General features: G+C 42.6%; 65 protein-coding genes (2 of these 65 running past the window's edge). 63 read left to right on the forward strand and 2 right to left on the reverse strand.

Annotated elements, in window-relative coordinates:
- The 4 genes in view from MAHAU_RS03730 to MAHAU_RS03745 are tightly spaced (at most 9 nt apart) and all read left to right on the forward strand, a layout consistent with a single transcriptional unit that may run on beyond the window.
- Nucleotides 1–312 carry the end of a cobyric acid synthase gene (locus MAHAU_RS03730; RefSeq protein WP_013780385.1) on the forward strand. Its footprint begins 1,212 nt before the window's first position, so only the last 312 of its 1,524 coding nucleotides appear in the window; its start codon lies off the left edge, out of view; the stop codon is at nucleotides 310–312.
- 9 nt (nucleotides 313–321) lie between these two features.
- Complete coding sequence (gene cbiB, locus MAHAU_RS03735) at nucleotides 322–1,263, forward strand: adenosylcobinamide-phosphate synthase CbiB (protein WP_013780386.1); 942 nt, start codon at nucleotides 322–324, stop codon at nucleotides 1,261–1,263.
- Complete coding sequence (gene cobD / locus MAHAU_RS03740) at nucleotides 1,251–2,330, forward strand: threonine-phosphate decarboxylase CobD (RefSeq protein ID WP_013780387.1); 1,080 nt, start codon at nucleotides 1,251–1,253, stop codon at nucleotides 2,328–2,330. Before cbiB ends, cobD begins: the two co-directional genes overlap by 13 nt.
- Entirely contained in the window at nucleotides 2,327–3,196 is an 870-nt protein-coding gene (locus MAHAU_RS03745; protein ID WP_013780388.1) for a GHMP family kinase ATP-binding protein, read from the forward strand. The genes cobD and MAHAU_RS03745 overlap by 4 nt, the downstream gene beginning before the upstream one ends.
- Here MAHAU_RS03745 and MAHAU_RS03750 read toward each other — a convergent pair.
- Complete coding sequence (locus MAHAU_RS03750; RefSeq protein WP_013780389.1) at nucleotides 3,191–4,120, reverse strand: prenyltransferase; 930 nt, start codon at nucleotides 4,118–4,120, stop codon at nucleotides 3,191–3,193. The two genes, MAHAU_RS03745 and MAHAU_RS03750, sit on opposite strands and share 6 nt — an antisense overlap.
- 139 nt (nucleotides 4,121–4,259) lie before the next feature.
- On the opposite strand from MAHAU_RS03750, the gene MAHAU_RS03755 reads away from it, so the two are divergent.
- From MAHAU_RS03755 to MAHAU_RS03805, 11 genes are all read left to right on the forward strand, one after another.
- Nucleotides 4,260–5,354 (forward strand): DUF7922 domain-containing protein, encoded by a 1,095-nt coding sequence (locus MAHAU_RS03755; protein ID WP_013780390.1) that lies wholly within the window; start codon nucleotides 4,260–4,262, stop codon nucleotides 5,352–5,354.
- Between the two features lie 88 nt (nucleotides 5,355–5,442).
- Complete coding sequence (gene aroQ / locus MAHAU_RS03760) at nucleotides 5,443–5,892, forward strand: type II 3-dehydroquinate dehydratase (RefSeq protein ID WP_013780391.1); 450 nt, start codon at nucleotides 5,443–5,445, stop codon at nucleotides 5,890–5,892.
- The gene (locus MAHAU_RS03765) at nucleotides 5,876–6,943 is read left to right on the forward strand and encodes a M24 family metallopeptidase (protein ID WP_013780392.1); all 1,068 of its coding nucleotides are present in this window, start codon (nucleotides 5,876–5,878) and stop codon (nucleotides 6,941–6,943) included. The genes aroQ and MAHAU_RS03765 overlap by 17 nt, the downstream gene beginning before the upstream one ends.
- 26 nt (nucleotides 6,944–6,969) lie before the next feature.
- Nucleotides 6,970–7,527, forward strand: coding sequence for an elongation factor P (gene efp / locus MAHAU_RS03770; RefSeq protein WP_013780393.1), 558 nt, complete (start codon nucleotides 6,970–6,972; stop codon nucleotides 7,525–7,527).
- 36 nt (nucleotides 7,528–7,563) lie between these two features.
- Nucleotides 7,564–7,983, forward strand: coding sequence for a CD1247 N-terminal domain-containing protein (locus MAHAU_RS03775; RefSeq protein ID WP_013780394.1), 420 nt, complete (start codon nucleotides 7,564–7,566; stop codon nucleotides 7,981–7,983).
- 123 nt (nucleotides 7,984–8,106) lie between these two features.
- On the forward strand, nucleotides 8,107–9,327 hold the full coding sequence (locus MAHAU_RS03780) for an ROK family transcriptional regulator (RefSeq protein WP_013780395.1): 1,221 nt from the start codon (nucleotides 8,107–8,109) through the stop codon (nucleotides 9,325–9,327).
- 177 nt (nucleotides 9,328–9,504) lie between these two features.
- Nucleotides 9,505–10,725, forward strand: a complete 1,221-nt coding sequence (locus tag MAHAU_RS03785; RefSeq protein ID WP_013780396.1) for a uroporphyrinogen decarboxylase family protein — start codon at nucleotides 9,505–9,507, stop codon at nucleotides 10,723–10,725.
- Between the two features lie 141 nt (nucleotides 10,726–10,866).
- Nucleotides 10,867–12,207, forward strand: coding sequence for an ABC transporter substrate-binding protein (locus MAHAU_RS03790; RefSeq protein WP_013780397.1), 1,341 nt, complete (start codon nucleotides 10,867–10,869; stop codon nucleotides 12,205–12,207).
- Between the two features lie 111 nt (nucleotides 12,208–12,318).
- Nucleotides 12,319–13,227 carry a carbohydrate ABC transporter permease gene (locus MAHAU_RS03795; RefSeq protein WP_013780398.1) on the forward strand — a complete coding sequence of 303 codons (909 nt, stop codon included), beginning with the start codon at nucleotides 12,319–12,321 and terminating at the stop codon, nucleotides 13,225–13,227.
- Nucleotides 13,228–13,249: 22 nt separating this feature from the next.
- Nucleotides 13,250–14,950 carry a discoidin domain-containing protein gene (locus MAHAU_RS03800; protein ID WP_171804959.1) on the forward strand — a complete coding sequence of 567 codons (1,701 nt, stop codon included), beginning with the start codon at nucleotides 13,250–13,252 and terminating at the stop codon, nucleotides 14,948–14,950.
- A gap of 61 nt (nucleotides 14,951–15,011) precedes the next feature.
- Nucleotides 15,012–15,908: a carbohydrate ABC transporter permease gene (locus MAHAU_RS03805; protein WP_013780400.1), complete on the forward strand. Its 897-nt coding sequence runs from the start codon at nucleotides 15,012–15,014 to the stop codon at nucleotides 15,906–15,908.
- 82 nt (nucleotides 15,909–15,990) lie between these two features.
- On the opposite strand, the gene MAHAU_RS03810 is transcribed toward MAHAU_RS03805, so the two are convergent.
- Entirely contained in the window at nucleotides 15,991–16,281 is a 291-nt protein-coding gene (locus MAHAU_RS03810) for a hypothetical protein (RefSeq protein ID WP_013780401.1), read from the reverse strand.
- A gap of 156 nt (nucleotides 16,282–16,437) precedes the next feature.
- On the opposite strand from MAHAU_RS03810, the gene spoIIIAA reads away from it, so the two are divergent.
- The 48 genes from spoIIIAA to MAHAU_RS04045 form a co-directional block, all read left to right on the forward strand.
- Complete coding sequence (gene spoIIIAA, locus MAHAU_RS03815) at nucleotides 16,438–17,436, forward strand: stage III sporulation protein AA (RefSeq protein WP_013780402.1); 999 nt, start codon at nucleotides 16,438–16,440, stop codon at nucleotides 17,434–17,436.
- A 4-nt stretch (nucleotides 17,437–17,440) separates the two neighbouring features.
- Complete coding sequence (gene spoIIIAB, locus MAHAU_RS03820) at nucleotides 17,441–17,962, forward strand: stage III sporulation protein SpoIIIAB (RefSeq protein ID WP_013780403.1); 522 nt, start codon at nucleotides 17,441–17,443, stop codon at nucleotides 17,960–17,962.
- Nucleotides 17,963–17,973: 11 nt separating this feature from the next.
- Nucleotides 17,974–18,177: a stage III sporulation protein AC gene (gene spoIIIAC / locus MAHAU_RS03825; protein WP_013780404.1), complete on the forward strand. Its 204-nt coding sequence runs from the start codon at nucleotides 17,974–17,976 to the stop codon at nucleotides 18,175–18,177.
- Nucleotides 18,178–18,192: 15 nt separating this feature from the next.
- Nucleotides 18,193–18,579, forward strand: a complete 387-nt coding sequence (spoIIIAD, locus tag MAHAU_RS03830; protein ID WP_013780405.1) for a stage III sporulation protein AD — start codon at nucleotides 18,193–18,195, stop codon at nucleotides 18,577–18,579.
- Between the two features lie 17 nt (nucleotides 18,580–18,596).
- Nucleotides 18,597–19,772: a stage III sporulation protein AE gene (gene spoIIIAE, locus MAHAU_RS03835; protein ID WP_171804960.1), complete on the forward strand. Its 1,176-nt coding sequence runs from the start codon at nucleotides 18,597–18,599 to the stop codon at nucleotides 19,770–19,772.
- A gap of 13 nt (nucleotides 19,773–19,785) precedes the next feature.
- Complete coding sequence (gene spoIIIAF / locus MAHAU_RS03840) at nucleotides 19,786–20,397, forward strand: stage III sporulation protein AF (RefSeq protein WP_013780407.1); 612 nt, start codon at nucleotides 19,786–19,788, stop codon at nucleotides 20,395–20,397.
- A gap of 18 nt (nucleotides 20,398–20,415) precedes the next feature.
- Nucleotides 20,416–21,015, forward strand: a complete 600-nt coding sequence (locus MAHAU_RS03845; protein ID WP_013780408.1) for a stage III sporulation protein AG — start codon at nucleotides 20,416–20,418, stop codon at nucleotides 21,013–21,015.
- A gap of 16 nt (nucleotides 21,016–21,031) precedes the next feature.
- Nucleotides 21,032–21,661, forward strand: coding sequence for a SpoIIIAH-like family protein (locus MAHAU_RS14905; protein WP_013780409.1), 630 nt, complete (start codon nucleotides 21,032–21,034; stop codon nucleotides 21,659–21,661).
- Nucleotides 21,662–21,729: 68 nt separating this feature from the next.
- Nucleotides 21,730–22,143, forward strand: a complete 414-nt coding sequence (locus MAHAU_RS03855) for an Asp23/Gls24 family envelope stress response protein (RefSeq protein WP_013780410.1) — start codon at nucleotides 21,730–21,732, stop codon at nucleotides 22,141–22,143.
- 60 nt (nucleotides 22,144–22,203) lie between these two features.
- Nucleotides 22,204–22,749, forward strand: a complete 546-nt coding sequence (gene amaP, locus MAHAU_RS03860; protein WP_013780411.1) for an alkaline shock response membrane anchor protein AmaP — start codon at nucleotides 22,204–22,206, stop codon at nucleotides 22,747–22,749.
- A gap of 5 nt (nucleotides 22,750–22,754) precedes the next feature.
- Nucleotides 22,755–22,973 carry a DUF2273 domain-containing protein gene (locus tag MAHAU_RS03865; RefSeq protein ID WP_013780412.1) on the forward strand — a complete coding sequence of 73 codons (219 nt, stop codon included), beginning with the start codon at nucleotides 22,755–22,757 and terminating at the stop codon, nucleotides 22,971–22,973.
- A 57-nt stretch (nucleotides 22,974–23,030) separates the two neighbouring features.
- Complete coding sequence (gene nusB, locus MAHAU_RS03870; protein WP_013780413.1) at nucleotides 23,031–23,435, forward strand: transcription antitermination factor NusB; 405 nt, start codon at nucleotides 23,031–23,033, stop codon at nucleotides 23,433–23,435.
- Nucleotides 23,436–23,479: 44 nt separating this feature from the next.
- Nucleotides 23,480–24,334 carry a bifunctional methylenetetrahydrofolate dehydrogenase/methenyltetrahydrofolate cyclohydrolase FolD gene (gene folD / locus MAHAU_RS03875; protein WP_013780414.1) on the forward strand — a complete coding sequence of 285 codons (855 nt, stop codon included), beginning with the start codon at nucleotides 23,480–23,482 and terminating at the stop codon, nucleotides 24,332–24,334.
- A complete protein-coding gene (gene xseA, locus MAHAU_RS03880; protein WP_013780415.1) occupies nucleotides 24,322–25,551 on the forward strand; it encodes an exodeoxyribonuclease VII large subunit in 1,230 nt (409 codons plus the stop codon). Before folD ends, xseA begins: the two co-directional genes overlap by 13 nt.
- The gene (xseB, locus tag MAHAU_RS03885; RefSeq protein WP_041643828.1) at nucleotides 25,535–25,759 is read left to right on the forward strand and encodes an exodeoxyribonuclease VII small subunit; all 225 of its coding nucleotides are present in this window, start codon (nucleotides 25,535–25,537) and stop codon (nucleotides 25,757–25,759) included. Before xseA ends, xseB begins: the two co-directional genes overlap by 17 nt.
- Nucleotides 25,760–25,767: 8 nt before the next feature.
- Nucleotides 25,768–26,616, forward strand: coding sequence for a polyprenyl synthetase family protein (locus MAHAU_RS03890; protein WP_013780417.1), 849 nt, complete (start codon nucleotides 25,768–25,770; stop codon nucleotides 26,614–26,616).
- 223 nt (nucleotides 26,617–26,839) lie between these two features.
- Nucleotides 26,840–26,986, forward strand: coding sequence for a hypothetical protein (locus MAHAU_RS15705; protein WP_171804961.1), 147 nt, complete (start codon nucleotides 26,840–26,842; stop codon nucleotides 26,984–26,986).
- A gap of 533 nt (nucleotides 26,987–27,519) precedes the next feature.
- The gene (locus MAHAU_RS03895) at nucleotides 27,520–27,981 is read left to right on the forward strand and encodes a hypothetical protein (RefSeq protein ID WP_148258382.1); all 462 of its coding nucleotides are present in this window, start codon (nucleotides 27,520–27,522) and stop codon (nucleotides 27,979–27,981) included.
- The gene (gene dxs, locus MAHAU_RS03900; RefSeq protein ID WP_013780419.1) at nucleotides 27,978–29,870 is read left to right on the forward strand and encodes a 1-deoxy-D-xylulose-5-phosphate synthase; all 1,893 of its coding nucleotides are present in this window, start codon (nucleotides 27,978–27,980) and stop codon (nucleotides 29,868–29,870) included. The genes MAHAU_RS03895 and dxs overlap by 4 nt, the downstream gene beginning before the upstream one ends.
- A gap of 2 nt (nucleotides 29,871–29,872) precedes the next feature.
- The gene (locus MAHAU_RS03905) at nucleotides 29,873–30,748 is read left to right on the forward strand and encodes an NAD(+)/NADH kinase (RefSeq protein WP_013780420.1); all 876 of its coding nucleotides are present in this window, start codon (nucleotides 29,873–29,875) and stop codon (nucleotides 30,746–30,748) included.
- 18 nt (nucleotides 30,749–30,766) lie between these two features.
- Nucleotides 30,767–31,219 carry an arginine repressor gene (locus MAHAU_RS03910; protein WP_013780421.1) on the forward strand — a complete coding sequence of 151 codons (453 nt, stop codon included), beginning with the start codon at nucleotides 30,767–30,769 and terminating at the stop codon, nucleotides 31,217–31,219.
- 12 nt (nucleotides 31,220–31,231) lie between these two features.
- A complete protein-coding gene (gene recN, locus MAHAU_RS03915; RefSeq protein WP_013780422.1) occupies nucleotides 31,232–32,956 on the forward strand; it encodes a DNA repair protein RecN in 1,725 nt (574 codons plus the stop codon).
- A 97-nt stretch (nucleotides 32,957–33,053) separates the two neighbouring features.
- Entirely contained in the window at nucleotides 33,054–34,409 is a 1,356-nt protein-coding gene (gene spoIVB / locus MAHAU_RS03920; protein ID WP_425357403.1) for a SpoIVB peptidase, read from the forward strand.
- Nucleotides 34,410–34,495: 86 nt separating this feature from the next.
- Entirely contained in the window at nucleotides 34,496–34,735 is a 240-nt protein-coding gene (locus MAHAU_RS03925) for a Smr/MutS family protein (protein ID WP_148258383.1), read from the forward strand.
- Nucleotides 34,736–34,748: 13 nt separating this feature from the next.
- Nucleotides 34,749–35,315, forward strand: coding sequence for an aminoacyl-tRNA hydrolase (gene pth, locus MAHAU_RS03930; protein WP_013780424.1), 567 nt, complete (start codon nucleotides 34,749–34,751; stop codon nucleotides 35,313–35,315).
- Complete coding sequence (locus MAHAU_RS03935) at nucleotides 35,308–35,715, forward strand: hypothetical protein (protein WP_013780425.1); 408 nt, start codon at nucleotides 35,308–35,310, stop codon at nucleotides 35,713–35,715. The genes pth and MAHAU_RS03935 overlap by 8 nt, the downstream gene beginning before the upstream one ends.
- Nucleotides 35,712–39,191, forward strand: a complete 3,480-nt coding sequence (gene mfd, locus MAHAU_RS03940) for a transcription-repair coupling factor (RefSeq protein WP_013780426.1) — start codon at nucleotides 35,712–35,714, stop codon at nucleotides 39,189–39,191. The genes MAHAU_RS03935 and mfd overlap by 4 nt, the downstream gene beginning before the upstream one ends.
- 47 nt (nucleotides 39,192–39,238) lie before the next feature.
- Nucleotides 39,239–40,291 carry a peptidylprolyl isomerase gene (locus tag MAHAU_RS14910; protein ID WP_013780427.1) on the forward strand — a complete coding sequence of 351 codons (1,053 nt, stop codon included), beginning with the start codon at nucleotides 39,239–39,241 and terminating at the stop codon, nucleotides 40,289–40,291.
- Between the two features lie 124 nt (nucleotides 40,292–40,415).
- The gene (spoVT, locus tag MAHAU_RS03950; protein WP_013780428.1) at nucleotides 40,416–40,976 is read left to right on the forward strand and encodes a stage V sporulation protein T; all 561 of its coding nucleotides are present in this window, start codon (nucleotides 40,416–40,418) and stop codon (nucleotides 40,974–40,976) included.
- 133 nt (nucleotides 40,977–41,109) lie between these two features.
- Nucleotides 41,110–42,723 carry a putative polysaccharide biosynthesis protein gene (locus MAHAU_RS03955; RefSeq protein WP_013780429.1) on the forward strand — a complete coding sequence of 538 codons (1,614 nt, stop codon included), beginning with the start codon at nucleotides 41,110–41,112 and terminating at the stop codon, nucleotides 42,721–42,723.
- A complete protein-coding gene (mazG, locus tag MAHAU_RS03960) occupies nucleotides 42,720–43,505 on the forward strand; it encodes a nucleoside triphosphate pyrophosphohydrolase (RefSeq protein WP_013780430.1) in 786 nt (261 codons plus the stop codon). Before MAHAU_RS03955 ends, mazG begins: the two co-directional genes overlap by 4 nt.
- Before the next feature lie 45 nt (nucleotides 43,506–43,550).
- A complete protein-coding gene (locus MAHAU_RS03965; protein WP_281004391.1) occupies nucleotides 43,551–43,868 on the forward strand; it encodes an HU family DNA-binding protein in 318 nt (105 codons plus the stop codon).
- Between the two features lie 57 nt (nucleotides 43,869–43,925).
- The gene (locus tag MAHAU_RS03970; protein WP_013780432.1) at nucleotides 43,926–44,165 is read left to right on the forward strand and encodes a S4 domain-containing protein; all 240 of its coding nucleotides are present in this window, start codon (nucleotides 43,926–43,928) and stop codon (nucleotides 44,163–44,165) included.
- Between the two features lie 75 nt (nucleotides 44,166–44,240).
- Nucleotides 44,241–45,215 carry a SpoIID/LytB domain-containing protein gene (locus MAHAU_RS03975; protein WP_013780433.1) on the forward strand — a complete coding sequence of 325 codons (975 nt, stop codon included), beginning with the start codon at nucleotides 44,241–44,243 and terminating at the stop codon, nucleotides 45,213–45,215.
- An 82-nt stretch (nucleotides 45,216–45,297) separates the two neighbouring features.
- On the forward strand, nucleotides 45,298–45,603 hold the full coding sequence (yabP, locus tag MAHAU_RS03980; protein WP_013780434.1) for a sporulation protein YabP: 306 nt from the start codon (nucleotides 45,298–45,300) through the stop codon (nucleotides 45,601–45,603).
- Nucleotides 45,600–45,983, forward strand: a complete 384-nt coding sequence (yabQ, locus tag MAHAU_RS16130) for a spore cortex biosynthesis protein YabQ (RefSeq protein ID WP_013780435.1) — start codon at nucleotides 45,600–45,602, stop codon at nucleotides 45,981–45,983. The genes yabP and yabQ overlap by 4 nt, the downstream gene beginning before the upstream one ends.
- A 67-nt stretch (nucleotides 45,984–46,050) precedes the next feature.
- The gene (locus tag MAHAU_RS03990) at nucleotides 46,051–46,335 is read left to right on the forward strand and encodes an FtsB family cell division protein (RefSeq protein ID WP_013780436.1); all 285 of its coding nucleotides are present in this window, start codon (nucleotides 46,051–46,053) and stop codon (nucleotides 46,333–46,335) included.
- Nucleotides 46,336–46,439: 104 nt separating this feature from the next.
- A complete protein-coding gene (locus MAHAU_RS03995; RefSeq protein ID WP_013780437.1) occupies nucleotides 46,440–46,832 on the forward strand; it encodes a S1 RNA-binding domain-containing protein in 393 nt (130 codons plus the stop codon).
- A gap of 164 nt (nucleotides 46,833–46,996) precedes the next feature.
- Nucleotides 46,997–48,238 carry a competence/damage-inducible protein A gene (locus tag MAHAU_RS04000; RefSeq protein WP_013780438.1) on the forward strand — a complete coding sequence of 414 codons (1,242 nt, stop codon included), beginning with the start codon at nucleotides 46,997–46,999 and terminating at the stop codon, nucleotides 48,236–48,238.
- A gap of 79 nt (nucleotides 48,239–48,317) precedes the next feature.
- Nucleotides 48,318–49,355 (forward strand): recombinase RecA, encoded by a 1,038-nt coding sequence (recA, locus tag MAHAU_RS04005; RefSeq protein ID WP_013780439.1) that lies wholly within the window; start codon nucleotides 48,318–48,320, stop codon nucleotides 49,353–49,355.
- 11 nt (nucleotides 49,356–49,366) lie between these two features.
- Complete coding sequence (locus tag MAHAU_RS14915) at nucleotides 49,367–49,840, forward strand: regulatory protein RecX (RefSeq protein WP_013780440.1); 474 nt, start codon at nucleotides 49,367–49,369, stop codon at nucleotides 49,838–49,840.
- Nucleotides 49,837–50,820, forward strand: coding sequence for a metallophosphoesterase family protein (locus MAHAU_RS04015; protein WP_013780441.1), 984 nt, complete (start codon nucleotides 49,837–49,839; stop codon nucleotides 50,818–50,820). The genes MAHAU_RS14915 and MAHAU_RS04015 overlap by 4 nt, the downstream gene beginning before the upstream one ends.
- Nucleotides 50,820–52,274 (forward strand): AAA family ATPase, encoded by a 1,455-nt coding sequence (locus MAHAU_RS14920; protein ID WP_013780442.1) that lies wholly within the window; start codon nucleotides 50,820–50,822, stop codon nucleotides 52,272–52,274. Before MAHAU_RS04015 ends, MAHAU_RS14920 begins: the two co-directional genes overlap by 1 nt.
- A gap of 15 nt (nucleotides 52,275–52,289) precedes the next feature.
- Complete coding sequence (locus tag MAHAU_RS04025) at nucleotides 52,290–52,538, forward strand: hypothetical protein (protein WP_013780443.1); 249 nt, start codon at nucleotides 52,290–52,292, stop codon at nucleotides 52,536–52,538.
- A gap of 13 nt (nucleotides 52,539–52,551) precedes the next feature.
- Nucleotides 52,552–53,214 carry a P-loop NTPase family protein gene (locus MAHAU_RS04030; RefSeq protein ID WP_013780444.1) on the forward strand — a complete coding sequence of 221 codons (663 nt, stop codon included), beginning with the start codon at nucleotides 52,552–52,554 and terminating at the stop codon, nucleotides 53,212–53,214.
- An 86-nt stretch (nucleotides 53,215–53,300) separates the two neighbouring features.
- Nucleotides 53,301–55,400, forward strand: coding sequence for a sodium-translocating pyrophosphatase (locus MAHAU_RS04035; protein WP_013780445.1), 2,100 nt, complete (start codon nucleotides 53,301–53,303; stop codon nucleotides 55,398–55,400).
- 156 nt (nucleotides 55,401–55,556) lie between these two features.
- Complete coding sequence (locus MAHAU_RS04040; protein ID WP_013780446.1) at nucleotides 55,557–56,855, forward strand: nickel-dependent lactate racemase family protein; 1,299 nt, start codon at nucleotides 55,557–55,559, stop codon at nucleotides 56,853–56,855.
- Nucleotides 56,856–56,913: 58 nt separating this feature from the next.
- Nucleotides 56,914–57,671, forward strand: partial view of an aldehyde dehydrogenase gene (locus MAHAU_RS04045; protein WP_013780447.1) — the 5' portion only. Its footprint extends 664 nt past the window's final position; only the first 758 of its 1,422 coding nucleotides appear in the window; the start codon lies at nucleotides 56,914–56,916; the stop codon falls past the right edge of the window.

Genomic DNA, 57,671 nt, shown 5'->3' on the forward strand with positions numbered 1-57,671 from the left:
ACGTCGTCGTGGACGAAGGCGTATCCTTTTACTACCATATTTAGCCGCATGGACGAGAATGTTGAACAGCCTGATGGTTTTATGGATGCTACAGGGCATGTAATTGGAACGTATTTGCACGGCATATTCGATAACGATACATTTACTTTAGGTATCATAAATGCTTTGAAATGCATTAAAGGTTTACCGGTAGAAAATATGCCTAGAATCGAAACATTTGAGCAGCACCGGGAGTGTATGTATGATGAACTGGCAGATGTAGTGCGCGAATCGGTAAATATGGATGCTATATATGAGATTTTGGGTATATGAGGTAATTTTATGCTGGATATAGTATTGGGTTATGCTCTGGATTTGGTAGCTGGTGATCCTTACTGGTTTCCGCATCCGGTTCGGCTTATAGGCCGATTTATTTCGTTTATGGAAAGGATGCTCAGGGGAATAGCCCGCGCACCTGCCGCGCAAAAAGCAGCCGGCGTTGCATTGGCGGTAATTACGGTGAGCATAACCTATGCTGTGCTCTATTTTATGTTAAAATATGCTCGTCAATGGAATGAAGCAGCATACCATGCTTTAAATATATTCTTTATATGCATGGCGTTGGCTACGCACAGTCTAAGCTATGAGGCTTTGAAGATATATCGATTGCTGGAAAATGGCAATATAGAGGGCGCGCGGCATGCTCTTTCATTTATAGTAGGAAGAGATACCGAGTGCCTTGATACACATCAAATAAGCCGGGCTGTTGTAGAAACTGTGGCTGAGAATGCGTCCGATGGCGTGGTAGCGCCGCTCTTTTATCTTTTCATAGGTGGTGTTCCTTTGGCTATGGCTTATAAGGCTGTCAATACGCTGGATTCGATGGTGGGGTATAAAAATGAGCGCTACAGATATTTTGGATGGGCTTCAGCGCGTTTGGACGACGTAGCTAATTTTCTGCCGGCGAGAATAACTGGTCTGCTTATAGCGCTGGTTGCTGTCGTGTGCAGAGGTAGCTCCAAAAGGGCACTTATGACCATGGTTAGAGAAGGTTCGCATCATGAAAGCCCAAATAGCGGCTATCCGGAGGCTGCGATGGCCGGTGCACTCAGCATAACGCTCGGCGGTCCGAGCACTTACGGGGGCAAACTGGTGGATAAGCCTGTGCTCGGTCAGGCGCTTAGGCCAATAGAGCCATCGCATATATTCGAGGCCGTACGCATTATGAAGATTGCATCACTTCTTGCACTTATAATAGGGGTGTTGGTATTATGGGCGATATAAAGCATGGCGGCAATATATACGATACGGCGCATGAGTGGAACGTATCGCCTTATGATATATTGGATTTCAGCGCTAATATAAACCCTTTGGGTACGCCACCGGGATTGACTCGATATCTCGAGGATAACTGGCAGGCCGTACTGCATTATCCTGATCCGGGATACAGGCGGCTTTATGAGGCGCTGGCAGATTATCTGGATGTCGATGAGCGCTATATAATGCTCGGCAACGGCGCCATAGATATAATATACGATTATATGCGCGTTATGAAACCGCAACGCGTGCTCATACCGTCGCCTACGTTTTCGGAATATAAACAGGCGGCTGCTGTGGCCGGCGCTCAAGCGGATATATGGCCGATGGCCGAAGGGTTTACCGTGGATGTCGATGCGCTGTGCGCCGTATTGAGCCAAGGCAGGCACGATATGGTGATACTGTGCAATCCAAACAATCCCACGGGCGGCTTGCTCAATAGGTCTGAGCTGATAGCTATATTGGACTGTGCTAAAAGATATGACATAAATGTTCTTTTGGATGAGACCTTTATAGAGTTTACCGATGACTACCCGCGTACTTCTATGGCGGATGTGTTTCGGTGTTATCTGAATATGTGCATAATCAGGGCATTTACCAAGTTTTTTGCCATGCCGGGATTGCGGCTCGGCTATTGCATCGCCGACGCCCGTATCAAAGAAATGATGAGCGATATACAACCCCCGTGGCGTATAAATGCTATGGCGGCATTGGCCGGCGTATACGCTTTAAATGATAAAGAATTTATGATGAGGACGCGCCGGTTCGTTAAAGAGCAGCGAGATTTGCTGCAGTACGAGATATCGGCTGTCAGCAAGATGCACGTATACCCGAGCCAAGCTGATTTTATGCTTTTAAAATCGTTAAGCCAGCATGTTACGGCAGATGTCGTTCAACGGCATCTGCAAAAATACCGTATATTGGTGAGAAATGCTTCCAACTTCGACGGCCTAAATGAATACTATATACGCGTAGCGGTGAGGGATGCGGATAGCAACCGGCGCCTTATAAAAGCTCTGGAGGACTTTGCATGAGCGCGAGGGAGGTGACGGCTATATGCCCGGGGTCGTGCGGCGAGCTGATACAGGGCATTATAGGCGGCCGCGAGCTGCTGGTGTCCTATCCTATCGATCGCTATTCCGAGATAACCGTGCGGTCTGGTGATTCGAACAAGACATACCGCGCCTCGTGTAGGAAAATATTACATACAGCGAAAGCTGTTGTGGAATATCTAGATATCCCCGTAAATAAGCTGGGGACATTTGAAATAATAAGGCGCTCGTCTTTGCCTTTGGGTAAGGGGATGAGCAGCAGCACGGCCGATATAGGGGCGACCGCGGCGGCCGTTGCGTCATTTTTCGGCTATGAGCTCACATCGGATGAAATAGCGGCTATGGCGGCGTCTATAGAACCGACCGACGGTATATTATATGAGGACCTTATGCTTTTTGATGCTGTGAATGGAGAGGCGGTTGAGGTGATAGGCCCTGTGCCATCTTTGAAGGTATTAGTATTGGAGGGCGTTGGTTTGGTCGATACCATATGCTTTCATAAAAAACGCTCCTATGTACCCATTATCGATGCGGCTTATGATGCGCTGCGCAGCGGCGTAAGCACCGGCGACTGGGCGGTTATGGGCAATGCCGCTATAATGAGCGCTCGATTATATCAAAGCGTTTTGCCAAAACCGTATTTGGATGACATAATCGATATAGCGCTGAGGACAGGTGCTTATGGCGTTAATGTAGCTCACACCGGTACAGCGCTTGGCATAATAATGAATGAGGATACAGACGAGTGCGCTCTCGTTGAGGTTCTGCGCACGCGCGGTATACTCGAATTTTATGGGCGGCATTATGTCGTCCGTATGGTTAAAGGTGGCCCGCGTCTAACATCATAGCCAAAGCGTCATAAAGGCGGCTACTACGAGAGTTAGCCCCGTTAACTGATATATCTGTACGGTTTTGGCGTTGGCCTCCATGAGGCGAGGTATATCATCATAATACTGCTCGGCTACTTTTATGGCGCGATGAACGATCGGAAGGGTTATAAGGCATATAAGCCAGACAGGGCTGCTCGTTACAAAGATAAGCATTATTATAGGTATATACGATGTTATAAACAATGCTTTATATACTACAAGGCCCTTTTGCTTGCCCAGGCGTACCAGCCAATTGCGCTTGCCACCTTGAGCGTCGGCTTCATAATCGGGATACTGATTTATCCACAACACGTTCGTTATAAGAAGCCCCAATGTTATTGAAGCAAGAAGCACTTCTATCCTGTAGCTGTGAGTCTGCACCATATATGTGCCGGCCATGACCAACGGGCCGAATGCGGTGCCGACCGTTATCTCGCCCAAGCCCCTGTAGCATAGCTTAAACGGCGGCATGTTGTACATGATAGCCAAAGCGAATCCTGCCAGGCCTATCCAGAGTATCATTGGTTCTCGTGCGAAGGATATATACAGCCCTATTATAGCGGCTGCTGCAAAAGTGATCGCTGCTATAACCTTGTTTTCCTTTACCGTAAGTATGCCGTCGACGATGGTCTTTTTGCCCCCGCTGAAAGGCGTTCGTTTATCTGGCGCAACATATAGATCCACGCCGGATTCGTAGTCGGCGAACTCGCCTATGGCGTTTTTGCCTATCTCGATAAGGTATATGCCTATCAATGTGAGTATAAACCAATAAAGATTAAAAGCCCCTTCAAAAACATATGCAAAGACAGTAGCTGTGACCATGGGTATTGTAGATGCTACCCATATCTTAGGGTCGGCTGTCTGCCAGAATCCCTTCCAAAGCCTCAATGCATTTTTATCCATCTTTTACCCTCCTACATAATTTAGATGTTTTATCAATTATAGCAAATTTATATTTACAGTACAATTCTTTGATAATGTCACAATTTGGTCCTATATTGCATATACTTTATTGAAAACTTGTATTCGGGAGGATAATATCATGGTTAGAAATCGAAGAGGTTACAGTCGTTATTATATAATCTTGCAAGAGGCTCAGAGCGGCTATAGACTTAAAGAACAAAAAGCTGCAGCAGGCTATGTTAAGCTGGAGATCAGGGATCATAAAGGTAGAATACTTACATATGTACAGGACATGCGTTTGCCAGTGCAGCCGGAGGAAAGATACTTAGTAGCGATGGTCACTGCGGAGGGCGATCAGGCGGCTGTTTTAGGTGATATGGAAATAGGTGCTGATGGTATAGGACAGCAGACATGGATATTCGATGCCGATGATGTAGGTGATACAGGCTATCCACTGGAGGAATTCGATGGCTTGGTTGTTCTGGCATGTCCTGTTCAGGTCCGGTCCGGTTCAGGTATTCCAATAATATTATCGGGTAATTTTAAAAAAAATAAAGCATTGGAGTTAAAGAGCATAGCAGCCGATGTGTTGGGAATACCGGTCGAAACTATATCCGGCGAAATAGGGGATGAAACAGGAACAGAACCTATAGAGCAAGTGGAAGTGGATGAACAAGTGCCGCAGGATAACATCGGAACGATGGAGCAAATGGTTGATGAACAGTATGAGGCATCATCTGAAGTGTTACAACAAATCGATGGTGTTCACCAAAACGATGGCGTCAAATTCCAAGCACCTATTTCAAATGAAGAAGACGATGACAATATGCAACAGAGAGCATATGCTTCAACGCCAGAATATATACCATTTTCAGCTATGGTCAGCGAAAGTATAAAAGGTTTTGTTGAACGAAATGCTGTTTCCGATATTTTCGGGGAGACGATAGAGAATTCGAAATGGTGTGCTGTGGCCGTGGATCCCACCTATGCTATGCAATGGAATTGGTATAAATATGACCATTATCTGATCGGGCTTATATATGAAGGTGAAATTGTAAAGTATGTGGCCTATGGTATGCCGGGCCGATTTTGCTTGGGAGAACAGCCGTTTCAAGGTATGACGGGATATGTGTATTGGTATCCTGCCAAAGGCCAGAAGCGGCAATATGGGGACTTTGGATACTGGGTGGCATATATAGATGCACAAAACGGCAGGATAGCCTATCCTTTTTAACAAACGCGTAATTTGTCCTTGTCACAGGGAATATATTATGATATAGTATATAAGCGTAATTTACAGAAAATCATTTTTGGAGCGTTTTATGCAAAAGATATTGATCATAAACGGGCCTAATTTGAACATATTGGGTATACGGGAGCCTGGCATATATGGCCATGATACGCTGGAAAGCATAATAGAAGGGCTTAAAAGCATCGCTGAATCTCACGGAATAGAATTGGATGCTTTGCAGTCAAACAGTGAAGGCGATATAATCGATGCTATACATGCGGCCTACGGGCGGTACGACGGCATCATAATAAATGCTGGTGCTTATACGCATTACAGCTATGCCATAAGGGATGCTATAGCAGGTATTCATATTCCTACTATAGAAGTTCACATATCGAATATATATAGTAGAGAGGGCTTCCGTGAGCATTCGGTTATAGCACCGGTATGCGTAGGCCAAATATCGGGATTAGGCCCTATGGTATACAAACTGGCACTTTATTACTTTATGGAGGCAAAGGGCAATGAGCAGGATGGATAAATTAAGGATTACCATGTCACAGAATGGTATAGATGGGTGCTTGTTGGCCAAACCTCCTAATGTAACTTACATAAGTGGTTTTACCAATAATGATGCTTATGCCGTTATAACAAATGATAAGCAGTTTTTGTTAACGGATTTTCGTTATATAGAACAGGCGCAGCATCAAGCCCAAGAGTTTGAGGTTATATTAGTAAATAGTGGTAAATTAATGTCTATGCTCAGTGATATGATTTATGATAATAATATACATGCATTGTGGTTTGAGGATAGCTATATTACGTGCGCATTTTACAATAAATTAAGTGCTGAGCTGGATGGTATAGAGATGATACCTATGGGCGATACTATGGAGCGGTTACGAGCCGTTAAGGATGAAGATGAGGTATCGTTCATAAAGCAAGCGGCAGCTATAGCGGATAAAGCGTTCGATGCTGTGCTGGAATATATAAAGCCTGGTATAACTGAGAAGCAACTAGCCGCCAGACTGGAGTATATTATAAGGGATAAAGGATGCGAAGGCGTTTCTTTTCCAAGCATTGTTGCATCCGGCCATCATTCCTCGATGCCACACGCTCAGCCGTCGGACAAGCCGTTTGAGGTCGGTGAGTTTATAACGCTGGATTTCGGCGGCATATATAACGGTTACTGCTCTGATATGACGCGTACCGTTGTTTTGGGGCGTGCGTCGCCGGAGCAGCGCCGAATATATGACACAGTGCTTGAAGCTCAGCAGACAGCGCTGGAAGGTATAAAAGCAGGTATGGTGTGCAAAGATGCCGATGCTTTGGCCCGCAATTTAATAGCTGCCAAAGGTTATGGCGAGTATTTCGGCCATTCGCTTGGTCACGGTGTAGGGCTGGAGATACATGAACTTCCCACGCTTTCGCCCGGGGCGGATGATATGTTGCAGGTTAATTCGGTGGTGACTGTGGAACCCGGTATATATATACCGGGCATGGGAGGTGTTCGAATAGAGGACCTCATAACAGTACGCGATGGTTATATAGACGATTTTACATCATCAACAAAAAAACTGATAGAAATATAAGAATTGAATGGAGGCATGCGTATTATATGATAACAGCAGGAGATTTCAGAAAAGGTATGACGGTAGAGATAGACGGGCAAGTATATACCGTAGTGGACTTTTTACATGTTAAGCCGGGTAAAGGTGCGGCTTTTGTCAGGACAAAGATAAAAAATGTGATTACAGGAGCAGTGTTGGAACGCACTTTTAATCCGACCGAAAAGTTCGAACAAGCTCATATAGAGAGGAAGGAAATGCAATATCTCTATAATGACGGAGAGCTCTATTACTTTATGGATGTTGAGACCTATGAACAATTGCCGCTAAATAAGGATAAAGTCGAAGATGCGTTGAAATTTATAAAAGAAAATATGACTGTTACCATAAAATTCTATAAAGGAGAGGCGTTCTCGGTTGAGCCGCCTAATTTTGTCGAGCTTGAAGTGGTACAAACTGATCCCGGATTTAAAGGAGATACAGCTACAGGTGGCAGTAAACCGGCTACGTTGGAGACGGGGGCCGTTATACAGGTGCCATTATTTGTGAATACCGGCGATAAGATAAGAATAGATACGCGTACCGGAGAATATATGGAGCGCGTCTAGAGCAAAATATAATTATGATTTAACAGGAGGTGCCTTATGGGCGAAATAAAACAAAAGATATCTTATCTTAAGGGCGTTGTAGAAGGCGTTGGTATAAAAGACGATACCAATGAAGGTAAAGTGCTGAATGCCATACTCGATATCTTAGATCAGATAGCCGCAGAGCTTGAGGATATCAGCGAAAGGCAGGATGAAATGGACGAGTATATCAGTGCTATAGATGAGGACTTGGCCGATATTGAAGACGAAATATACGATTATGCTGATGAATATGACGACGAGGATGATGACGATACCAATTATATAGAGATAGAATGTCCTAATTGTCATGAAGTGGTGTATATCGATACTGATGTCTTCGAAGATGATGAAGAAGATGTTATTTGTCCCAATTGCCATCAGCCTATATACGAATACGAGGGCGATGAGGAAGACGGCGAAGATTCAGACGAATAAGATATGGTTTATGCTGTTATGTAAATATCAAGAAGGCGATAATAAATTATTTGCATTATCGCCTTTTTTGTTGTAAACTTTATTAAAGCATTATATAAACTATTAGTTAAGAGGATTGTTACTATGTCGATAAGGATGTCCAATGTAAATAATGAGGCTATGAAAAAAATAAATCTTTCGCTGGTGCTCAATGCCATATGGGAGAATGAACCTATTTCGCGCAGAGATTTAGCAAAATTAACGGGATTAACGCCTTCGTCTATAACAAATATCATTAAACAACTTATGCGAGACGGTGTTCTTATAGAAACTGGCGTAGGAGAATCGAACGGTGGACGTAAGCCCGTTATGCTTCATATAAATGGTCAGTCTGGATATATAATCGGTATAGAGCTTACCTTTTATCATATTACAGGTATTATGGTCGATATGAGAGCAAAGAAAGTTGGGAAATTAGTTGAGGATACTCGTTTAAAAGATGGCAAAGAAGCTGTTATAGGGCGAATAATCGATGTAATAGACAAACTTATAAACGATGTGGGTATAAAGCGAGAAAAGGTATTGGGTATAGGTATATCAGCGCCCGGCCCATATGATCATGAGAGGGGTGTGCTGATCAATCCGCCAAATTTTCCAGGCTGGCACAACGTACCTATAGTTGATATAATTCAAAGCAAATTTAATATTCCAACATATCTTGAAAAAGAAACACAGGCTGCAGCTTTGGCTGAATGGTGGTTTGGCGGTGCCAAGAATTGTGATAGTCTGTTTGCTATAAGCATAAATAAAGTTGGATTGGGAGGCGGTATGATAATCAATGGCGAGGTATATCATGGTTTCTTTGATGGAGCCGGTGACCTTGGGCATATGATAATAGATATGGATGGTGTACAATGTACATGTGGCAGTTATGGCTGTCTTGAGGCGATGGCCACTGGTCTATATATACAGCATTATGTAGTTTCAGAGATAAAGCGAGGGAGAAAATCATCTATCTATAAAAGCGGCAGCGATGCGGACGATATAGAGATTGACGCCATATTTGAGGCAGCCAATAGCGGCGATCCATTATGCATGGAAGCATTGGACAAAGCCGCATATAATTTGGGAATAGGTATTGGCAATATTATAAATGTATGCAGTCCTGATGTCATAGTTATAGGAGGAGAAATACCAGCTTTATATCCGCAATATGTACAAAAAGCTGTAATAACCGTTCACGGCAGAGCTTATCCGGGTTATAATAAAGATGTGCGTATATTGCCGGCAACGTTCGGACAAGAAATGGGGGCAATAGGAGCTATAAGTTTGGTTTTCCATAATATATTTAAGATACTACCGTAAAATTTATTTTTTTTGAAAAGAAGGATTTTTAAATTTTGCGTCGAACTATATATAAGATTAATTAAAGCATTGCAAAAAGAATATGCTGCTAAGGAGAATTTATGGATAATTAGCAGTTTTTTAGTCAACTTAGTAAGTAAATATATTGATTCGATGAATTAATAAACGGAGGAGATAGTGTTGACATCGAGGGAAAGAGTTATAGAAACATTAAATCACAGGGAGCCAGATATGGTGCCCATTGATTTTGGGGGTATGAGATCTACTGGGATCAGCGCCATGGCCTATAATAAGCTTAAAGAATATTTGGGTGTGCACGGTGGTCAGACTAAGGTTTATGATATATTTCAGATGCTTGCTGAGCCGGAACTAGAGGTACTTAACATAATGGGAGGAGATGTTATACAGCTTCACCGTTATGAGCCGGCATGGGGTATAGATATATCCTCGTGGAAGCCATGGATACTGCCAGATGGTTCACCGTGCGTAGTGCCGGCTGAATTTGATCCTGTGCAGGATGAGGAAGGTAATCTTTCTATAGTACGCGATGGGCAGGTGATAGCTCGGATGCCCGAAGGAGGTTTCTATTTTGATCAGGTCTATCATCCTTACGCTGAGGTTGAAACGTATGATGATATAGATTCTATTCCAATAAATGAGATAAGTGACATTGAGTTGGAATTTTTAAAAGAAAATGCTCGGCGTATGTACGAACAAACCGATTATGCCATATTGGGTAGTTTTGGGGGTAATATTCTAGAAGCAGGACAGCAGGATTGGGGATTTGAGAAATTTTATATGGCCATGGCGTTACAACCTGATTTGGTTCATTATTATCTTGAGAGATTAACGCAATCATATATGAGAGACTTAGAAAAATATTTAGAGGCTGTGGGTCGATATCTAACGGTTATACAATTCGGTGATGATTTAGGTACTCAAGAGGCTCCACAGATATCACCAAAGATGTATCGTGAAGTAATTAAGCCTTATCATAGCCGAATGTATCAATATGTACAAAATCATTACCCTGAGATAAAGGTGTTTCTGCATTCATGTGGTGCTATATACGACCTTATACCTGATCTTATAGATGCCGGCGTTCAGATTATAAACCCGGTGCAAATTTCGGCAAAAGGAATGGATCCGGTGTTGTTGAAAAAAGAATTCGGAAATGATTTGACATTTTGGGGAGGTGGAGCAAATATGCAGTATACTGTGCCTAATGGTACTATTGAGCAAATCAAAAGAGAGGTAGAGAAACTTGTTCATGTATTTGCTCCGGGGGGAGGGTATGTCTTTACGCAAGTGCATAATATACAAGCGAACGTACCGCCGGAGAAGATAATGGCTATCTATGATACAGCGAAAGCTCATAGAGTATATCCACAACTTTAATTTCCCATATGACTCATATTTTTTAATGAGCACTTATAAATGAATGAAGGTGATGCTATGAATTGTTAAAGATTTATAACAGTGTTGTTTAGGTAAATAAAATGTTAGGGCCAAATTAAGTGAAGGAGGATATTAAAAATTATGAAGGTTATAAAAAAATTATCGGTATTGGTTATGCTGGTATTGATATTTTCAATACTGGCAGCATGTTCAGGAAACGATGAAAGCAGCGGCGGCACTGTTTCAGAGGGAACAAGCGATGAAGTCCAAAATGTTAAACAGCCGGTAACAATAGATTTTTGGCACATTTGGTCTGATGGTACCGGTAAAGAAGTATCTGCGGAACTTATCTCTGATTTCCAAAAGCAGCATCCCGAGATAACAGTGAAGGATTTAGGAGTTTCATTTTGGGATTATTGGACAAAAATATCTACGGCGATAGCGGGAGGAAGCGGTCCGGATGTAGCATTTAACGATATAAACAATGTGCCGGCTAGAGCTAAAGCAGGTGCAATACTTAAACTTGACGAATATATTACACGGGATAATTTTGATATGAATATTTTCTTTCCCAATTTAATCGACGTGGTAAAATATAACGGCAGTGTGTATGCTCTCCCGTTAGATACCGATGTCAGAGTACTGTATTATAATAAAGCCGCGTTTAGGGAAGTAGGATTAGATCCGGCAAAACCGCCTGCGAACTGGGATGAACTGGAGCAATACGCGGATAAGCTTACTAAATGGAATGGCGATAAAATGCTGGATCGTATAGGATTCTCTCCATTTATGGGTAATGCTTATCTATGGACATGGGCATGGACTAACGGAGGAGATTTTTTCGATGATCAGGGAAACCCAACTATAAACAAGCAGGAAAATATAGAAACCTTGGAATGGATGGTAAAAATACAGAATAAATACGGTGTCAAAGCTATACAAGCCTTTAACTCGCAAACTGGTTCTTTGGGGTATAGCCCATTTATAGCCGGCAAAATAGCCATGGTAGTAGATAATAATACATTATATAGCCAAATTAAGCAATATGCTCCCGATATGGAGTTCGGTGTTGCGCCTATACCTTATCGTAAACAGCCAGCAAGTTGGTCTAATGGCTTTACGTTAGAGATTGTGGACAATAAAGATAAGGCTAAGGCGGATGCTGCGTGGGAATTTTTAAAGTTTATGACCGATAAAGAGGCTCAGATGAAGCTTGTAACTAAATTGAGTGATTTTGTGGCCAATCGCACGGTTGCAGAGGATCCGTCTCTTATGAGCGATCCAGTATGGGCTTCATTTGTTGAACAAATGAAGGTATCAAAATTTAGAGAATATATCGAAGCATCTCCTTCCTGGTTTAATTCAATCGGCGGCGATATAGACGCAGCGGCAAATGGTAAAAAAACACCAAAACAAGCTTTGGACGATGCTCAAAAGCTGATAGAAAACGAGATTGCGAATTATAAGCAAACTCAAAAATAGTAACTCCGCTTTTATAAACTTGGTGGAGGTATTCATATTCTCCGCCAAGTTTATAATAATGGAAGCTTTTCTTTATATTATTTAAACAAAAATGAAAGTTGGGAGGTTAGTATGATACAGAAACGCAGAGTAGATCGTATAGCTCGAAAAGAAGCTGTAAACGGGTATGTTTTTGCGTTACCATGGCTTTTGGGTTTCTTTATTTTTATGGCATGGCCTATAGTAGACTCTTTTTATTTAAGTTTTACATCTTATAATATGCTTCAGCCTCCGAAATGGATAGGGTTTTTGAATTATAAGATACTATTTACTCAAGATAAATTGTTTCCGATAAGTCTTTATAACACATTGTATTATGTGGTATTCAGTCTTCCAATAAGCATAATACTCGGTATATTTATAGCGGTGTTGATGAATCAAAAAGTGCCTGGTATAAAGATATTCAGGACGATATACTATTTGCCGAATGTTGTTTCTGCGGTTGCGGTGTCTTTATTATGGCAATGGATCTTTGACCCGAATTTTGGCTTGGTAAATACATTCCTGGCTCAGTTGGGGATAGAAGGCCCCGGATGGTTGATGGATGAAAGCTGGTCAAAGCCAGCTCTTATTATTATGAGTTTATGGGGTGTAGGTGGGAGTATGATTATTTACCTAGCTGGTTTGCAAGATATTCCCATATCTTTATATGAAGCGGCCACCATAGATGGTGCTAATAGTTGGAAGCAATTTTGGAAGATAACACTTCCCATGTTGTCTCCTACTATATTCTTTAACCTTATAACCGGTATAATAGGAGGATTTCAAGTATTTACACAAGCATATATTATGACCGCAGGAGGGCCGGTAAATTCTACGCTTTTTTATGCTCTTTATCTTTACAGAAAGGCCTTTCAGGATACCCAAATGGGATATGCTTCTGCGATGGCATGGATATTATTGATTATTACTCTGCTTTTAACGATTTTGGTATTCAAAACAAGTAACAAATGGGTTTATTATGAAAACGGAGAACAATAATTTGTGCGAAAGGAAGTTTGACATGTACTTAAAAACGAAAAATGATATAAAAACGGGAGAGGTTATAACACCAAAAGTTATTGCCAGTCATACACTTTCTGGATTTAAAGCGGCAAATTTGTGCAATGGTTTTGGCATTAGTAAAACGAGCCAAGGGCTCGATGTCCATGATAACCATCCCAAAGGTGCTACCATGTGGTGTGCACAACCGGGCGATGATGATGAGTTATGGATTCAATTTGATTTTGAAAGGGTATATCCTATAGGAGAGATGGATGTATGGAATTATAATCGGTACGATCCCTCCACTCCTAACATATCGTACACTAACCAAGGTTTAAAAAATATACGTATATTCCATTCTATCGATAAATTGAATTGGATCGAACTTAAAGGGCCGGGTTATCCATATCAATTAGCTAAAGCTGGTGGAGTTAATCAGTGCGCAGCTACCAATTTGAATGATGGCAACAATACTCCTATCGATTTTGATGGAGTTAGCGCTCGATATATTAAAATATGCATTAATTCGTGTCCCAATGACGGAAATTGGGGAGGCATAAATGGGAATGAATGCATATTTGGCTTGAGCGAGATACAATTCCATTTGGGTAAAGGTATAGCAGTAGACACTGCCGATGAATGGACTAATTTATTTAAGCGACAGTCGGGTTGGGTAGGAGCTGATGCAAGTTATTCAGTACCATGTTCGGGTATAGATAAACCGGGAAGTGGTGCCCAAAGCAATACAATATTCTTATTTGGAGATACGTTTATAGGTGAAATTGATCATATGACCGCTAGAAGATCAGATGATACTATAATGCTTAATAATACTATCGGCATATTAAGGGGAAATAGACCAGACAGGCGTAACATGAATTTTATTTGGGGGGAAAATGGCAGTTCAAATCTTAATTCAGTATTTATACCTGAAGGAAATGATGGTTATTATTATTGGCCCCAAGATGGAGTGTGTATTGATAATAACTTATATGTATTTGCGTTGAAAGCAAGGCAAGATTTAACAGGCCCGGAAGGCTTTCAATTTGCTGTGGATGCCGTAGACCTTGTATCAATTCCGTTAGGTATTAATGGCCCTGTATTTGAAAAGCAAAAGCACATGCAAACACCTTTACATTTTTCAACTAAAGAATCGGGCGAGATATTCTTCGGCGGTTCGATTATGCTTAATACATCTGAAGCTGGAGCACCAGATCCAGATGGATATGCATATATTTATGGTTGGCGCAACAACCCAGTTGGGAGGGAACTATTGGTTGCAAGAATCATTCCGGAAAATATAGAAAATTTTGAAAAATGGAGATTCTGGGATGGTATGTCGTGGTCTGACAATATAGCTGATTGTAAAGCTGTGTTTAATGGTGTTTCATGTGAGTTCAGCGTGACTCCTGTATATGGTGGGATGTTTGAAAATAAATTTGTTTTAGTATGTCAAAAAGACGGAATAGGACAAACCGTGGCTTATAGCGCAGGGCAGACTCCGGTAGGCCCGTTTGAAAAGGCTGTACCTATATATTATTGTCCTGAGCCGGATAGCGGCGAGAGCATATATGTATATAATGCAAAAGCCCATCCCCATCTATCCCAAAAAGGAGAATTATTAGTAAGCTATAATGTAAATAGCACAAGCATGGAAGCTCATATGAATAATGGATATATTTATAGGACTAGATGGATACGCTTATATAGCATTAAATAGCGAGTAGCTTAAAACAGGGTGATAAAATGAGGAAATGGTTTAATTTATTGGAGGATTTCAAATGAGTAATTATGGAGAAGTTAACGCTGCAAAAGGCATATCATCTGTGATTAAGAGCAAGCAGAATAAACAGTTTAAGCTTTTGATAAAGGACCTACTTATATATTTATTACTTATAATAGGTAGTGTATTATTTATTACGCCTTTTTTGTGGATGCTGTCAACATCATTGAAAGGGGAAGCGGGATTATTTGATATACCTCCTCAATGGATACCTAATCCGATAAAATGGGGAAATTATCCTGAGGCTTTACAATCGATTCCGTTTTTAAAATATACTATGAATACTGTTTTTATTACCGTGGTTGCAATGGCAGGTGCTATTGTATCATCTTCATTAGTGGCATATAGTTTTGCTCGACTTAAATGGCCGGGGCGGGATATATGGTTCATCATCCTATTAGCTACAATGATGTTGCCGGGGCAGGTTACTATGATTCCGGTGTTTGTAATGTATAAAAATCTTGGATGGATAAATACTTACGCCCCATTAACAGTACCTTACTTTTTCGGCAGTGCATTTTATATATTTTTATTAAGGCAGTTTTTCCGAACTATTCCTATGGAACTGTCGGATTCAGCTAAAATAGATGGCTGCTCAGAATTTAGAATATACTGGAAAATCATTTTGCCGCTTTCTAAGCCCGCTCTTGCTACTGTGGCTATTTTTACTTTTATGGGCGTGTGGAACGATTTTGTAGGACCGTTGATTTACCTTAATGATACGGATAAGTTTACTCTAGCGCTTGGTCTAAGATCTTTTCAGATGCAATATGGTACACGATGGAACTTGATGATGGCAGCAGCTATCGTAGCGGCATTACCTACACTAATAATTTTCTTCTTGTGTCAGAAGTATTTTATAGAAGGTATTACTCTAACGGGAATCAAAGCGTAAATGATATAGAAGTCTAAACTACTACTTGGCCATACACTATGTAAGCGGCTTAAACGTATGTGTTTAAGCCGTTTTTATATGTTCAGTCTCGATATCCACAATGCGGGCAAGAAGAGAAATCAACGTCATACTCATAGCCACATCTCGGACATGTCTTCTTTTCCTTAGGATATTTCTCGTGTTTTTCACTTGCTAGCATATATATAATAGTATCTTGTTTATCGAGAATTTTCGCTAATGCGAATGGTATTATGGCTAATAAAATACCATTGGCAACGGATATAACAAATCCACCAAATGAACCTGTTGTAAATCCTGTTACAAGATTGATTATAAAAATTATTGCACCGATTATATAGAGCAATGTATTCATTTTCAATTTTCTCCTTCTTTACAAATCGTTTGTTGATAGTATATCATAATATTGATTTTACGGACAACGGTATTTTCACTTTCATGTTTATATAACTTTGAGTAATAATTTGTCCCTCTCGTTAATAAGTTATATTAACGAGAGGAGGACATGCTTATGATTATAGAGAATGAGATAAACAAAAGGTACGGATGGAAAGAATCGCTCTTGGATTTTATGCCCATGAATATAAGGGCTATGTTGAACAAAATTCCATCGGAATTATCCAATAAGATGGAAGAAATCCGTATGCGCGTCAACAAACCACTAATGCTCATATCAGCAAATCGCGATTATATGTTAGACGAAGCCGGCCATATATGTAGCGATCCAAAACAGGCCTATAAGGTGAACAAATTGGATATAGACAAGACATTGCAATTCATGTCGGAGTATTCCCTGTATGCTATAGAAGAAGAACTGAGGAACGGGTATATCACGCTGGCCGGAGGATACAGAGTGGGTGTGGTTGGAAAGGCAGTGATGGCAGGCTCGGCTATCAGAACTATAAAATACATATCTGGGTTGAATGTAAGGATTGGTAGAGAATTAATAGGTGTAGCCGACAGGGTGATGCGGTTTATTATAGACAGCGATGCAAAGCCGTTGCATACGCTGGTAGTATCGCCGCCGCAGTGCGGAAAGACAACATTGTTGCGCGATATAGCCAGACAATTAAGCGATGGATGCAGCGCTTGTATCCCCAGGAAGGTGGTAATAGTGGATGAACGTTCTGAACTGGCCGGCAGTTATATGGGCATAGCACAAAACGACGTGGGCATAAGGACTGATGTTTTGGACGCTTGTCCAAAAGCCGCAGGCATAATGATGGCCATAAGGGCCATGTCACCGGATGTGATAGTGACCGATGAGATCGGCCGTCAGGAGGACGTGTATGCTATAGAGGAGGCCTTGAACTCCGGTATCATCGTAGTGGCTTCAGCTCACGGCAAAGATATAAGCGACATATCCAACCGCCCCATACTCAAGCAATTGATGGATAAGAGGATATTTCAACGCTATGTTATATTGGGAAGGAGCCTGGGTACAGGCACCGTCGAAAGTATATACGACGGATATAATAGCAACGCATTGCTGACGAAACCAATGAGGTGATAATATGATGCTCAAGCTTATACTATCAGCTGTCATAGTGATAGCGTCAGCTATGATAGGCAATATATACTCTATGAAATATGCTATTCGTGTGACGCAATTGAGGCGGCTGCAAACCGCTCTTCAAATGCTAGAAACCGAGGTAATATATAGATATTCACCTTTGCCGGAGGCTTTTAAGAGTGTAGCGTTATCTATGAAAGGTGAAATACAGTGCATAATGGAGGATACCGCCTCTATGTTGGCCGACCGCAAGGGTTATACTATAGACCACGTATGGGAAACGGCTCTGAAACATTATGCCAAGTCCATGGCGTTGACCAGCGATGATATAGGCATATTGCTTAATTTGGGCAAGACACTGGGTTCTTCCGATGCGGATAATCAGATTAAATATTTCGAGCTCATATTGAATCAGCTCAGGCAGCAGGAAAAATATGCCGAAGCTGAAAAAGCGAAAAACCAAAAACTATACAATAATCTTGGTATATTGGGTGGATTGGGTATAGCTATATTGATATTATAACGGAGGAAAAAATGAGCGTAAATATAGATCTCATATTTAAGATAGCCACCATAGGTATTCTGGTAGCAATATTGAATCGGGTATTGGTACAATCGGGCAGAGAAGAGATAGCCATGATGACCACGTTAGCGGGGCTTGTAATAGTTTTACTTATGGTTATAGATTTGATAAACCAGCTTTTTCAAACCATCAAATCCATATTTCAGTTGTATTAGCGGTGAATAGGGCTTATGGATATCGTTCAAATAGTGTCGATAGGGTTGGTAGCAGCTATATTGGCTATTACTTTGCGCCAGCAGCGCCCGGAGATGGCTCTAATAATAAGCATTGCCGCGGGTTTGGTAATTTTCTTTATGATAGCCGGAAAGCTGTCTGTAGCCATACAGGCTTTGAATGAGATCATGCGGAAAGCTCAGTTGAATAATATATACTTTACTACGGTGCTGAAGATCATCGGCATAGCGTATATAACCGAATTCGGCTCGCAAATATGCAAGGATGCCGGCGAGGGGTCCATCGCATCCAAGATAGAACTGGCCGGCAAGGTGCTTATAATGATCCTTGCTTTACCAATTGTATTAGCGGTATTTGATCTGATAAGCAGCGTGATGCAGTGATGAAAGGGTATCTTGATATGAGTAGATTGATGCTCATAATGTATATAAGCATAATAATCGTATCGTATATGTTGATTCCTGTTGCCTATGCTGCTCCTGATGAGGAAGGAGCAATGCCAGATGATGATTTAATACAACAGCAACTCGACAATTTGGACATTTCGGAAATAGCCAAATTTTATGAGAATTTTGTGAGCGAAGATTATCCAGATATCGGCGCATTGCTGAAGGACATGCTGAGAGGGCGTATACCGTTCGATGTATGGCAGATCATAAAAAACCTTGTTAGCGGTTTATTTAAGGAAGTGTGGCAGAATATAGGACTTATATCTAATGTGCTGATCATCGCTATAGCAGCCGGTATACTCAATCAGCTTCAGAGCTCTTTTGATAGCAAATCGGCTGGTGAAATGGCCTTTTATGCCTGTTATATATTGATAATAATGGTGGTTATACAAAGCTTCAATCAAATGATGAGTTATGGGCAAGAGGCCTTGTCCAATATGGTTTTGTTTATGCAGGTATTTGCGCCGACTATGTATACATTACTAATGGCATCAGGAGCCGTGAGCAGCTCAGTCATGTTTCAGCCGTTGATGGCGTTGCTGGTGGGTATGGTGGGTACTTTTGTAAAGGATGTGGTGCTACCGCTGCTGTTTTTATCAGCTATACTCACTCTGGTAAACCATATATCGGACAAGGCCCCGCTGGGCAAATTGGCGGATTTATTGAAGAATATATGCTCATGGGCGCTTAAACTGACTTTTATTATATTTTCAGCTGTCGTCATAATTCAAGGCATAACGGCGGGCAGTTTTGACAGCGTCTCCTTTAGGACGGCCAAATTTGCCGTAGACAATTTTGTACCGGTAGTAGGCCGAGCTCTTTCAGATTCAATGGCTACCGTGGTCAGCTATAGCGCATTGATTAAAAGTGCCATAGGTGTGATAGGGCTTATTATCCTTGCATCCATATGCTTGTTTCCAGCTATAAAGATCGCAGCCGTAGCACTTGTTTATAAATTTGCGGCCGCTCTTATTGAGCCTATCGCGCAACCGCGCATATGTCAATGCCTCAATAGCATAGGCGATATACTGATAATGTTGTTTACGCTGGTATTTTCGGTGGCAGTGATATTTTTTATAGCTATAGCAATGCTTATAGGTATAAACAGCCCACAGGCTATACTATAGGAGGGTATAAGTAGTGGTTATTCAGTGGTTGAAATCATGGATAAGCGCTATAGTTTCTATAGTGCTCATAACTACCTTCATGGAAATAGTATTACCGGACAGCCAAGTCCGGAAATATATACAGTTCATTATAGGCATTGTAATAATGCTGACCATACTATCGCCGATTATAAAGCTTTTAGGACATGGCGATGAGCTGGTAAACAACATAAACAATATGAGTTTCGATATGCAGCGTGCCGATTTAAAACAATCTCAACAGCTAGTAAAGGAGCAGCAGTCAAAGTCGGCCGTAGAGCTTTATAAAAAACGCTTGCAACAGGGCATAAAGCAGCAGGTCGATGCTTTAGGATATGGAGAAGCAGCAAGGGTAGATATAGCGATAGATGAGGATGAAGATAGCGAAACATTTGGCAGTATCCAATCTATGCATATATATGTAAAGCAAAAGAAAGGCGGCATTGAACCTGTAGAGCCGGTGAATATAGATATATCCGGTAAACGTGAAGAAACGGTGCAAGTCGTTTCACTGCCATATGCTCAGAACATAAAAACGACTCTTGCAACCTACTATCAGATTTCGCCGGATGACATCGCTGTATCAGCTATCAGTGATTTGCCTTAGAAACGAGGAAACGGTATTATGGACATTTTTTCTAAAGCTAAAGAATACTATAGTCGCATAAAGAATATAAAGAATATAGAAATATGGTTGACTGTATTGATTATGGCCGTTGTGATAAGTTTAGCCGTGTCGGAATTCTCAAAGCCACCTGCTGATGCTGGTTTGCCTAATGATACCGAAAATGATATGCCGTCGGCAACGATAAGTCCTGATGATGGCGAAGCTCTAGAGACAAAGCTGGCCGATATATTGTCCAAGGTTGACGGGGTGGGATCGGTATCGGTCATGATAACCTTTGAGTCAGAGGGCGAGAAAGTACCGGCGACGGATGTGCAGCGCAGTACAAAAACGACTGAGGAGAAAGATAATCAAGGGGGTGATCGTACTATTATAGAAGAAACCGATGATTCCAAACACGTAATATTAAATCAACAAGGGGCCAGCCAACCGATGATTATAAAAGAATTGGCTCCAAAGATACGGGGGGTTATAGTAGTGGCAGAAGGTGCTGAGGATGTGGCTGTGCAAGCTGATGTATCCCATGCGGTACAAACCGTGTTGGACGTACCTGCACATAAAGTAACAGTATTTGCTATGAAAAAACAGAATAAAGATTGAATTGGAGTGAGTTTTAATGGTAATATTGAGGAGAAGGACTATTGTTATAGTGTCGCTGGTGGCTTTGCTATTCCTAACCGGTTATCTGAATTATTATTATGACCAGCAATTGAATAATAGGGGTGTGGTGCAGACGAATGGCAGCGATAAAGCGGACGATGCAAAACCTGCTGATACAGACAAGGATATTCAACCGCCATCTACATCTCCAAAAAGCAACGATATAGAGGTTGAAGACGTGCCGACATCTGCTTCGTCGCTGGAGCAACAAGCTATGACTTCGAGCACCTCGGCGGCCACATTCTTTATCGAGTACCGATTAGAACGAGAGAAGGTAAGGAGTCAGGAGATAGATACGCTAAAAGAGATACTCACCAATGCCGATATGGATAAGGAATCGAAGGCTGAGGCCGAACAGACGCTGTCTGAGCTTATAAAAACCAATGAAACGGAAATGGCTATAGAAAACTTGCTAAAAGCCAAGGGATTTAAAGATGCTTTAGCTTTTGTTCATGAAGATTCCACCAATATTATAGTATCGGCACCCAGTAAGTTAACACCTGCTGATGTTGCTAAGATACAGGATGTAGTCATGCAAAGGACAAATCAGCCTGCTGAAAAAATTAAAATTATAGAGCGAAAATAATTTTAATGAGGTTGTAAAGCGCCGAATTATCTGGTACAATATAGACAAAAGCGATTGGAGGGATCGATATGGCTGATGTAGATAATGAGAAGATGCAAGGTAATGATGTCCAGACAGCAGGCAATATTCGTATTGCAGACGAAGTAGTTGCTGCTATAGCTGGCGTGGCCGCTGCCAAGGTGGAGAAGGTTACCGATATGAGCGGAGGTTTAGCCAGCGATATAGCGGGCATACTTGGCAGAAAGAATCCTGCTAAAGGCGTGAAGGTTCAGGTCGGTGATAAAGAAACTAGCATAGATATAGCTATAATTGTCGATTATGGGGCAAGAATACCGGATGTGGCATGGAAGATCCAAGAGAACGTCAAAAGTGCTGTAGAGTATATGACAGGATTGAAGGTAACGGCTGTAAATGTGCATGTGCAAGGCGTTAATTTCCCCAAACCAGAGGAAACGGGTTCTTCTGAAGAAGCTGAAGAATAATAACCATAACTATAACCCTCTGATTTATCAGAGGGTTATTCTAACTAAGGAGGTATGAAAATGCGTATTTTAGATAGAATACTTTTAGCTATATATACTATATTGGTAATCATCATCTCTGTTATAGCCATAGCGGTTGCGTTGCGTTGGATACCGGCAGATACGGTTTATATGTACATACGGAGCGTGTACGATAATATGCAAGTGGCCATAGCGGTTTTGATAGTAGGGTTGCTGTTCCTGGTTATAAGTCTGGAGTTGTTGCTGTCAGGCTCGCGCCGCAGCTCACCGCGTGGAGCAATGCTTAAATCGGACGGCACCGGCAGCGTCATGCTGTCCGTAAATGCTATAGATAGTATGGTCCAGCGTTCTGCCAGGATGATCGAGGGTATTAAGGATATAAAGAGTTCGGTGTCCGTTGATCCTGAGGGTACCCGGATAATGTTGAGCGTACAAGTGGAGCAGGATGTAAATATTCCGGAGTTGACCGATAATCTTCAAAATCAAGTCAAAGAATATGTGGAGAAATATGGCGGGATAAAAATAAAAGCTATAACGGTTAGGGTGGACAGCATATCGCCGACAACGCGTTACAAGACGGAGTGATCATTATGAAATTGTTGGTATATATTTTCGACAAATATAGGGGTAAAGCGGTTGGTGCAACGATAGGGTTTATATTCAGCCTGCTTGTTCTTATAATAGGCTTATGGAGGACCCTGTTTATATTGCTGTGTATTGGAGTGGGGTATTATATAGGCAACAAATTCGATAAGGGAGAAAGCTTCTTAGAATTTTTGGACAAGATATTACCTAGGGGTATGCGATAAGTTCATTTACAGTGTGCTCATCGATAGATAAACTATAGCATAAGAAGGGAAAATAATATGAGCAGAAGGCAGGCCAGACAGGATGCGGTTTGTTTAATGTATGAGATAGATATGCAAGACGGCGACTCTGATGATATATTGGAACGCTTTTTTAACACGCATGCGTTAAATGAAGCTGATGCTAAATATATCGATGAAATCGTAAAACTTGCTCTTGAACATAGGGATGACATAGATAGGGGTATAGAACAGAGCTGCGGCAGAAAGATCGAATACCTTGCAAAAATGGATCTGGCTATATTGAGGATAGCAGCGGCCGAGATGTTATATATGCCGTCAGTACCACATAGGGTCTCTATAGACGAGGCGGTGGAATTGGCCAAGCGTTATGGGGATGATATGTCGCCTACTTTTATCAACGGCGTGCTGGCTGGCTTGATGAAACAGCTCACTAAAGCATGAAAGCCATATTATTTTTCAATTAATATATAGGGAGAAGATATTCGATGGGAGCACAAATTATTGACGGCAAGGCTATATCATCTGCTATACGCCAGCAGATAAAACAGCAGGTAATGGAGTTGCAACAAAAAACGGGTAAGTCCCCAGGACTGGCGGTTGTGTTGGTAGGAGAAGATCCGGCCTCTCAGATATATGTTAGGAATAAAGAGAAGGCATGCCAGGAGGTAGGTATATACTCAGAGGTTTACAGGCTACCTCAAGAAACTTCGCAACAGCAGTTGTTGGATCTGGTACATCAGCTAAACGAACGGCAGGAGATAAACGGTATACTTGTGCAATTGCCTTTACCCGATCATTTAGATGAAATGACAGTACTGAGGGATATTTCACCGGATAAAGACGTGGACGGTTTTCATGCGGTGAACGCGGGTAAGCTGTTAAACGGCGAAAAGGGATTTGTACCATGTACCCCGAAGGGTATAATAACTTTGATAAAGAGCACTAACGTAGATATAAAAGGCAAAGATGCTGTGGTAGTAGGCCGCAGCAACATAGTAGGTAAACCTGTGTCTATACTGCTGCTCAATGAAAATGCCACCGTTACCATATGCCATTCCAAGACGGCTGATCTGAAATCCCATACGCAAAGGGCTGATATATTGGTTGTAGCTACAGGTAAGCCAAACCTCATAACAGGCGATATGGTAAAACCAGGATCAGTGGTTATAGATGTAGGGACCACCAGGGTGGAAGGTAAATTGACTGGCGATGTGCACTTTGCCAGCGCCAAAGAAGTAGCCGGTTGGATAACTCCTGTACCCGGCGGGGTAGGTCCTATGACCATAACTATGTTGTTGCAAAACACTGTTGAAGCAGCTGTATCGCAATGGAAACTCTGATATTCAGCGTAAGTCAGTTGACAGCTTATATAAAAGGTATGTTTTCTTCTGATCCGTTATTGCACTCGGTGTATGTGCGCGGCGAAATATCGAATTATAAACTGCATTCCTCAGGTCACAGCTATTTTACGCTGAAGGATCAGAACAGCAAAATACGCTGTGTGATGTTCAGGCAGTATGGGCAGCCGATTTTTGCGATGCAGGATGGCATGGATGTATTGGTACAGGGTTATGTGAATGTTTATGACAGGGATGGGCAATATCAATTATATGCCGAAAGGATAGAGCCGTTCGGTGTTGGATCCTTGCATTTGGCTTTCGAGCAGCTTAAAGCTAAGCTGGAACAAGATGGCTTGTTTGATCGGGCGCATAAAAAGCCGCTGCCTTTGTTTCCTAAACGCATAGGCGTGGTTACGTCTGATACTGGAGCGGCTGTGCGCGATATAATAAATGTGGCACATCGCCGCTATCCGAACATTGACCTGCTTATAGTACCGGTGGCTGTGCAGGGCAAGGCCGCAGCTATTCAGATAAGCGAAGCTATAGATGCGCTGAACGTTATGGACGAATCGGTAGATGTCATAATAGTAGGTAGAGGCGGCGGTTCAATAGAGGAGTTATGGCCCTTTAATGAAGAGATCGTGGCACGCAGTATATATCGCTCTCATATACCTGTCGTATCGGCAGTAGGTCATGAAACAGATTTCACCATATCCGATTTTGTAGCGGATATGCGGGCACCCACACCGTCGGCTGCCGCTGAATTGGTTGTCCCACTAAAAACCGAATTGGAGCAGCGTATTGCCGGGCTGTGCTTGAATGCCAAGCGAGCGGTGGATATGCTAGTGGAAGAACAACGCCGGTGTCTTTATAAATTGCAGGGCAGCCGCATTATGCGTGATCCTATGCAGCTTTTGAAAGATAAACAGCAGCAATTGGATCAAGCCGAACGATATTTGCTGATAAATATGCATCATCGGATGGAAATAAAAGGCGCTTTGTACAATGATCTTAAGCATAGGCTAGAAGCATTTAATCCCTTGGGTGCATTGAAACGCGGCTATACCATGACGCTAGATGTCGAGGATAAAAGTCTCATTAAGTCTGTTAGCGAGCTTTCATTAGGGCAACGTATACATATAATCTACGATGATGGTCGAGCACAGGCTGAGATCGTGGATCTAGAAGTCGAAAGGGAAAATGATGATAGAAGATGATAGGACTTTTGAAAAAGCTATCCGCGAATTAGAAAATATAGTAACATCTTTAGAAAATGGAGATGTTGCATTGGACCAGGCTATAGCATTATTCGAGCGCGGCATGGAATTATCGCGCTATTGCAGCCAAAAGCTTGACGAAGCCGAAGGTAAGATAACCATGCTGATGAAAGAGCAAAATGCTTTTAAGGAGGTTCCTTTTAACTAAGGACAGATATGGATTTTAACCAACAGCTAAAACATAAAATAGAAATAATAGATAAAAATCTGGATAATATGCTTCCGCCTGCTGATACTTATCCCCCGGTAATACACGAAGCCATGCGTTACAGCGTCTTCAGCGGTGGTAAAAGATTGAGGCCGGTGCTGCTTATATCGGCTTATGAACTGTTTGATGAGCATGTAGACGATTGTATGCCGCTTGCATGCGCTATAGAATTCATTCATACTTATTCGCTTATACACGATGATCTCCCGGCTATGGACGATGATGACACAAGAAGAGGCAAGGCGACATGCCATAAAGTGTTTGGCGAGGGTATAGCGGTGTTGACCGGCGATGCTCTACTCAATCACGCGTTTGAAGTCATGCTAGATGACATAGCTCGGAATCCTCATCATATAGCCGCTGCCATAGCCATTGCAAAAGCGGCAGGTATAGGCGGTATGATAGGAGGGCAGGTTATGGATTTATTGTATGAAAATAAGCCTGTAGACGATGGCGTTTTACAATATATCCATCAGCATAAAACCGCTGCCTTGATATGCGCAGCAGTAAAAGCCGGTGCCTTGGCTGCAGGTGCTGATGAGGTATATGTGCGGGCTATAGAGCAATACGGTTTGGCGCTGGGCATGGCGTTTCAGATAAGCGATGACATACTGGACGTGGACGAAGGCGGTAAAGAGGAAGTTAAAGCTACATATCCGGCACTATACGGCATCGAGGCATCCATAAAAGCAGCACAGGAATTCACGCAGCATGCAATAGATGCAATAGCCGTTTTCGGTCAAAAAGGGACGTTTTTGAAAGAAATGGCCTCCTATATGATGCGGCGCAGCAATTAATATGGTTTTATAGCGATTTGCTCGCTTAAGCGATGCTCTATGAGATTTGCATGTATTTATATGTATATGTTATAATTATATCTACAAGTGCGATGGCGCAGTATCCTAGTCAGCGCTATCGATCCTGAAAGCGGGGCTAAAAATCCGCTAAGGGCACAACGATGAAGTTCCTGGTGCTGGCTTCTGACGCCCAGTCGGGGGCTGGTGCTGGGAGTTAAGATAGGTGGGCAAGCTGCAATGGCATGCAGCCGATGACCCATCTATCGCGGAGGCCCGAGAGGGTGGTGCTTCAGTAAGAAAGCGCTACTGCTCGGGGATGAACCTGTATGCGGCAAACGACGCTGTGTACAGTGTAGCCTGCCTTGAGTGATATAGGTGGATAGCAGTTCACACCTTGGCCGGAAGGCGCCGAAGGCGCGAGGTTATCGCTGCTTGAAACCTATGTTGCAAAAGAGGCTAGGGATCGATTTGGCTGTTGAGGAAAGCTCCTAGGCTGCTCATCACGAGGCATGTTGGGGATTAAAGTGTGGACTTAGTGGCGATTCGGTGAATGCCGTAGGCGACTCGGCATGACGATTTTAAAGGGAAACCGCTCCTCCGGCGACGGAGAGTAATCGTCTGGGAAATCCTACCGAACCTAAGCCGCAGAGTTTACCCAACATGCTGCCATCGCAATGTATATTATTTAAAGAGGTTAATGCTTTCATGGATAATGACGATAGCGATATTCACTTACATAAAGGGAAAAGCGTTGTAAAAAATAATAAAATTAAAACTAAAAATTCTAAAAATAATAAAAATCATCGAGATCGCTGGCCTTTGGTGGTTACGGGCATAGCATTTCTTATATCCTCTATCATGAGTTTAATATCTGAGACTACAATTCAATCGGCGGATCTTTTTATGGCATGGATAATCCTAATAATTATTATAGCAATAGGCGTAATATTTGATATAATAGGAGTAGCGGTTACTGCTTCTAAGGAGGCGCCCTTTCATGCACGCTCGGCGCGTAAAATGCCAGGAGCAGCTCTGGCTGTGCAGTTTGTGCGCAATGCCGATAAGGTATCAAGTTTTTGCAATGATGTAATAGGCGATATAGCAGGTGTCATAAGCGGAGCGGCAGGAGCGGTGATAGCGGGCAAACTTATAGTTTTAGCCCATAATAGTTATGATATGATTATAAGCATAATGCTCAGCGCCGGCATAGCATCGCTTACTATAGGAGGCAAAGCCTTAGGTAAAAATTACGCTATAAATAATTCCGAAGAGATAGTATACAGGGTTGCATATATTTTGGATATTATAATAAAAAGCCCGAAATACTTAATCTCGCTGATGCGAAGGGAAAGGAAAGACCTATGAGTAGATTGCTCGATGATATAGATAGTCCTGAGAGCTTGAAAGCATTGGATATAGACCAGCTTAAGACTTTATCGAATGAAATAAGGGAGTTTCTGATCGATAATGTTTCTAAAACAGGAGGACATTTGGCTTCTAATCTTGGCGTGGTTGAGTTGACGATAGCTCTGCATTATGTATATAATAGCCCATGGGATAAAATCATATGGGATGTCGGTCATCAATCGTATACGCATAAAATTTTGACCGGAAGAAAATCACTTTTTCCTACTTTGAGAAAATACGGTGGCATGAGCGGTTTTCCTAAACGATATGAAAGTGTCCACGATTGCTTTGAAACAGGGCATAGCAGCACGTCTGTATCGGCGGCGCTTGGTATGGCCAGGGCAAGGGATTTAAAAAAGGAGCATTATTCTGTGATAGCGGTAATAGGCGATGGCTCCATAAGTGGCGGCATGGCATTTGAAGCGTTGAATGATGCCGGCCGTTCTAGAAACGATCTTACTGTTATACTAAACGATAATGCGATGTCTATTGACAAAAATGTAGGAGGATTAGCGTTATATCTGGCGAGACTTCGTTCCAGCCCTGGCTACGGCAAGGCTAAGCGCGATATAAAAGGTGTGATAAGCCGTATACCTTATATAGGCGATTCGTTGGTAAGCGGTATAGAGAGGCTTAAGAATAGCTTTAAGTATATATTTGTGCCAGGTATGCTATTTGAAGAATTAGGATTTACTTATATAGGCCCTATAGACGGGCATAATCTGGATGAATTAATATCGGTGCTAAGGCGTGTTAAAAATATGAAAGGGCCGTTGCTTGTGCATGTTGTAACTGTTAAGGGTAAAGGATATAAGTTTTCTGAAGAGAACCCGGAACGGTTTCACGGCATAGCGCCGTTTGATGCCGAAAACGGGCACGAGGAAACAAGCCCTGATATGACGTATACTAAGGCTTTTAGTAACGCTATGCTGTCTGCAGGGGCGCGTGATAAGCGCGTGGTTGCTATTACGGCGGCTATGAAAGATGGTACAGGGCTTGGGCGTTTTGCCGAGAGATATCCCGATCGTTTTTTTGATGTAGGTATAGCCGAACAACATGCTGTGACCATGGCGGCAGGAATGGCCGCTGCCGGCTTAAGGCCGGTAGTGGCGATATACTCGTCGTTTTTACAAAGAGCATATGATCAGATAATACATGATATATGTATGCAGGATTTACCTGTTATATTGGCTATTGATCGAGCAGGGTTGGTAGGTGAAGATGGGCCTACACATCATGGCGTGTTCGATATATCTTACTTACGGAGTATGCCTAATATGTGCGTGCTCGCACCCAAGGATGGTCAAGAACTGGATAAAATGCTGCAGTTTGCCTTATCGATGGATGGGCCGGTGGCCATACGTTATCCCAAGGGAGCGACTTACTATGGCCACGATGCACATCAAACTGATATCGATGTAATGAACTGGGAGTGTTTGCAATTTGGAGCTGATGTCGCTATATTAGCAGTCGGACGTATGGTCGGTATAGCATTAGATGCTGCGGCTATATTAAAGACAATGGGTATAAATGCTGCAGTGTATAATGCGCGCTGTATTAAGCCATTACCGTCATCGACACTAGCAGATATCTTGATCAATATCAAGCGACTGGTTACCGTAGAAGACAATATAGAAAAAGGTGGTTTCGGCAGCAGCATAGCCGAATTTATCTTCGATAATGATATAAAGGGTGTTGATCTGGATATCATAGCTATACCGGACCGTTTTGTGCCCCATGGCAGTGTCGATAAATTGTTAAATAAGCTCAAAATGACCCCGCAAGGTATAGCTTCTCGCATATATGAACGTATTAACGGCAATATAACAGTTAGAAACAGGGGTTAGCAATGATCAAAAAAATCGCCGTATTTCCCAATGCCAATAAAGATGCAGGGCTTGATATAACCAGACAGTTGGTACAATGGCTGGAGACGCGTGGCGTGTCGGTTATGCTCAACGAAAGCACGGCCTCAAAAATAGAACGACCGGATCTTGCATATTCGGGCCATAGCATGTATAGCGAACCCGACATAATAATAGCATTGGGTGGCGATGGTACTTTGTTGAGCATAGCAAGGCAGGTATGCTTATATCAAATACCGATATTATGCATCAATCTCGGCCATCTCGGCTTCTTAACGGAAGTGGAGGTATCGGATATGTATCCGGCATTGGAGAAAGTGCTGGAAGGCGGATATTCTATAGAAAACCGCATGATGCTACAGATAGCCGTTATCAGGGACGATATGGAGTTGGAGGCGTTCTATGCGCTCAATGATGCCGTTATATCAAAGGGGTCGTTCTCCAGATTGATACGCCTGAAGGCGTATATAGACGATGAATTCGTTAATAATTATATAGCGGACGGGCTTATCATAGCGACGCCTACCGGTTCCACGGCTTATTCGCTTTCAGCGGGAGGACCTATAGTGAGCCCCAACCTTGAATCTATCCTGCTTACGCCGATATGCCCGCATAGCCTTAATTCCCGTTCGCTGGTTATATCCGATAAAGAGGTTATAAGGATATACATTGATGATCCTTCCAGCGATATAATAATGACTATAGATGGACAAGAGGGCTTTCGTGTGACTAACGGTGATATAGTTATGCTGAAGAAAGCAGGTATTTATACGCATTTGGTCAGAGTCAGCGGCAAAAGTTTTTATAAGCTGCTGCACGAAAAATTGTATGATATCGATGCCCAGCGGCTTCGGGATTAAAGGTAGAGAGGTGTTTTAATGAAGATAGACAGGCAATCGAAAATACTGGAGATCATAAAAGATAAAGAAATAGAAACACAAGAAGAACTTACAGACGAGTTAAAAAAAGCCGGTTTTGATGTTACTCAGTCCACTATTTCCCGGGATATAAAGGAGTTAGGGCTGATAAAGGTGTTAGCCCATGATGGCAGATATAAGTATGCTGCCATGGATAAGGATACTGTATCGCCGGTAGATCGACTATTGCGCGTATTTTCGGAAGCTATATTGAGTATAGATTATACAGGCAATCTGATCGTTCTGAAAACGCTGCAAGGCTCGGCCCAAGTAACAGCGGCGGCGGTAGATGCTATGAGTTGGCCCGGCGTTTTGGGGACTATAGCTGGAGACGATACGGTGCTTATCATTGCGAGAAATGAAAAAACGGTAGAAACGCTCATAAGGGGATTCAACGATATACGATCCCGGTAAGGGGGTTAAATCATGCTCAAAGAGCTTATTATAGAGAATCTGGTGCTGATAGACTATGCGCATATAGCATTTGACCAAGGACTTAATATATTGACGGGTGAAACGGGTGCGGGCAAATCTGTCATAATAGATGCTATAGCGCTTTTATTAGGCGAACGAGCGGATAAGGATGCCATACGTTCGGGTTGCGATAAAGGGCGTATAGAAGGGTTGTTTGATATAACTGGCTATACAGAAGTAAAAGATCTGTTGGACTTGTACGGTATAGACTTAAGCGACGATGAGTATCTGATATTAAGCCGAGAACTTAACGCATCGGGCAAAAACGTATGTCGTATAAACGGCGCGGCTGTTCCGCTGTCTATGCTTAAAGATATCAGCAGCCGATTGATCAATCTTCACAGCCAGGCTTCTCATTATGCATTGCTGGACGCGCAAAACCATGGCTTGTTTTTGGATAGGTTTGCGGGTGTCGAAGTGGAAGAGCTAAAATCTGAAATCAGCAAATATTATAATAAATGGCAAAAATTGAATGCAGAATTATCCAAATGGTCGGCTGATCCTCAAATTCGCCAACGTGAAATGGATCTTTTATCTTATCAGATAAATGAAATTGAGGCTGCGCGTTTGAGGCCTGGAGAAGATGTGGAATTGGAACAGCAGAGGACCATATACAATAATTATCAAAGGATAATGGATGTTCTGTTGGAGGCTTATACCAGTTTGTATAACGGTGAGGAAGAGCAACCGCCGCTTATAGATGTGCTGGGGGATTTGCAAAAGGGATTGAAGGGTATATCAGATATAGATCCAAAGCTCGCTAAGATAAGCGACGATATAGATAGCATAATCTACGATGTCGAAGAACTGATATCCTCTGTGAGCAATTATATGGATACTATGGAATACAGTCCGGCACAAGCCGATGAGATCGAAGACAGGCTCAATACTATAAACAACCTTAAGCGAAAATATGGAGATACCATAGAAGATATATCGGCCTATAAAAATAAATTAATAGAAAAACTTGAGATTTATCAAAATAGTCAACAATATATACAAAACCTGGAGGAGGATAAATGCGAGACTGAAAGGGAATTATATAGTATATGTTCGGTATTATCCGAGAAGAGAAAAATAGCGGCAGCACAGCTCGAATCCCAAGTGATGGCTGAATTGAAGGATATAGCCATGGAAAATGCGATATTCAAAGTTTCGGTAATTTCGCCTGAAAATATGGAAGATGCGCGGTACACGCAAAACGGCTTCGATGATATAAATTTTTTGATGACGGCTAACCCCGGTGAACCATTAAGACCGCTTGCCAAAGTAGCCTCAGGGGGGGAAATGTCGCGCATAATGCTGGCGTTAAACGCTGTGCTCGGCCATATTGATCGTGTGCCGACCATGATATTCGATGAAATAGATGCTGGCATTAGCGGTAAAACAGCCCATAAAGTGGCACAAAAGCTGGCTCGTATATCTAGAGAGCACCAGCTTATATGTGTGACCCACTTAGCTCAAATAGCTTCGATGGCTGATGCACATTATTTGATAAAAAAAGAAAATAAAGGTCAAAGGACATATACCAGGACATATTTGCTTGACCCTAATCAGAGACTTAAAGAGATCGCCCGCTTGCTCGGAGGCATCGAACTTAGTTCTGCCAGCATGAGCTATGCCAGAGAGATGATGGATACCAGCGCTGCTTTTAAAGCAAATACTGCAGCATCGTAAACAAGTTGCCATACTCATCATAAATGCCCTCGTATAAATCGTTTTTAAGGCGGTTAATTTATATGATATCGCCGATGCGATATAAAAAATACGAGGGGTGAAGTTTTTGAAAAGATGGCACATTAAGCAAATTATAGGTGTTTTATTGTCGCTGTTGGTATTTGCGGTATATTATTCACCAATGGTACAGGATATAGTTAAATTTCCATCTGAATTGGAAATGTCGGAAGGACAGTACCAGGTTATACCGTTTCGTTTGCCAATGGAGGTAAAAATTCAGGCTGATGACAAAAATGTGTTAAAAATAAACGGTCAATCATTAGAGGAAGCTATAATAGAACAAAAAGTAGACAGCCCTCTTATAATACAGCCTCAGCAGCAGGGCAGTGCGGCGTTGCAGTTTAGATTGTTCGGAATCATACCTATAAAAGATATGTCGGTGAGAGTGGTATCGCCTGTGAAAGTGCTGCCTGGAGGTCAGGCCATCGGTGTTACGCTGTATACAGAGGGTGCGTTAGTGGTGGGCGTATCGGAATTTAGAGGAGAAGACGGGCTTATGCATCATCCGGCCAACGACTCTGGCTTGATGCCAGGTGATATAATAGAAAAAGCAAATAATACGATTATAAAAGATGCTGACCATCTGGCCGAGATTGTTAATTCAATAAATGGGAGTCCCGTCAAACTAGATATATTGAGAAATGATAAGCATATATCGTTATCCATAAAGCCTGTAAAGGATATGGAGGAACATAAATATAAGTTGGGCATATGGGTAAGAGATAGTACGGCCGGCGTAGGGACCATGACGTTTTATGAGCCTAACAATCGTATATACGGGGCATTAGGACACCCTATAACCGATATGGATACCGGCACGCTTTTATCTATAAAAAATGGTGAAATAGTGCATTCGGAGGTTATAGCGGTTAAAGAAGGGAAAAAAGGTAAACCTGGCGAATTGCAAGGTGTATTTTTAAACGATGAAGAAAGAATAGGAAACATAGAGGCTAATACAGAATATGGTATATTCGGCCACATATATGCCGACAGCATAGTAACCAATAGGTTATATAAAGAGCCTATACCTGTGGCGTTGCAAAGCGAGATAAAAGAAGGACCGGCCAGTATCCTGGCTACTGTAGACGACCAGGGTGTTAAAGCGTATGATGTCAGAATCGTAAGCGTAAATCGGCAAAGCCGACCCAACGGGAAAAGTTTGGTGGTAGAGATAACCGATCCGACCTTATTGAAATTAACCGGTGGTATAGTCCAAGGAATGAGCGGCAGCCCTATTATTCAGAACGGTAAACTGGTAGGCGCTGTAACGCACGTGTTTATCAATGATCCTAAGCGCGGTTACGGTGTATTTGCCAAGTGGATGCTGGAGGAGATAGGCATAGAGACAGATGATGAGGCGGTTAGCCCATATAAAGAAGCTGTTGGCATGTGAGAGCCTACTTGATATAGTTTCTTTATGGTGTATAATTGTATTGTAGATGATATTTATACTGAAGGGAATAATGCGGTGCGGTGGAGATGCCTGAGATAGATTTGCATCCGGAATTTGTGGATTTTGAGGATGCGGAGCATGAATTACGGTATTTTATAAGAAGGTGCCGTAATCAAAGAAATGTAAAGAAGATAAGGATAATACATGGATTTGGCAATGGAAGTATGGAGCGATTGGTAAAACAGGTAATAGAAGAAGAGGGATACAGCGCCGGGGATTACCACTACGATTGGGATAACTGGGGCGCCACTATATTACATTTATGAGAACGGAGGGTTTATGTATATAATAGTGGGATTAGGTAACCCCGGCGATAGATATAAATATACGCGCCATAACGTCGGGTTTATGGTAATAGACATATTGGCGCAGCGTAACGGTATAAAACTAAATAAGCTGGATTATAAAGCACTATGGGGTGAAGCATGGATAGGCGCGGAGAAGGTTATTTTGGCCAAGCCTCAAACGTTTATGAATGCCAGTGGTGAAAGCGTTTATGATATTGTGCGTTATTTTAAGCCTCCTTTAGAGCATCTTATAGTAATATATGATGATATCGATTTGCCTCTGGGGCGTATTCGTATACGCACTAAAGGCAGCGCAGGCACGCATAACGGTATGCGCTCTATAATATATATGCTGGATAGCGATGCTTTTCCGCGAATACGTGTCGGCATAGATAGGCCTGGTCCAGGCATGGACTTGGTAAATTATGTATTATCCGGTTTTGACGAACAAGAACAGCCGATTATATATAAGGCTATGGAGAGAGCGGCTGATGCTGCTGAAGCGATAGTTAAAGATGGCATAGAGATAGCCATGAGCAAATATAACGGCGATGTCTAATATTATATTTATAGCTGACATAGTGTTTGCCGTGGCCGCAACATTGTTCATAAACAAATGTATGCTAAAATTAATGGGATCAGACGCTAGTATATGGACAGGGCCCATTACTGAAGAGTGTATGAAAACGTTGCCGGCTTTTTTGTTAGGCTTGTCTGTGTTGAGCGTTCATGTATGTTTTGGCATAGTGGAGGCAATGTATGAGGTATGGCAATCTCATTCACGGCAAGCTGCTATGGCAGGCGTATTGGCTATTGTGACTCACGCTGCTTTTGGCGTTATTACAGTGTGGATATATAGGTTTAGTGGTGAAATAATTTTGGCATTGATCTCGGCTGCATTGCTGCATATGGCATGGAACCGGGCAATTTTGTATTTTTCGATAGGTGGTTCTGCATGAGTGATTTATTAACGAGGGTTTTTGAACGTTCCGATATATCAAAGCGTATTCATGATTCTTTGAGAAACGATTCAGACCGATTGGAGATATATGGCGTACCGGATGAGGGTAGAGCCTATCTGATGTATGTATTGGTAAATATTGCTAGTTCCAAATCGGCCATTGTTATTACGCACAACGAGGTGCGTGCCAAGCAGTTATACGACGATATGTCATCGATATTCAAAGATATACCGGTTTATCTTTTTCCGGCCGCTGAAACCATTTTATATGACGTAAGCGGTAAAAGCAATGAGGTGTTATTTCAGAGGCTGGAAATAGAAAATCGTCTGGCTTTTAAAGAAAATATGATAGTTATAGCTTCGATAGATGCATTGCTGCCCAGACTTATGCCATTTGAGGAATTTAATAAATACTTTCATGAAATATCGATAGGGCAGATAATAGAACGCGATGTTATGGAAAGATGGTTGTTAGAAGCAGGCTATCAAAGAGAAGAATTGGTAGAGGCCAAAGGACAATTTGCCATAAGAGGGGATATAATTGATTTTTATCCCATTGTGGGTGAAGAGGCATATCGGATAGAATTTTTCGACGACGAAGTGGATTCTATCAGAAGGTTTGATGCCGATACACAGCGTTCCACTGATAAAGTGGACAAAGCCGTCATATCGCCTGTAAAGGAGCTGGTATATGATAGCGGTGTAGCCGATAGAGCAGCTAAAGCTATGCGTTCGGAATTTGAACGCATAAATGGCAACGATCAGATAGGCGGCGATATTGAACTGTTAAGCCAAAACGCCCGATTTGAGAACGTAGAGCGATATATGCCGTTTTTTTACAATAAAGTGGCTGGCTTATTAGATTATATGCCTACCGGAACATTGTTTTTTATGGAAGAAGAGGAGCGTATAAGACAAAGAAACCGTACGCTTCATGAAGAATTTGAGCAGGTGTTTAAGGCTTTACTTATTAAGGGAGAGGTATTGCCTTCGCAAGCTTATTTGCTAAGCGATTATGACGCATTGTGTTCGTGCTTGAATAGACAACGCGCTGTTATGTTGGAAACATTTCATCAAGCTGGCACGAAACCGTCTATAAAAATAGACGCTAAAAAGATACCGTCTTTCCAGGGGAATATGGATATTATAGTCGATGAACTGCGCCAGTGGAAGTCTGCCGGGTATACTATAATAATAGCGACTTTGAGCGATAACAGAGGGCTGCGCATCCAAGATATGCTTCAACAAAGCGGCATAGAAGCATGGTTCACGAGACGTCTGGATATCGATATGCGACCAGGGCAGATATGTATAATAGACATGCCGTTGAGCAGCGGTACTGAATGGCCAGATATTAAATGCGTGATACTTACGGATCAAGAGCTGTTCGGCATGCAAAGGCGGCGCTCGAAGGTTAAAACTAGGAAAGCGGGCCAGAGGGTAACGGCCTTTTCGGATCTCAATATAGGCGATTACGTGGTGCATGAAAATTATGGGATAGGCCAATACATGGGCATCAAAAAACTTACGGTGGAAGGTAAATCGAGAGATTATCTTTTTATACGCTATGCTGATGGTGATAATCTGTATGTGCCCACCGATCGAATGTCGTTGGTGCAGCGTTATATCGGCGGAGACGGAGCATCGCCCAGGTTATCCAAACTGGGCGGCAGCGAATGGTCCAAGACCAAGGCCAAGGTAAGAGAATCGGTTAGGAAAATGGCTGGCGAGTTATTGAAGCTGTACGCCTCGCGATATACAACCAAGGGTCATGCCTTTAGCCCTGATACTGTTTGGCAGGCTCAACTGGAGGAATCGTTTCCATATCAGGAAACGCCTGATCAGTTACAGGCTATAGAAGAGATAAAAGCCGATATGGAAAGCGATAAACCTATGGACAGACTGCTGTGCGGCGATGTCGGTTACGGTAAGACTGAAGTTGCATTAAGAGCAGCTTTTAAGGCTGTAATGGATGGCAAGCAGGTGGCCGTATTAGTGCCTACGACGGTCTTAGCCCAACAGCATTACAATACCTTTACCAATAGATTGGCCGGTTTTCCTATAAAGGTGGATGTTATAAGCCGATTTAGAAGCGTTCAGGAACAGAAGGATATAGTAAAGGGGCTTAAAAGCGGCGATATCGATATAATAATAGGAACTCATGCTTTGCTGAGCAGCAATGTTAAATTCCACGATTTAGGACTTCTTATCGTTGATGAGGAACAGCGGTTTGGGGTAAGCCATAAAGAAGCCATAAAGAGATTTAAAAACAACGTAGACGTGCTCACCCTTACTGCTACACCTATACCCAGGACACTGCATATGTCATTATCCGGCATAAGGGATATAAGTATAATAGAAACGCCTCCGGAAGATAGATATCCTGTGCAGACTTATGTCGTAGAATATGACGAAAATATTATAAGAGATGCTATATTAAAAGAGCTTGGCAGAGGAGGACAGGTATATTTCGTATATAATAGAATCAATTCCATAGATGTCATGGCTATACATTTGCATGAACTGGTTCCCGAGGCCCGTATAGCCGTTGCTCATGGACGTATGGGGGATGATAAGCTGGAGCGCGTTATGATGGATTTTATGGATGGATATTATGACGTGCTGCTCTGCACCACTATAATAGAGACGGGTTTGGATATACCCAATGTCAATACCCTTATAGTCTACGATGCCGATCATTTCGGATTAGCGCAACTGTATCAATTGCGCGGAAGAGTGGGGCGCAGCAACAGGCTGGCGTATGCGTATTTTACTTATAAGAAAGACCGTGTATTGACTGAAGAAGCCGAAAAACGTTTGCATGCTATTACGGAGTTTACCGAATTCGGTTCCGGGTTTAAGATAGCTTTGAGAGATCTTGAGATAAGAGGTGCCGGTAATCTGCTGGGGGCCGAACAACATGGCCATATGGCGGCTGTCGGATATGACATGTACTGCAAGCTCTTAGAAGAAGCCATAGCTCAGCTAAAAGGAGAGACCCCTGAAGAAGAGATAGATACGTCTATAGAAATAAAGCTGGATGCCTATATACCGGATGATTATGTACCATCAGAGGCACAGCGCATAGAAATATATAAGCGTATAATGTCCATAAGCGACATAGAAGAGGAATATGATGTGGAGGAAGAGATAGAAGACAGGTTTGGCGATATACCGCAGAGTGTCAGGAATCTATTGTCGATAATGCATATAAAACTGTTATCCAAGAAGATAGGTATTGTATCTATCGAACAAAAGGGACATGACATCGTATTTACGCTTAGAGATGATAAAAATATTGATCTAAGTGGCCTTATAAGGGTTATGGATGAATATAAAGGCCGCGTTAGATTTGCGGCTACTGATCAACCATCATTTTATTTCAACATTGGCAATGAAACCTCTGAAGGTATATTAAAGGATATAAGGGAATTACTGGAGAAAACTATGGGTTTACAAGCAGTGGCATGTTAAGTTATAATAATTATGTAGCCTTATCATATGGGAGGAGATAAATAACAATGAAACGTTTTGTAAGGATGACCGCGCTGGCAATGGTAGCTATTTTTATTTTTGCAGGCTGTTCGTTGGTAACAGTGGATCCGGAAAAAGAAAAACAACTGCCAGTAGCAGAGGTCAACGGCGATAAGATACTTAAAGCCGATTATGTGAAGCAATACGATGCGTACATCAATGCTGTGGAACAGCAGTACGGTATAGACAAAAAGACATTGGAGACCAGCACGGACTATGCTGATACTTTAGCGCAAATGAGAGAGGATATAGTAGAAGGTCTCATAACTCAAAAATTGGTTGACCAACAAGCGAAGAAGAATAATATAGCTCTTACCGATGATGATAAAAAACAGGTCAAGGATCAGCTACAGCAGCTAAAGGATGCATACGGAGAAGAAGCTTTTGCCGATATGCTTAAACAGCAGCAGATGACCGAGGCAGAATTGGAGCAACTGCTTCAGGGGGATGCCGTGCAGCAGAAGTTGTTTGATCAATTGACGGCTGGTATCACAGTGACTGATGAAGAGGTAAAAAAATATTATGACGAAAACAAAGATACCGAGTTTACCGATCCAGAGATGGTAAAAGTGAGCCATATATTGATAAGCATTCCTGAAGACAAGTATTCAGCCGATGAGACTACCAAAAAGACGGAATACGATAAGATAAAGCCAGAAGCCGAACAGGTTCTGGCTAAAGCCAAAGCCGGAGATGATTTTGCTGAGTTGGTTAAGCAGTATTCGGACGATGCAGGGACAAAGGATCAAGGCGGCACCCTTACATTTTCGCGCGAAGATCAAATAGAACCGGCTTTTATAGAAGCCTCGTTTGCTTTAAAGAATAAGGGCGATATAAGCGGTCTTGTCCAAACGTCCTATGGGTATCATATAATCAGATTGGAAGAAAAGATACCTTCAAAAGTTCACACGTTTGAAGAGAAGAAACAGGAGATACACGATACGTTACTACAACAGAAGAAAAATGATAAGATAACAGCGCTTATAGAGGAATGGAAAAAAGGATCGGATATAAAGAAATACGAAAAAAATTATAAGTAATATATAAGCCTCCTTGGTCTATGTATCATTGGTGAAAAATAGTGAATAAAACTTGCCCATTGGTAAGATAATAAATGCGGTAAGGATGGTTTTGTAAAACAATACAGATTAAGGAGGCATATATATGAAGGCTACAGGTATTGTTAGACGTATAGACGACCTGGGCAGGGTAGTTATACCCAAGGAGATACGTAGGACTTTGAGGATACGAGAAGGCGATCCGCTGGAGATTTTCACCGATAAAGAAGGCGGGGTGATTCTGAGAAAGTATTCGTTTATAGGCGAATTAAATGATTTCGCCAAAGAATATGCCGATACAATCTCTCAGATATTGGGGCATATAGTGTGTATAGCTGATAAAGATAACATAATAGCCGTATCGGGTGCTGCTATAAAAAAGGATCTTCAAGATAAACGTATCAGCAGTGAGTTGGAGCAAATAATAACTGGTAAAGAAATATTTATAGCTGATAAGAATACTGATAGGAAACCTTGCAGCATTGTTGCCGATGATGAGGCTAAATATACAGCCGAGCTTATAGCTCCTATCGTCACTCCGTTTGACGGCAAAGGAGTAGGAGCGGTCATATTATTGTCCAAAGAACCGAATGCAGTTATCGGAGAGTCGGACATCAAAGTGGCGCGGTCTGCGGCAGACTTTTTGGCTAAGCAGATGCAAGGGTGACGTCAAACTATGAGATACCGGTGATCATTAGATTGCCGGTATTTTATTTATGTCGCAATCGGTGTTGCAAAAAATGCTATCTTATCGTAAAATTAAATAGATTAAAGAGACGAATAATTAGATGGAGCGGTGTATGAGCAGACAAACATTCTTAAAGGGTGCTGCCATATTGGGTTTGGCTGGCCTTTTAGTTAAGATAATAGGTGCATTTTATAGAATTCCGCTGGCCTACATAATAGGTCCTGAAGGCATGGGCTTATATCAGATGGCTTATCCAATATATACTACGTTGCTTTATATATCGGTAGCCGGCATACCTACCGCTATATCCAAAATGGTGGCTGAACGCATCGCTTTAGGCCATCGAAGAGATGCTCATCGAGTTTTTATGATATCATTCAAGCTGTTGTTGATCTTAGGTATTATTACAACTGTATTATTGCTGCTAGCTACGCCTTTGCTGGCTTTGTACCTTAAGAATCAAAAATCGCTGTACGCATTTTTGGCTATAGCGCCATCATTATTCTTTGTTTCAATGATATCGGCTTACAGAGGCTATTTTCAAGGAATGCAGCAGATGATACCTACTGCATTATCCCAGATAATCGAACAATTAGGTAAACTGATATTCGGATTGTGGCTAGCCAGCCTCTGGATGCCCAAAGGTGTGCAGTATGGAGCTATGGGCGCTGTGCTGGGCGTGACTATAAGCGAAGTACTGGCCTTTGCAATGCTTGTGGTAACATACAATATCAAGCGCCATGATATAAGATTAGCTGTGCAGCGAGACTTTAACAGGCGATATCGCGAAAGGAAAGAATCGATATTACAAGAATTATTGAGAATAGCGATTCCTATAACCATAGGAGGATTGGTTATACCATTGGTCAATATTACTGATCTTATGATAATACCCAGGCGACTTGCTGGATTGGGGTTATCTACCCAGCAAAGCACCGAGCTATACGGCTATCTAACGGGCTATGCCAATACTTTGGTCAATTTTCCTCAAGTCATAACCGTAGCACTATCGGCAAGCTTGGTACCGGCTATATCAGAAGCCGCTATATTAAAAGATATAAATGGTTTGCAAGAAAAAGCTAATATTGCTATACGATTAACCATACTTCTAGGCCTGCCTTCAGCGCTTGGCATGGCTGTATTAGCCCAGCCTATATTACAACTCCTATATCAAACATTGACGGCACAACAGTTAGCTATAAGCAGTCAGATACTCGAGATATTAGCGTTTTCTATAATATTTCTTACATTAGTGCAGACATCGGCTGGTATACTTCAAGGAGTGGGTAAAGTGGGTATACCGGTTATAAATCTTTTTTGGGGGGCGCTGCTTAAGATAGTGATGAATTATGTATTAGTGGGTATACCGGCGCTCAATATAAGAGGCGCTGCTTTTGGTACCATAGCCTGTTATGGGTTGGCGGCTGTCTTGGATCTGTTGGCGGTTGCGCGGTATACGCATATAAAATTCAATGCGGCATCATTTTTGGTAAAACCTGCTATATCCGCCGGTGTCATGATAGCGGCGGTGTGGGTGCTATATAGATGGTTATATGTATTTTTGGGCAGCAATAGTATAGCTACTCTGCTGGCTATTCTGGTAGGTATAATAGTATACGGTTTGATGCTTATGGCTATAGGAGCGGTGACGTATAATGATCTCCGTCAGATAGATCGTTTAAAAGGGATGGCTGATAAACTTTATAGAATGGGGATGTTACGATGAGCGACAAAGAGCAACATTTTAATTTTAAGGATTTATTGGATATTATGACTAAATTGCGCGGCGAGGGGGGTTGCCCGTGGGATAGAGAACAGACTCATGAAAGCCTTCGGCAGTATATGTTAGAAGAAAGCTATGAGGTAGTGGATGCTATAAACCATAAACATGACGATGAATTGAAAGAAGAACTTGGCGATGTGCTCCTTCAGGTGGTATTCCACGCTCAAATAGCTGCCGAGCAAAACAGATTTACCATCCAAGATGTTATAGATAATATATGCCGTAAAATGATAAGCAGGCATACGCATATCTTTGGCGACGATACCGCCGATACGGTGGCGCAGGTACTGGATAATTGGGAGAGGATTAAGTCCGATGAAAAGGGTTTTGATACTCATACAGAAAGGATGAAAGCTATACCGTCTATATTGCCCGCGCTCATGAGGAGCTATAAAGTTCAAAAGAAGGCTGCAGCGGTGGGCTTCGACTGGGATGATGTGAAAGATGCTATTAGTAAAGTGGATGAAGAGCTCCAGGAATTTAAGGATGTATATTTAAGTGAAAATTATGGTAAAATAGTAGAAGAACTCGGTGATCTGCTGTTTGCCATAGTAAATGTGGCTCGCTTTTTGGATATACAGCCCGAGTTAGCGCTCAATGAAGCTACGGAGAAATTTATAAAGCGATTTGAATATATTGAGAATAGCGCTAAAGGAGCCGGTAAGAGGCTGGAAGATATGTCGCTAAAGGAGATGGACGAGCTTTGGGAGCAGGCTAAATTGTAAAATTTAATAAAAGTATTGATTTTTAGCTCAAAATCTGCAAAAATAATGGTAAAAGCAAGACTAATTAAACAAAGGAGGAAAAACCCATTGAATAAAGCAGAACTGATAGCAAAGATGGCAGAGAAAGGTGAGATGACCAAAAAGGATGCTGAAAAAGCATTGAATGCTTTTGTGGATGCGGTTACCGAGGCATTGGTTAATGGTGATACAGTGCAATTGGTAGGGTTTGGGACATTTAGAGTTAGCCCTCGCAGCGCTCGAAAGGGCCGTGATCCTCAAACGCAAAAGGAAATAATGATACCAGCATCCAAAGCCCCGGTATTTAAAGCGGGAAAAGCTTTAAAAGATGCCGTCAAGGGTTAATGTACCAGAAGCTGCGAGTAATTCGCAGCTTTACTTTTATTCAGAGGGGAAATGTCGATGCGTTTAGACAAGTTCTTAAAAGTTTCACGCATTATAAAAAGGCGTACCATTGCTAATCAAGCATGTGATCAAGGAAGGGTCAAAATAAACGGTCGTGTGGCTAAGGCTGCTGCTGAGGTTAAGGCGGGAGATGTACTGGAAATACAGTTTGGCGACAGAGTCATGCGATATCAAATATTGCAGGTAGTAGAATCGCCGTCTAAAGAACAGGTTTCAGAACTATATAAAGTGATATAACATTTATAATTTGTGTTTAATAGATTGCGTTTATTGAGATACTATGATCGTATATATCATGAGGAGGATTGTAGTATGTTCAAAAAACGCAATTTTGTTATAATAGCAGTTGTATTATTGGTTCTTACATCATGTGCTCGCACTAGGCCCGAGCCTCTTACGCAGCCGAAGCAACCCGATAAGCCGGCTATACCGACTAAAATAAGCACGGGAAACAATGCAGAGCCGATTTTAAGGGTTTATGATAAAGATAAAGGTATAGTTGACGAGATGAAGTTTGAAGATTATATAGCAGCGGTCGTGGCAGGCGAGATGAAAAATGATTGGCCGCTACAAGCATTAGCAGCTCAAGCCATTATAGCGCGCAGCTTCGTCTTGAATTTTATCGTTGAAAAAGGCGGTTCAAGGTATGGAAACGCCGATGTATCTACGGATATAGAAGAAGCTCAAGCGTGGAATCCTTCTGCTGTAAATGATCGTATAAAAGAAGCTGTCAGAAGCACACGTGGTCAGGTCATCGTATACGATGGGCATTTCGCCAATACATGGTTTCATGCGCATTCTGGCGGTATGACCGCTACAGCCAAAGAGGGGCTTAACTATAAAGAGAAGGAGCCGCCGTATATACAGGTAGTAAGATCGCAGGAGTCGGATAAAGCACCTGCCAATAGTAAAGCCTGGGAAGCTACATTTTCTGAAAATGAGGTGCTGAGAGCTTTGCATAGCTTAAATGTAAACATAAATGATTTTGATACCGCCAAAGTAGTTGCAAGAGGGCCGTCAGGCAGGGCTACGGCTATAAAATTTGATAATGCCGTTGTATCAGCGCCCGAGCTGCGTCTGGTGTTAGGTAGTACAAAGATGCGGTCTACCCTGCTCACATCGTTGGTATATAAAAATGGGCAGTTGATCATAAAAGGTAAAGGGTATGGCCACGGAGTGGGTATGTCCCAATGGGGTGCATATAAAATGGCTGAAGATGGTCAGACTGCCTCAGAAATAGTAAAGTATTACTATAAAGGGATAGACATCGTTAAGATGTGGGATTAGGGCACGTAATAGTTCTAAATATTTTGGTACAGGCATATCATTTATCGATAATATAAATTGGCTATGAAGGGAGAGAAGTAATTTGCCCGCTAAAGAACCAGAACCTAAAAAGATCGTGAAAGATGTGCCTCATACCGTTGTAATGCAAAATAGAGAAAGGATGACTATTACTGGAGTGAATGATGTGGAAAGCTTTAACGAGGAAATTATAAGCGTTTCCACTAGCGTTGGTTATGTAATAGTAAAAGGAACCGGTCTTCATATTAATAAACTGAGCCTGGACGATGGTGAGCTGATGGTAGAAGGTTACATAGATGGGCTCAATTACACAGATAAAATAGATAGTCACGGTAAAACATCCGGTTTTTTAGGTAAGATGTTCAAGTGAATATAGAGCAGACATATGTTTTTGGTATTATGATCATATGCGGTTTCCTAGTAGGTATTGTGTATGACCTATACAGAGTATTCCGATGGAAATGCAGGCCGTCCAAGGTGATAATAGGTTTACTGGATCTGCTATTTTGGCTGGTAACTGCATTGTTTTGTTTTTACGTGCTTTTTAAGATTAATTATGCAGAAATACGATTTTATCTATTCCTTGCTTTCGGAGTAGGTTGGATGTGTTATCTCCTCGTTATAAGCCGATATTTTATTGCGCTGTTTACCAAAATAATGGAAGTAGTAGCAATTATATCTAGAGGCTTAATTAATTTGTTACTGTTGCCTTATAAATTTGTTCACAGTAGGCATAAAAATTTTAAATAATAGAAGGATTTTTGAGATTTGTGGCGAATATATTAATATATAAACATTAGACAAGCTGGAGAGGAAAATGAAAAAGCGAAAGAAATTTTTGCGCATAGGCTTGCTGCTTTTGCTTATAGGGTATGTGTCTGCGATGTTGATAAATCAACAAACGCAGTTCAATTACATACGTTCCCAGAAGCAACAGGTTTCTGAGCAGATAGCAGAGCTGAAGGAAGAAAACCAACGATTAGAACGCCAAATCGATCTATCCAATACCGACGAGTATATTGAAAGAGTGGCACGGGAGCAGCTTGGCATGGTTAAGGATGGAGAAGTGAGATACCTAGATGATTCTGAATTGGGCAAATAAGTTTCTTAGGTTAATGCAAGACGACGCCCCGTTATAGAACTGGTTATTTTTATATTGTATATAAACATTAGTGTTAAATAAAAAAAGGAGGATAATCTCATTTTATGACCTTACAAGTGGGGAATATAGTTGATGGCACAGTGTCTGGAATAACCAAGTTTGGAGCCTTTATTAAATTGCCCGATGGCAGTACAGGTTTGGTCCATATATCTGAAATAGCGGATTTTTACGTTGCCGATATAAAGGATCAATTAAAAGAAAACGATAGGGTTAGGGTAAAGGTATTGTCGATAGGCGATGACGGCAAGATCCGTTTATCGATAAAAAAAGCCAAACAGCCAGAGAATGTATCAATAAATAACCAAAATAAAGAACAAGCGCTATCCTTTGAGGATAGGCTGGCCCAATTCTTAAAAGATAGTGAAGAAAGGTTGAATGATTTGAAGCAGAATCAAGAGGCCAAGCAACGCGGCGGATATAGCAGGCGTTATGTATAATGGGGAGGGTGCCAATAAGTATAACGATAAATTTTTAAGGATCGCTTAAGCGGTCCTTTTTATATTGTCCTGTAAATTGGTTAAATTATCGTTAAGTTATTGCGAATTTATGTGGATTGTACTATACTGATTAAGGTTAAAGGTTAAACAGGAGGCAGAATTAGATGGATTGTGAAATTATAAGCGTGGGTACCGAGTTGCTTTTAGGCCAGATTGCCAACACTGATGCCCAGTATATATCACAGAGATTATCTGAGTTAGGGATAAACGTATACTATCATACGGTCGTGGGAGATAACAAGCAACGTTTGCTGGATGCCTTGGACGTGGCTGTAAAGAGGGCTGATCTCATTATTACTACTGGTGGGCTTGGCCCAACGGTCGATGATCTCACGAAAGAAACAGTGGCCGAATTTCTAGGTTTAGAGCTACAAATGCATGAGCCTAGCTTGCAACATATTAAGGAACATTTTAATCGTACTGGTCGACAAGTAAGCGATAATAATATAAAACAGGCTTTACTGCCGAAAGGAAGCATACCAATACCCAATCCCAACGGTACGGCGCCCGGTGTAATAATAGAGCATGAGAAAGGTATATTTATAGTATTGCCTGGGCCACCTTTGGAACTTCAACCTATGTTTGAAGAGACTGTAGTGCCGTTTTTACAGAAATGCTCGGATTATACCATCGTGTCCAAGGTGATCCGCATATTCGGTATAGGTGAGTCAAAAGTGGAAGAAATGGTCAAGGATTTACTGGATGAACAGGACAATCCTACAATAGCTCCTTTGGTTGGTCATGGCGATGTTACATTGCGTATCACCGCGCGGGTGCGTAAAGGCGAGGATGCTTATGCGTTGATAAATCCCGTCGAGCGGCAAATAAAGCAGCGTTTGGGTGATGCTGTATATGGTGTGGATGATGACACCCTGAGCAAAGTGGTAAGCCGTATGCTTATAGAACGTGAGCTTAAACTCGCGTTGGCTGAATCTTGTACAGGCGGACTTATATCCGATAAATTAACAGATGTACCTGGCATATCCATGGTATTTGATAGAGGCTTGGTTACTTATAGTAATGAAGCCAAAATGGAGTTATTGGGCGTGTCGAGTGATACATTGAATCGTTTTGGAGCAGTAAGCCCACAGACTGCTGAGGAAATGGCATTAGGGGCATTGGCTCACAGCCATGCTGATGTAGCATTAGCCGTTACAGGTATAGCCGGTCCTGATGGAGGTACGCTGTCTAAACCGGTCGGTTTGGTATATATGGCTATAGCGGATAGCTATGGAGCGTATAGCAGCAAACATGTGTTTAACGGCGATCGCAGGCGGATAAAAGAAATAGCTGCGCTTACAGCACTGAACCTATTGCGCCTGCATTTGCTCAAAAATAACGATTGACGCTGGAAGAACTAAGGGGTATAATAGAAAGGTGAACAAATGTTCGGTATATTGACTGTTCGAAAGGATTGATAAACTGATGATGGAAAAAGAACATGCCCTGGAAACAGCGTTGAGCCAGATAGAGAAGCGATTCGGCAAAGGTTCTATAATGAAGTTAGGTGATGATACCGCTCGGCTTAATGTTGAAGTAATACCTACCGGTTCACTTAGTCTCGATATAGCATTGGGGGTCGGTGGCGTACCAAGAGGTCGCGTGGTAGAGATATTTGGACCGGAGTCATCCGGGAAGACCACCGTAGCATTGCATATAGTAGCGCAAGCACAAAAAATCGGTGGAACAGCGGCCTTTATAGACGCTGAGCATGCGCTGGATCCAGCCTATGCGAAACGATTAGGCGTAAATATAGATGATCTTTTAGTATCCCAGCCGGATACCGGTGAGCAAGCCCTTGAGATAGCCGAAGCATTGGTCAGAAGCGGTGCCGTGGATGTGGTTGTCATCGATTCAGTAGCTGCATTGGTACCACAGGCCGAGATAGACGGGGAGATGGGGGATGCCCATGTCGGTTTGCAGGCCAGACTTATGTCTCAGGCCCTTCGTAAATTAACCGGTGCCATAAGCAAATCTAAATCGGTAGCCATATTCATAAATCAATTGCGTGAAAAAGTAGGCGTTATGTACGGCAATCCAGAAACCACACCAGGGGGAAGGGCGCTCAAGTTCTATGCATCAGTACGCCTGGATGTACGCAAAGCCGATACTATTAAGAACGGTGCCGATGTAATAGGTACCCATACCAGGGTAAAGGTGGTTAAAAATAAGGTTGCGCCGCCGTTTAAGCAAGCCGAATTCGATATAATATACGGCGAAGGCATATCGCGCGAAAGCGATATACTGGATCTGGCTGTAGACCAGGACATTATAGCAAAAAGCGGGTCGTGGTATTCGTACAATGATAATAGGATAGGGCAGGGCAAAGAGAATGCCAAGCAGTTTCTTAAAGATAATCCCGAGATATGCCGCGATATAGAAGAAAAAATAAGGGAACAATATAAATTGGGCAAGGTAAAGCTTATATCGGCTGTCGATGAAGTCGAAGAGCCGGCCGAGTAATTATTGCTGATATGCACAAACGTTCTCAACCGCCGAGCGCCGAAGCGCTTCTGCTCAAATTTCTATCCTATAGGCAACGCAGCCGTCATGAAATAGAGCAATATCTTCGTAATAAAGGCTGTGCGGATGAAGATATATCCGATCTTATAAATAAATATCAGGATATGGGCTATATAAATGACTCGGCATTTGCCGACATGTGGATAAGAGAACGTATGAGATTTAATCCGAAGGGTTATGCGGCTATATGCGCTGAGCTTTATGCTAAGGGCGTAGATAGGGATATTATAGATCAAGCTTGGCGCGAGGCTCAGATCGATGAGCGCGGTATAGCTCGTGAGCTTATAGAAAGACGTTTTGATAAACATGATAAAGAGGCCATGCCCAAAGCTATGGCCTTTTTGATTCGCCGAGGCTTTAATAGATCGATGGCGTATGCTATAGTGAAAAATTTTTTTGTTGAAGGTACAGAGGACGATAGATGAGATTTCTCTTTTTGACTGATACACATATACGCGGTACTGCCCCGAGAGGTAGGCTAGACGATGTATATGATACGTTAAAGAACAAGTTGAATGAAGTAAGCGATATCGTGCATGAGCAGCGTGTGGATGTGGTGCTTCACGGCGGGGATTTTTTTGACCGCCCGGATATTTCACCTTCCATAGTCAGGGAATTCGCTGCCATATTTCAGAAATTTGACAAACCTATATACGGGGTGGCTGGCAATCACGATATATACGGCCATAATCCAGCCACTATAGGCCGTACCATGGTAGGATTATTGGACGGCGTAAATATTATAAGGTTAATAGAACCATCAAATCCTGTTATATTCGAGGATGCTTCAATGCGCATACAGTTGACGGGACAGCCTTATACGTATGATATAGATTATAAAGATCGGCGCAAACAATATTATACCGTGTCCAAGCCGGCTAACGTTGATTTCGCCGTTCATATGGTGCATGGAATGTTGTTGGAAAAGAAGATATTTGAAGGGGCGGCTTACACCCTTATAGACGATATAGCCGATACCGAAGCCGATATAACGCTTAGCGGGCATTTTCATACCGGATTCGGCATAAAACGGATAAATGATAAATATTTTATAAATCCCGGCAGCCTTATACGCATGACCAGCAGCATGGCAGAGATGGAGCGATGGCCAGCGGTGCTGATTTTGGATATAGATAAAGCTGAGGGGATATCAGTGAAGATTGAATGCCTTAAAAGCGCTAAGCCTGCTATGGAGGTGTTGGATAGAACATACATAGAGCAGGAGCAGATGAAAAAACAGAAACTGGCTACATTCTTTCAGGAAATAGGGGCGGCGGGCGAGTTCAAACGCCTTGATCTGTCGGCTATAGTGCAGCAGGTGGCCAATAATGAGCATATAGGCGATGAAGTAAAAGAAGAGGCATTGAGGCGTATAGCGGCAGCTGAACAATATGCGGAGATGTAATGATGGCAGTTAATTATATTGAGAAGATACTGTTAGAGAATTTTCAATCGCATGAACATACAGAACTAGATTTAACACCCGGGCTTAATATATTTGTAGGTCCTTCTGACAGCGGCAAAACGGCGATTATAAGGGCTATAAAGTGGGTGCTGTATAATGAACCGCGCGGCATGGAATTTATGAGGCAGGGAGCATCTTTCTGCCGGGTAACGCTGAGCATGTCTAATGGTTATACTATAGTGAGGGAGCGTTCCTCGTCATATAACCGATATATTTTAATAGCTCAAGATGGCCAGAAACAGGTGTTCGAAGGTTTTGGCAATGAAATACCGGCTGAGATATTGAACGCTCATGGCATACGCAAAGTAGTATTGGATGAGAACAACGCTGTTAGCATAAACATAGGGCAGCAGCTTGAAGGGCCTTTCATGCTGACTGAAACAGGGGCTACGAGAGCCAAGGCCCTCGGCCGTCTGGTGGGCGTACACATAATAGATCGGGCTATGCAAAGCACTGTTACTGATATAACGAGGTTGTCGCAGCAGGTAAAACAATGGGATCGCGATATAGATAATCTGAGCCAGTCTATAGAGCGATTCGATTACCTTCCACGGTTAGAGCAAGCTATAGAGCAAGAAGGTCGATGTATAGACCGCCTAGACCAGTTAACCGCGCGTTTGGATCGCCTTGCTGAAGTAAATCGGAATTTAAAGTCCATAGGAATGGAATCGCTCCAGAATCAAGCGATTCTAAGCAGGCTCGATGTTATACCTGCTTTGGAGAAGCATATACATAATGTAGAGGCATTAACGGCCAATCTTAAAGTGTTGAAAAATATAAATCGAAGATGGCTGGCTATCGAGAGCGATATTGCCCATGATAAAGCGATAATAAAAAGTATGGCAGGTTTACCTCAAGCACAGGCCGGTGTGGAGAAAGCATTGGCATCCAACCGTCTGCTCAATAAATATACTCAGATAAGCCTGGCTTTAACGGCTGTATATAGCGATATAAAAAAACAGCAAGAAGTTTTGCATAAGATTGAGAGGTTGGATGATTGTCAGCGTTGGCTCAATTCGGCATCGAATGCGCTTATGAATCTAAAGCGCTTAGAAGCATTAAAAAAACGCCTTGAAACATCGAATACCGAATTAAGCAAGGCTGTAATACTTAAAGATGCATTACAGCAAGTCGACAAATGTCGATCTATGCTATCGGAAACCGAACGATATATGGTATTGCTGAACAGAATACGGGATTTATCCGGCCATCTCAAGGATGTGGATAAGCATATAGCGGAGGGACAGCGCTATATAACGCAGATTGAGCAAGAAATAAATGAAAAAGCCGAGCACTATGGAGAAATATTGATGAAGGTAGGGCGGTGTCCCGTGTGCATGTCTAAAATAGATGTTTCTACGGTGGAAGATATAGTGTCGGCATATAAAAGATGATGGAGGTAAAGAAACATGGATGATAATGAAAGGGTATTGGCGTCATTGAAAGAAGATTTGGAAAGGGCCAAGACCATGAAGGTAAAGGCGGAAACAAGATTGGAACAACTTCAAAAACAGCGCGATGAGCTTATAAAAGAATTGGCGGAACTTGGTATAGAACCCGAGCAGTTAGATGATGAGATAAAGCGACTGCAAAATGAAATAGATATGTTGATAAAGCAGGCTCGAGAACTTTTGCCGCCAGACTTATTAAAGCATTGAGGTAATGCATATTATGGATGCGAATAAGCAGCAGCTTGACGATATAAAACAACTATACAGGCGAGCCCAGGACGTCTACATGACAGAAAAGTCTAAATGCGATCAACTGCTAGCCATGAGGCAGCAAGTTCAAAAGCAAAAGGAAGAAGCGCAAAAGCAGTTGGATATACTGGAAAAGACCAGAATTTTGCTCGATCATGCTGCAGACTTTGCGAGGCAGCAGGCTAAAAATCAAATAGAGAGGTTGGTTACCAGTTGCCTGCAATTTATATTTCAAAGCGATATACGTTTTGAAATAGAGCTTTCAGAGCTGCGCAAGCGTCCTGAAGCCGAGTTTTATGTTATTTCAAACTATCAAGGAGATACGATGAAGGTACGACCACAGGAATCACGCGGCGGGGGTGTGGTAGATATAATCTCGCTGGCTATACGTATAGCCATGCTTCAATCCTATAATCCGCCCATTGCCGGTCCGTTGGTATTGGATGAGCCTGCCAAACATGTCAGTGAAGAATATATAAACAACGTATCTGAATTCTTGAAAGAGATAAGCAGGACATTTGGCCGTCAAGTGATAATGGTGACGCATAACCGGGTGCTGAGCGAGGTGGCCGATCGCATATATACTGTAGATTATGATGGAAGTACCAGCAAGATATCTATAAGTGACTATTGATAAATTTATTGCCTCATATTAGAATATATGAGGGTATTGCATTGATGCATTAGCTTCTATAAAATACATACTTTGGAGGTGTTATCGTGGATCTTTTGCTGTTAGCCCCTATCGGTTCTGTCCTGGCCTTGTTGTTTGCGGCTTATATGGCTTATACGGTAATGAAACACAGCGAGGGTACCGAGGATATGCAACGTATAGCGCGGGCTGTCAGAGAGGGCGCCAATGCTTATCTTAAGCGGCAGTATACGGGCGTGGCCATATTTTTCGCTGTTATGTTTGTCGTATTGCTCATATTGGCACTCAATGGCTTCTTGACTATATTCGTTCCATTTGCCTTTTTGACAGGCGGTTTTTTTTCAGGCTTGTCGGGGTTCTTCGGCATGAAGATGGCTACTAACGCCAATGCCAGAACAACCAACGCTGCAAAGCAGAGCCTTAATGCGGGTTTGCGAGTGGCTTTCTCGGCCGGTACCGTTATGGGCATGGTGGTGGTTGGTCTCGGTCTTTTAGATTTAAGTTTTTGGTATTATTTTCTAACATGGTTCTACAGGGATCTGGATGCTGCTGTTCGTATACAGAGCGTCACCAGCGCTATGCTGACATTCGGCATGGGTGCGAGCTCGATGGCGCTGTTCGCCAGGGTAGGCGGCGGCATATATACTAAGGCAGCAGATGTCGGCGCTGATCTTGTAGGCAAAGTGGAAGCTGGCATTCCTGAGGATGATCCGCGCAATCCTGCCGTCATAGCCGATAATGTCGGTGATAATGTCGGCGATGTAGCCGGTATGGGTGCTGACCTGTATGAATCATACGTAGGCTCCATAGTATCCACCAGTGCGCTGGCGGTTGCAGCGGGGCTTGGTGTTGACGGTGTTACTATACCTATGACAATGGCTGCTATTGGTGTTATAGCGTCTATAATAGGTACGTTTTTCGTCCATGCCAAAGAAGATGCAAAGCAAAGCGTATTACTAGCTGCATTGCGTCGGGGTACGTACATAAGCGCAGCGCTGATAGCTGTCATATCATTCTTCCTAGTGTGGCAAGTGCTGGGTATGGAGCATATAGGCGTATACTTTGCTATATTGAGCGGTTTATTGGCTGGCGTCATAATAGGATACTTTACAGAATACTTCACGTCCGACTCATATAAGCCTACGCGCGATTTGGCGAGTACATCCACCACTGGTCCAGCTACCGTCATTATAGGGGGCTTGTCGTTGGGCATGCGTTCCACGTCTGTGCCGGTTATAGTAGTGGGTGCGGCGGTATTGGCCAGTTACTTCTTAGCAGGCGGTGCAGGGGATTTTAATATGGGCTTGTACGGCGTGGCTATAGCAGCGGTGGGCATGCTCAGCACATTGGGCATAACGCTTGCTACAGATGCTTACGGGCCGGTAGCTGATAATGCCGGCGGTATAGCCGAAATGTCCCATCAGGACCCAGAGGTTCGCCGTCGTACTGATGCGTTGGATTCACTCGGCAATACCACAGCTGCTACCGGCAAGGGATTTGCTATAGGCTCGGCCGCTCTGACGGCTCTGGCCTTGATAGCATCGTTTACCGATGAAGTTGCGCGTATAGTGCAGACCCAGGGATTGGACTTTAAGCTGGATATATCGATACTCAATCCGCCTACGCTTGTGGGGTTGTTTGTGGGCGGCATGTTGCCGTTTTTGTTCTCATCCATGACCATGAGCGCTGTCGGCAGAGCCGCACAGAGCATAGTTATGGAAGTGCGTCGTCAGTTTAAGGAGATAAAAGGGCTTATGGAGGGCAAAGCCGAGCCCGATTACGCGCGGTGCGTCGACATATGCACACGCAATGCCCAGAAGGAAATGATAGCTCCTGCTTTGACGGCTATTGTAGCGCCTCTTTTAGTAGGATTTTTGCTTGGAGTAAACGGTGTAGCCGGTATGCTTGCCGGCGCTACAGTCAGCGGTTTTATATTGGCGGTCATGATGGCCAATTCGGGTGGCGCATGGGATAATGCCAAGAAATATATCGAAAGCGGCGAATACGGCGGCAAGGGTTCTGACAGCCATAAGGCGGCTGTGGTCGGAGATACTGTGGGTGATCCGTTTAAGGATACATCCGGCCCGTCGATTAATATATTGATAAAATTGCTGTCTATGGTATCGGTTGTATTCGCGGCATTTATATTGCAGATATCGTTGTTTTGAAGTTTGAATAAAGCCTCCTATAAAATAGGGGGCTTTTATTATATGTCAAATACAACAAAAATACAACATAATTATGATAAAATCAAAAAATAAGCTTGACTATATATACTTTAATTGATAAAATGAAGCATATAAGATGTAAAGGATGTAGCGCAGATGAAAACCCGTTTCTTATATGGGAAAACAGGTATAAATGTGGATATACCCGACAAGAATCTTGCAGGAATAGTACGCAAGCATACTATGCCGATCATAGATAACGCAGATAAGGCCATTGAAGAAGCTATTTTCAATCCCATAGCAAGCTTACCATTATATGAATTGGCCAAGGGCAAGCGCACAGCTTGCATAGTGGTATCGGATATTACAAGGCCGGTGCCGAACAAGCTGCTTTTGCCGCCTATACTACGCTGCCTTGAGGCAGCGGGTATATCGAAGGATGATATAACCATCCTGATAGCCACGGGCATACATAGACCTAATTTAGACGATGAAATGATAGAGCTCCTTGGACAAGATATAGTGGATAATTATCGTGTAATCAACCATTATTCACAGAAGATGGACGATATGGCCTATTTAGGGCGGACATCTATAAACAATATACCTATCTACGTTAACAAGTATTATGTACAAAGCGACTTAAAGATTATAACCGGTCTTATAGAACCTCATTTTATGGCCGGCTACTCAGGCGGCCGAAAGTCTATATGCCCGGGCATATCATCTATAGAAACGGTCAAATACATGCATATGCCTGGTATATTAGAACACCCTAAAGCTGGCAATTGTATTGTCGAAGGCAATCCATTTCACATAGAAGCAACCGAGATAGCAAAAAAAGCAGGTGTAGATTTCGTAGCAAACGTAGTTATAGATGAAAATAGGCGAATAAGCGGCATCTTCTGCGGAGAACTTGAAGCGGCTCATGCGGCCGGTGTATCTTTTGCAGATAAGTATAGCCGCGTGGTATTAAACAATGTAAGCCGGCCTGTTGATATAGTTGTCACATCAACGGCAGGATATCCTTTGGATAAGACATATTACCAAACCGTCAAAGGATTTATAGGAGCGCTCAACGTCATAAAGGATGGTGGCACTATCGTCATGCTGTCGGAGTGCAGCGAGGGGCTGGGCAGCGCATCGTTTGTAGATGTGTTAAAACAGCTCAAGGCTATAGGGAATTACGATGCCTTTATCGGGCGCATATCCCATATAGAAAACTTTACAGTGGATCAGTGGGAAGTAGAGGAATTGGTAAAGGCATTGAAGAAGGTAAATATAATGCTCTATTCGTCCGATTTTGATAACTTTGATCTGACATTCGCTTCGAGAGTAGCATCGCCTGAAGAAGGCATAGCGCGTGCATTGGAGGTGCATGGGCAGGATTCTACTATTTTAGCCATACCCGAGGGGCCGTATGTTATACCGTATCTGTCTGGTAATGCTTTATAATATTAACAGCAATGTATGCATATAAAAGAAGAAGTTTTAAGAGAGGAGAAAATAAACGATGGCTTTTAATGAAGACTTGATAGCATCAATAGTAGAACAAGTGCTGAAAGAGATTCAAGACGATGATCACGTCATTGCATCGGCACGACAATCCGTAGTAAAAGCAAACGACAACTGGGGTGTATACACCGATGTCGACGAGGCTATGGAGGTGGTCAATAAAGCGCAGAAAGAATTCGCCGCCATGCCCATATCAAAACGCGATGAGATTATAAGCGCCATAAGAACGGCCGGCGTGGAAAATGCCGAGCATCTGGCCAGGATAGCGCACGAGGTCACGGGCTATGGGCGGATTGAAGATAAAACGGTAAAGAACAGAAACGCCGCTATGTTGACGCCAGGCATAGAGGACCTTCAGAAAGAATTTTTAAGCGGCGATGGCGGCTCTGTCATAGTAGAGTATGGGCCTATGGGCGTCATAGCTTCGCTCATGCCTTCCACTCACCCGACGGCCTTTGTTATAAACCATGCCATAGCCATGCTGGCAGCGGGCAACGCCATATTTATATGCCCTCATCCCAAAGCTCAGGCTGCCACATTAGAGGCCATGAAGGCGCTCAATAAGGCTATAGTCGAAGCCGGTGGGCCTAAATACCTCATGGTGGCCGTGGATAAGGCGGATATGGAGACATCCAATAAAGTATACGCTCATCCTTATGTAAAGATGGTAGCGGCAGCCGGAGGGGAAGGCGTGATAAGAGCAGCGTTAAAGAGCGGCAAAAAGGCTATAACCGGCGGACCGGGCAATCCGCCCGT

It is taken from the genome of Mahella australiensis 50-1 BON (assembly GCF_000213255.1).
GTDB classification, from domain to species: Bacteria; Bacillota; Clostridia; order Mahellales; family Mahellaceae; genus Mahella; species Mahella australiensis.

Bases quoted from the DNA above. Each gene is read 5' to 3' on its own strand.
- folD (WP_013780414.1), top strand. From the start codon at position 23,480: ATGGGAGCACAAATTATTGACGGCAAGGCTATATCATCTGCTATACGC.
- cbiB (WP_013780386.1), top strand. From the start codon at position 322: ATGCTGGATATAGTATTGGGTTATGCTCTGGATTTGGTAGCTGGTGAT.
- MAHAU_RS14905 (WP_013780409.1), top strand. From the start codon at position 21,032: ATGGTAATATTGAGGAGAAGGACTATTGTTATAGTGTCGCTGGTGGCT.
- MAHAU_RS03780 (WP_013780395.1), top strand. From the start codon at position 8,107: ATGTCGATAAGGATGTCCAATGTAAATAATGAGGCTATGAAAAAAATA.
- spoIIIAD (WP_013780405.1), top strand. From the start codon at position 18,193: ATGGATATCGTTCAAATAGTGTCGATAGGGTTGGTAGCAGCTATATTG.
- MAHAU_RS03955 (WP_013780429.1), top strand. From the start codon at position 41,110: ATGAGCAGACAAACATTCTTAAAGGGTGCTGCCATATTGGGTTTGGCT.
- amaP (WP_013780411.1), top strand. From the start codon at position 22,204: ATGCGTATTTTAGATAGAATACTTTTAGCTATATATACTATATTGGTA.
- MAHAU_RS03895 (WP_148258382.1), top strand. From the start codon at position 27,520: ATGGCATGGATAATCCTAATAATTATTATAGCAATAGGCGTAATATTT.
- MAHAU_RS03890 (WP_013780417.1), top strand. From the start codon at position 25,768: ATGGATTTTAACCAACAGCTAAAACATAAAATAGAAATAATAGATAAA.
- MAHAU_RS03905 (WP_013780420.1), top strand. From the start codon at position 29,873: ATGATCAAAAAAATCGCCGTATTTCCCAATGCCAATAAAGATGCAGGG.
- MAHAU_RS03765 (WP_013780392.1), top strand. From the start codon at position 5,876: ATGAGCAGGATGGATAAATTAAGGATTACCATGTCACAGAATGGTATA.
- MAHAU_RS03745 (WP_013780388.1), top strand. From the start codon at position 2,327: ATGAGCGCGAGGGAGGTGACGGCTATATGCCCGGGGTCGTGCGGCGAG.
- MAHAU_RS03855 (WP_013780410.1), top strand. From the start codon at position 21,730: ATGGCTGATGTAGATAATGAGAAGATGCAAGGTAATGATGTCCAGACA.
- MAHAU_RS03775 (WP_013780394.1), top strand. From the start codon at position 7,564: ATGGGCGAAATAAAACAAAAGATATCTTATCTTAAGGGCGTTGTAGAA.
- aroQ (WP_013780391.1), top strand. From the start codon at position 5,443: ATGCAAAAGATATTGATCATAAACGGGCCTAATTTGAACATATTGGGT.
- MAHAU_RS03975 (WP_013780433.1), top strand. From the start codon at position 44,241: ATGTTCAAAAAACGCAATTTTGTTATAATAGCAGTTGTATTATTGGTT.
- xseA (WP_013780415.1), top strand. From the start codon at position 24,322: ATGGAAACTCTGATATTCAGCGTAAGTCAGTTGACAGCTTATATAAAA.
- xseB (WP_041643828.1), top strand. From the start codon at position 25,535: ATGATGATAGAAGATGATAGGACTTTTGAAAAAGCTATCCGCGAATTA.
- MAHAU_RS03810 (WP_013780401.1), bottom strand. From the start codon at position 16,281: ATGAATACATTGCTCTATATAATCGGTGCAATAATTTTTATAATCAAT.
- dxs (WP_013780419.1), top strand. From the start codon at position 27,978: ATGAGTAGATTGCTCGATGATATAGATAGTCCTGAGAGCTTGAAAGCA.
- spoIIIAB (WP_013780403.1), top strand. From the start codon at position 17,441: ATGATGCTCAAGCTTATACTATCAGCTGTCATAGTGATAGCGTCAGCT.
- nusB (WP_013780413.1), top strand. From the start codon at position 23,031: ATGAGCAGAAGGCAGGCCAGACAGGATGCGGTTTGTTTAATGTATGAG.
- MAHAU_RS14915 (WP_013780440.1), top strand. From the start codon at position 49,367: ATGCACAAACGTTCTCAACCGCCGAGCGCCGAAGCGCTTCTGCTCAAA.
- MAHAU_RS14920 (WP_013780442.1), top strand. From the start codon at position 50,820: ATGATGGCAGTTAATTATATTGAGAAGATACTGTTAGAGAATTTTCAA.
- spoVT (WP_013780428.1), top strand. From the start codon at position 40,416: ATGAAGGCTACAGGTATTGTTAGACGTATAGACGACCTGGGCAGGGTA.
- MAHAU_RS04000 (WP_013780438.1), top strand. From the start codon at position 46,997: ATGGATTGTGAAATTATAAGCGTGGGTACCGAGTTGCTTTTAGGCCAG.
- MAHAU_RS03800 (WP_171804959.1), top strand. From the start codon at position 13,250: ATGTACTTAAAAACGAAAAATGATATAAAAACGGGAGAGGTTATAACA.
- spoIIIAA (WP_013780402.1), top strand. From the start codon at position 16,438: ATGATTATAGAGAATGAGATAAACAAAAGGTACGGATGGAAAGAATCG.
- recN (WP_013780422.1), top strand. From the start codon at position 31,232: ATGCTCAAAGAGCTTATTATAGAGAATCTGGTGCTGATAGACTATGCG.
- MAHAU_RS03790 (WP_013780397.1), top strand. From the start codon at position 10,867: ATGAAGGTTATAAAAAAATTATCGGTATTGGTTATGCTGGTATTGATA.
- MAHAU_RS03755 (WP_013780390.1), top strand. From the start codon at position 4,260: ATGGTTAGAAATCGAAGAGGTTACAGTCGTTATTATATAATCTTGCAA.
- MAHAU_RS03845 (WP_013780408.1), top strand. From the start codon at position 20,416: ATGGACATTTTTTCTAAAGCTAAAGAATACTATAGTCGCATAAAGAAT.
- MAHAU_RS03990 (WP_013780436.1), top strand. From the start codon at position 46,051: ATGAAAAAGCGAAAGAAATTTTTGCGCATAGGCTTGCTGCTTTTGCTT.
- MAHAU_RS03805 (WP_013780400.1), top strand. From the start codon at position 15,012: ATGAGTAATTATGGAGAAGTTAACGCTGCAAAAGGCATATCATCTGTG.
- MAHAU_RS03795 (WP_013780398.1), top strand. From the start codon at position 12,319: ATGATACAGAAACGCAGAGTAGATCGTATAGCTCGAAAAGAAGCTGTA.
- MAHAU_RS04030 (WP_013780444.1), top strand. From the start codon at position 52,552: ATGGATGCGAATAAGCAGCAGCTTGACGATATAAAACAACTATACAGG.
- spoIIIAE (WP_171804960.1), top strand. From the start codon at position 18,597: ATGAGTAGATTGATGCTCATAATGTATATAAGCATAATAATCGTATCG.
- MAHAU_RS03965 (WP_281004391.1), top strand. From the start codon at position 43,551: ATGGTAAAAGCAAGACTAATTAAACAAAGGAGGAAAAACCCATTGAAT.
- MAHAU_RS03750 (WP_013780389.1), bottom strand. From the start codon at position 4,120: ATGGATAAAAATGCATTGAGGCTTTGGAAGGGATTCTGGCAGACAGCC.
- MAHAU_RS14910 (WP_013780427.1), top strand. From the start codon at position 39,239: ATGAAACGTTTTGTAAGGATGACCGCGCTGGCAATGGTAGCTATTTTT.
- MAHAU_RS03910 (WP_013780421.1), top strand. From the start codon at position 30,767: ATGAAGATAGACAGGCAATCGAAAATACTGGAGATCATAAAAGATAAA.
- cobD (WP_013780387.1), top strand. From the start codon at position 1,251: ATGGGCGATATAAAGCATGGCGGCAATATATACGATACGGCGCATGAG.
- MAHAU_RS03935 (WP_013780425.1), top strand. From the start codon at position 35,308: ATGTCTAATATTATATTTATAGCTGACATAGTGTTTGCCGTGGCCGCA.
- MAHAU_RS04025 (WP_013780443.1), top strand. From the start codon at position 52,290: ATGGATGATAATGAAAGGGTATTGGCGTCATTGAAAGAAGATTTGGAA.
- MAHAU_RS04015 (WP_013780441.1), top strand. From the start codon at position 49,837: ATGAGATTTCTCTTTTTGACTGATACACATATACGCGGTACTGCCCCG.
- spoIIIAC (WP_013780404.1), top strand. From the start codon at position 17,974: ATGAGCGTAAATATAGATCTCATATTTAAGATAGCCACCATAGGTATT.
- MAHAU_RS03865 (WP_013780412.1), top strand. From the start codon at position 22,755: ATGAAATTGTTGGTATATATTTTCGACAAATATAGGGGTAAAGCGGTT.
- mazG (WP_013780430.1), top strand. From the start codon at position 42,720: ATGAGCGACAAAGAGCAACATTTTAATTTTAAGGATTTATTGGATATT.
- pth (WP_013780424.1), top strand. From the start codon at position 34,749: ATGTATATAATAGTGGGATTAGGTAACCCCGGCGATAGATATAAATAT.
- efp (WP_013780393.1), top strand. From the start codon at position 6,970: ATGATAACAGCAGGAGATTTCAGAAAAGGTATGACGGTAGAGATAGAC.
- MAHAU_RS04040 (WP_013780446.1), top strand. From the start codon at position 55,557: ATGAAAACCCGTTTCTTATATGGGAAAACAGGTATAAATGTGGATATA.
- recA (WP_013780439.1), top strand. From the start codon at position 48,318: ATGATGGAAAAAGAACATGCCCTGGAAACAGCGTTGAGCCAGATAGAG.
- MAHAU_RS03925 (WP_148258383.1), top strand. From the start codon at position 34,496: ATGCCTGAGATAGATTTGCATCCGGAATTTGTGGATTTTGAGGATGCG.
- MAHAU_RS03970 (WP_013780432.1), top strand. From the start codon at position 43,926: ATGCGTTTAGACAAGTTCTTAAAAGTTTCACGCATTATAAAAAGGCGT.
- MAHAU_RS03995 (WP_013780437.1), top strand. From the start codon at position 46,440: ATGACCTTACAAGTGGGGAATATAGTTGATGGCACAGTGTCTGGAATA.
- mfd (WP_013780426.1), top strand. From the start codon at position 35,712: ATGAGTGATTTATTAACGAGGGTTTTTGAACGTTCCGATATATCAAAG.